Annotated in this window: 43 protein-coding genes and 1 pseudogene; 20 read left to right on the forward strand and 24 right to left on the reverse strand. The window is 74.4% G+C overall.

The window, feature by feature from the left end:
- Positions 1-474 (forward strand): oligopeptide/dipeptide ABC transporter ATP-binding protein (locus ABZ449_RS32900; protein WP_360353469.1); only part of this gene is annotated, 474 nt, incomplete at its 5' end.
- Positions 475-529: 55 nt separating this feature from the next.
- Here ABZ449_RS32900 and ABZ449_RS32905 read toward each other — a convergent pair.
- The 5 genes from ABZ449_RS32905 to ABZ449_RS32925 form a co-directional block, all read right to left on the reverse strand.
- Positions 530-2,242, reverse strand: a complete 1,713-nt coding sequence (locus tag ABZ449_RS32905) for an ABC transporter family substrate-binding protein (RefSeq protein WP_360353471.1) — start codon at positions 2,240-2,242, stop codon at positions 530-532.
- Positions 2,243-2,392: 150 nt separating this feature from the next.
- Positions 2,393-4,828 (reverse strand): peptidoglycan binding domain-containing protein, encoded by a 2,436-nt coding sequence (locus tag ABZ449_RS32910; RefSeq protein ID WP_360353473.1) that lies wholly within the window; start codon positions 4,826-4,828, stop codon positions 2,393-2,395.
- Positions 4,829-5,072: 244 nt separating this feature from the next.
- Entirely contained in the window at positions 5,073-5,531 is a 459-nt protein-coding gene (locus ABZ449_RS32915; protein ID WP_360353474.1) for a DUF6113 family protein, read from the reverse strand.
- Positions 5,528-6,436, reverse strand: a complete 909-nt coding sequence (gene mshB / locus ABZ449_RS32920) for an N-acetyl-1-D-myo-inositol-2-amino-2-deoxy-alpha-D-glucopyranoside deacetylase (RefSeq protein ID WP_360353476.1) — start codon at positions 6,434-6,436, stop codon at positions 5,528-5,530. The genes ABZ449_RS32915 and mshB overlap by 4 nt, the downstream gene beginning before the upstream one ends.
- Before the next feature lie 31 nt (positions 6,437-6,467).
- Positions 6,468-6,662: a DUF2304 family protein gene (locus ABZ449_RS32925; RefSeq protein WP_049658010.1), complete on the reverse strand. Its 195-nt coding sequence runs from the start codon at positions 6,660-6,662 to the stop codon at positions 6,468-6,470.
- Between the two features lie 312 nt (positions 6,663-6,974).
- On the opposite strand from ABZ449_RS32925, the gene ABZ449_RS32930 reads away from it, so the two are divergent.
- From ABZ449_RS32930 to ABZ449_RS32950, 5 genes are all read left to right on the forward strand, one after another.
- Entirely contained in the window at positions 6,975-9,128 is a 2,154-nt protein-coding gene (locus ABZ449_RS32930; RefSeq protein ID WP_360353477.1) for a prolyl oligopeptidase family serine peptidase, read from the forward strand.
- A gap of 195 nt (positions 9,129-9,323) precedes the next feature.
- Positions 9,324-10,310, forward strand: coding sequence for an ABC transporter ATP-binding protein (locus tag ABZ449_RS32935; protein ID WP_360353479.1), 987 nt, complete (start codon positions 9,324-9,326; stop codon positions 10,308-10,310).
- Positions 10,307-11,029, forward strand: a complete 723-nt coding sequence (locus ABZ449_RS32940; RefSeq protein ID WP_360353481.1) for an ABC transporter permease — start codon at positions 10,307-10,309, stop codon at positions 11,027-11,029. Before ABZ449_RS32935 ends, ABZ449_RS32940 begins: the two co-directional genes overlap by 4 nt.
- 8 nt (positions 11,030-11,037) lie before the next feature.
- Complete coding sequence (locus ABZ449_RS32945; protein ID WP_360353483.1) at positions 11,038-12,288, forward strand: histidine kinase; 1,251 nt, start codon at positions 11,038-11,040, stop codon at positions 12,286-12,288.
- A 70-nt stretch (positions 12,289-12,358) separates the two neighbouring features.
- Complete coding sequence (locus tag ABZ449_RS32950; RefSeq protein WP_360353484.1) at positions 12,359-12,493, forward strand: hypothetical protein; 135 nt, start codon at positions 12,359-12,361, stop codon at positions 12,491-12,493.
- 83 nt (positions 12,494-12,576) lie between these two features.
- On the opposite strand, the gene ABZ449_RS32955 is transcribed toward ABZ449_RS32950, so the two are convergent.
- Both ABZ449_RS32955 and ABZ449_RS32960 read right to left on the reverse strand, forming a co-directional pair.
- Entirely contained in the window at positions 12,577-13,068 is a 492-nt protein-coding gene (locus ABZ449_RS32955) for a GNAT family N-acetyltransferase (RefSeq protein WP_360353486.1), read from the reverse strand.
- The gene (locus tag ABZ449_RS32960) at positions 13,065-14,021 is read right to left on the reverse strand and encodes a MerR family transcriptional regulator (protein ID WP_360353488.1); all 957 of its coding nucleotides are present in this window, start codon (positions 14,019-14,021) and stop codon (positions 13,065-13,067) included. The genes ABZ449_RS32955 and ABZ449_RS32960 overlap by 4 nt, the downstream gene beginning before the upstream one ends.
- Before the next feature lie 60 nt (positions 14,022-14,081).
- On the opposite strand from ABZ449_RS32960, the gene ABZ449_RS32965 reads away from it, so the two are divergent.
- A complete protein-coding gene (locus ABZ449_RS32965; protein WP_360353490.1) occupies positions 14,082-14,711 on the forward strand; it encodes a response regulator transcription factor in 630 nt (209 codons plus the stop codon).
- Positions 14,712-14,741: 30 nt separating this feature from the next.
- Here the strand turns inward: ABZ449_RS32965 and ABZ449_RS32970 are convergent, their stop codons facing one another.
- Positions 14,742-15,614, reverse strand: a complete 873-nt coding sequence (locus ABZ449_RS32970) for a transglutaminase-like domain-containing protein (protein ID WP_360353492.1) — start codon at positions 15,612-15,614, stop codon at positions 14,742-14,744.
- A gap of 105 nt (positions 15,615-15,719) precedes the next feature.
- Positions 15,720-16,601: a GNAT family N-acetyltransferase gene (locus tag ABZ449_RS32975; RefSeq protein WP_360353493.1), complete on the reverse strand. Its 882-nt coding sequence runs from the start codon at positions 16,599-16,601 to the stop codon at positions 15,720-15,722.
- A gap of 291 nt (positions 16,602-16,892) precedes the next feature.
- On the opposite strand from ABZ449_RS32975, the gene fdxA reads away from it, so the two are divergent.
- The gene (gene fdxA, locus ABZ449_RS32980; protein WP_030061559.1) at positions 16,893-17,219 is read left to right on the forward strand and encodes a ferredoxin; all 327 of its coding nucleotides are present in this window, start codon (positions 16,893-16,895) and stop codon (positions 17,217-17,219) included.
- 20 nt (positions 17,220-17,239) lie between these two features.
- Positions 17,240-18,388, forward strand: a complete 1,149-nt coding sequence (gene dapC, locus ABZ449_RS32985) for a succinyldiaminopimelate transaminase (RefSeq protein WP_360353495.1) — start codon at positions 17,240-17,242, stop codon at positions 18,386-18,388.
- 96 nt (positions 18,389-18,484) lie between these two features.
- Here dapC and ABZ449_RS32990 read toward each other — a convergent pair whose 3' ends face one another.
- Together ABZ449_RS32990 and ABZ449_RS32995 are read right to left on the reverse strand one after the other, a co-directional pair.
- Positions 18,485-19,288, reverse strand: coding sequence for a hypothetical protein (locus tag ABZ449_RS32990; protein WP_360353497.1), 804 nt, complete (start codon positions 19,286-19,288; stop codon positions 18,485-18,487).
- A 302-nt stretch (positions 19,289-19,590) separates the two neighbouring features.
- Positions 19,591-20,661: a hypothetical protein gene (locus ABZ449_RS32995; protein ID WP_360353499.1), complete on the reverse strand. Its 1,071-nt coding sequence runs from the start codon at positions 20,659-20,661 to the stop codon at positions 19,591-19,593.
- Between the two features lie 155 nt (positions 20,662-20,816).
- On the opposite strand from ABZ449_RS32995, the gene dapE reads away from it, so the two are divergent.
- Together dapE and ABZ449_RS33005 are read left to right on the forward strand one after the other, a co-directional pair.
- Positions 20,817-21,893: a succinyl-diaminopimelate desuccinylase gene (gene dapE, locus ABZ449_RS33000; RefSeq protein ID WP_360353501.1), complete on the forward strand. Its 1,077-nt coding sequence runs from the start codon at positions 20,817-20,819 to the stop codon at positions 21,891-21,893.
- A 111-nt stretch (positions 21,894-22,004) separates the two neighbouring features.
- Positions 22,005-22,814 (forward strand): TIGR00730 family Rossman fold protein, encoded by an 810-nt coding sequence (locus ABZ449_RS33005; RefSeq protein WP_360353503.1) that lies wholly within the window; start codon positions 22,005-22,007, stop codon positions 22,812-22,814.
- 23 nt (positions 22,815-22,837) lie between these two features.
- Here ABZ449_RS33005 and folP read toward each other — a convergent pair whose 3' ends face one another.
- Complete coding sequence (gene folP / locus ABZ449_RS33010; RefSeq protein WP_360353529.1) at positions 22,838-23,650, reverse strand: dihydropteroate synthase; 813 nt, start codon at positions 23,648-23,650, stop codon at positions 22,838-22,840.
- A gap of 181 nt (positions 23,651-23,831) precedes the next feature.
- On the opposite strand from folP, the gene ABZ449_RS33015 reads away from it, so the two are divergent.
- Positions 23,832-24,275, forward strand: coding sequence for a DivIVA domain-containing protein (locus ABZ449_RS33015; RefSeq protein WP_360353505.1), 444 nt, complete (start codon positions 23,832-23,834; stop codon positions 24,273-24,275).
- The gene (locus ABZ449_RS33020) at positions 24,272-24,865 is read left to right on the forward strand and encodes a DNA-3-methyladenine glycosylase I (RefSeq protein ID WP_360353507.1); all 594 of its coding nucleotides are present in this window, start codon (positions 24,272-24,274) and stop codon (positions 24,863-24,865) included. Before ABZ449_RS33015 ends, ABZ449_RS33020 begins: the two co-directional genes overlap by 4 nt.
- 41 nt (positions 24,866-24,906) lie before the next feature.
- Here the strand turns inward: ABZ449_RS33020 and ABZ449_RS33025 are convergent, their stop codons facing one another.
- The gene (locus tag ABZ449_RS33025) at positions 24,907-25,707 is read right to left on the reverse strand and encodes an enoyl-CoA hydratase-related protein (RefSeq protein WP_360353509.1); all 801 of its coding nucleotides are present in this window, start codon (positions 25,705-25,707) and stop codon (positions 24,907-24,909) included.
- 297 nt (positions 25,708-26,004) lie between these two features.
- On the opposite strand from ABZ449_RS33025, the gene ABZ449_RS33030 reads away from it, so the two are divergent.
- Entirely contained in the window at positions 26,005-26,172 is a 168-nt protein-coding gene (locus ABZ449_RS33030; protein ID WP_014137929.1) for a DUF3117 domain-containing protein, read from the forward strand.
- Positions 26,173-26,295: 123 nt separating this feature from the next.
- Here the strand turns inward: ABZ449_RS33030 and ABZ449_RS33035 are convergent, their stop codons facing one another.
- A complete protein-coding gene (locus ABZ449_RS33035; protein WP_360353531.1) occupies positions 26,296-26,928 on the reverse strand; it encodes an O-methyltransferase in 633 nt (210 codons plus the stop codon).
- 174 nt (positions 26,929-27,102) lie between these two features.
- Here ABZ449_RS33035 and sigE point away from each other — a divergent pair, with 174 nt between their 5' ends.
- The 4 genes from sigE (at position 27,103) to ABZ449_RS33055 (ending at position 30,495) form a co-directional block, all read left to right on the forward strand.
- A complete protein-coding gene (sigE, locus tag ABZ449_RS33040; RefSeq protein WP_360353533.1) occupies positions 27,103-27,948 on the forward strand; it encodes an RNA polymerase sigma factor SigE in 846 nt (281 codons plus the stop codon).
- Positions 27,949-28,070: 122 nt separating this feature from the next.
- Positions 28,071-28,955 carry a zf-HC2 domain-containing protein gene (locus ABZ449_RS33045; RefSeq protein ID WP_360353511.1) on the forward strand — a complete coding sequence of 295 codons (885 nt, stop codon included), beginning with the start codon at positions 28,071-28,073 and terminating at the stop codon, positions 28,953-28,955.
- Positions 28,956-29,103: 148 nt separating this feature from the next.
- Complete coding sequence (locus ABZ449_RS33050; RefSeq protein WP_360353513.1) at positions 29,104-29,538, forward strand: sec-independent translocase; 435 nt, start codon at positions 29,104-29,106, stop codon at positions 29,536-29,538.
- Between the two features lie 288 nt (positions 29,539-29,826).
- Entirely contained in the window at positions 29,827-30,495 is a 669-nt protein-coding gene (locus tag ABZ449_RS33055; protein WP_360353514.1) for a hypothetical protein, read from the forward strand.
- Between the two features lie 75 nt (positions 30,496-30,570).
- Here the strand turns inward: ABZ449_RS33055 and ABZ449_RS33060 are convergent, their stop codons facing one another.
- From ABZ449_RS33060 to ABZ449_RS33075, 4 genes are all read right to left on the reverse strand, one after another.
- The gene (locus tag ABZ449_RS33060) at positions 30,571-31,731 is read right to left on the reverse strand and encodes an Mrp/NBP35 family ATP-binding protein (RefSeq protein ID WP_360353516.1); all 1,161 of its coding nucleotides are present in this window, start codon (positions 31,729-31,731) and stop codon (positions 30,571-30,573) included.
- A 56-nt stretch (positions 31,732-31,787) separates the two neighbouring features.
- Positions 31,788-32,294, reverse strand: coding sequence for a DUF1003 domain-containing protein (locus ABZ449_RS33065; RefSeq protein ID WP_360353535.1), 507 nt, complete (start codon positions 32,292-32,294; stop codon positions 31,788-31,790).
- 118 nt (positions 32,295-32,412) lie between these two features.
- On the reverse strand, positions 32,413-33,711 hold the full coding sequence (locus tag ABZ449_RS33070) for a CBS domain-containing protein (RefSeq protein ID WP_360353518.1): 1,299 nt from the start codon (positions 33,709-33,711) through the stop codon (positions 32,413-32,415).
- 128 nt (positions 33,712-33,839) lie between these two features.
- The gene (locus ABZ449_RS33075; protein ID WP_360353519.1) at positions 33,840-34,379 is read right to left on the reverse strand and encodes a hypothetical protein; all 540 of its coding nucleotides are present in this window, start codon (positions 34,377-34,379) and stop codon (positions 33,840-33,842) included.
- A gap of 241 nt (positions 34,380-34,620) precedes the next feature.
- Between ABZ449_RS33075 and ABZ449_RS33080 the strand changes: the two genes are divergently transcribed.
- Positions 34,621-35,481 (forward strand): DMT family transporter, encoded by an 861-nt coding sequence (locus tag ABZ449_RS33080; protein WP_360353536.1) that lies wholly within the window; start codon positions 34,621-34,623, stop codon positions 35,479-35,481.
- 57 nt (positions 35,482-35,538) lie between these two features.
- Here the strand turns inward: ABZ449_RS33080 and corA are convergent, their stop codons facing one another.
- Entirely contained in the window at positions 35,539-36,660 is a 1,122-nt protein-coding gene (gene corA, locus ABZ449_RS33085) for a magnesium/cobalt transporter CorA (RefSeq protein WP_360353521.1), read from the reverse strand.
- Positions 36,661-37,110: 450 nt separating this feature from the next.
- Here corA and ABZ449_RS33090 point away from each other — a divergent pair, with 450 nt between their 5' ends.
- A complete protein-coding gene (locus tag ABZ449_RS33090; RefSeq protein WP_360353523.1) occupies positions 37,111-37,752 on the forward strand; it encodes a suppressor of fused domain protein in 642 nt (213 codons plus the stop codon).
- A 128-nt stretch (positions 37,753-37,880) separates the two neighbouring features.
- Here the strand turns inward: ABZ449_RS33090 and ABZ449_RS33095 are convergent, their stop codons facing one another.
- The 5 genes and pseudogenes from ABZ449_RS33095 to ABZ449_RS33115 all read right to left on the reverse strand — a co-directional run.
- Complete coding sequence (locus tag ABZ449_RS33095; protein WP_360353525.1) at positions 37,881-38,741, reverse strand: PHP domain-containing protein; 861 nt, start codon at positions 38,739-38,741, stop codon at positions 37,881-37,883.
- A 101-nt stretch (positions 38,742-38,842) separates the two neighbouring features.
- Positions 38,843-39,481 carry a DUF6758 family protein gene (locus ABZ449_RS33100; RefSeq protein ID WP_359903520.1) on the reverse strand — a complete coding sequence of 213 codons (639 nt, stop codon included), beginning with the start codon at positions 39,479-39,481 and terminating at the stop codon, positions 38,843-38,845.
- A 308-nt stretch (positions 39,482-39,789) separates the two neighbouring features.
- A complete protein-coding gene (locus tag ABZ449_RS33105; protein WP_360353538.1) occupies positions 39,790-39,948 on the reverse strand; it encodes a hypothetical protein in 159 nt (52 codons plus the stop codon).
- Between the two features lie 410 nt (positions 39,949-40,358).
- Complete coding sequence (locus ABZ449_RS33110; RefSeq protein WP_360353527.1) at positions 40,359-41,234, reverse strand: alpha/beta fold hydrolase; 876 nt, start codon at positions 41,232-41,234, stop codon at positions 40,359-40,361.
- 314 nt (positions 41,235-41,548) lie between these two features.
- A pseudogene (locus tag ABZ449_RS33115) lies at positions 41,549-42,186 on the reverse strand (ribonuclease E/G); the annotation flags it as partial.

Below are 42,186 nucleotides of genomic sequence, written 5' to 3' on the forward strand. Positions count from 1 at the left end.
ATCATCGCGGACGAGCCCACCACGGCCCTGGACGTGACGGTGCAGGCCCAGGTGATGGACCTGCTGGCCGAGCTCCAGGCCGAGTACAACATGGGGCTGATCCTGATCACCCACGACCTGGGCGTGGTCGCCGACGTCGCGGACAAGATCGCGGTGATGTACGCGGGCCGGGTCGTCGAGACCGCCCCGGTCCGGGAGCTGTACGCCCGGCCCGCGCACCCGTACACCAGGGGGCTGCTGGACTCCATCCCCCGCCTCGACCAGAAGGGCCGGAACCTGCACGCCATCAGGGGCCTGCCGCCGAGCCTGCTGAGCCTTCCGCAGGGCTGCGCCTTCAGCCCCCGCTGCGACCGCGCGCAGGACCGCTGCCGTACCGAACTCCCGCCGCTGACACCGGTGACCAGCGAGTACGGGACGGAGCTGGCGGGCCGCCGCAGCGCCTGCCACTACTGGCGCGAGACGCTGCACGGCTGAGGCCGAGGCTGAGGCTGAGGCTCAGCCCGGGCCCGGCCTCAGCCTCGGCGGGCGGCTACTTCACGAAGCCGACGTTCTCCCAGACGATGTCGGACAGGCCCTGGGCGCCGATGTTGGCGAGGTCGGCGCGGGCCCCGTACAGCTGCGGGCGCTGGTAGAGCGGCAGGACGCCGGCCACCTTCCAGAGCTCGCCGTCGGCCTGGTTGATCGCCTCGGAGGCGGTGGCGGCGTCGGCCGCGGCGGCCGCCCGGTCGAGCGCGGCGTCCACCGCGGGGCTGCCCGCGCCGACGTGGTTGGTGCCGCCGCTCTGGACGAAGTTGGCGCGGTTGCCGCTGGCCGGGAAGGGGGTGCCGATCAGCGAGTAGGCGGCGATGTCGAAGTCGTTGCGGTTGACGTACCTGTCGAAGAACTCGTTGGCGGGGGCGGTCACGGTGGTGACCTTGATGCCGACGTCCTTGAGCATCCTGGTGGTGTTGGCGGCCTCGGCCTGGGCCGGGGTGACGCCGGCCGGGACGACCATCCGCAGGTTCAGCTCGCGGCCGTCCTTCTTCCGTACGTCGCCGTCCAGCTTCCAGCCGGCCGCGTCCAGCTTGCGGGCGGCCTCGGCGGGGTCGTAGCGGGCCAGGCCCAGGGAGTTGTCGCGGTAGCCGTTCTGGTTGGTGACCAGCAGGTGGTTGTTGAGCGGGACGGCCGGCCAGTCCAGGCCGCTGAGGTCGGAGCGGATCACCACGTCCCGGTTGATCGCCTGGAAGACGGCCTGGCGTACGGTCGCGTCGCCGAGCGCGGGGGTGCGGGCGTTCAGGGTGAGCTGGCGGAAGTCGGGCCCGCCGGCCCGGCGCACGGCGGCACCCTTGGTGTTCTTGACGATCTGGTAACCGGCCACGTCCGGGCCGATGTTGACGAGGTCGAGCCCTCCCTTGGCGAAGGCCTCGGGCATCGCGTCGGGCAGCATCGCGTGGAAGACGATCCGGTCCAGCATCGGCTTGTCGCCCCACCAGGAGGGGTCGGCGACGAGCGTGACGGTCTGGGCCGCGCGGTCCAGCTGCTCGACCTTGAACGGGCCGGCGGTGACCGGGAAGCCGTCCAGGTAGGCGGAGTTGAACAGCTCCGGGGTGGAGATCCGGCCGGCGGGCAGCAGCGGCGCGTTGCCCGCACTGTTGAACATCGACTGCCACTCGGAGAACGGGTGGTCGAAGGTCATCACGGCCTGGAAGTCGTCCTTGCCGCGCTCCACCGCGGAGACCAGCTCGAAGCCGGTGCTGCTGGAGGACTTGTAGGCCGGGTCCTTCCCGTTCAGGGCGCGCCAGTTGGCCTCGATGTCGCGCCAGGTGATCGGGGTGCCGTCGGACCAGTGGGCCTTCGGGTTGAGCGTCCAGGTGACCACCTGCCGGCCGTCCCTGATCTCGGCGTGCGCCTCCTGGAGGTAGGCCGGGTTGGGGGTCTGGGTGCCGGCCGCGTCCGAGCGGAAGAAGGTCGGCAGCAGTGGCTTGCTGACCATGACGGTCGAGGACTCGCTGCCGTCGGTGTGGATCGGCGACCACTGGCGGGAGAACTGGGCGATCGCCAGGTTCAGGGTGCCGCCCTGGCGCAGCTGGGCCCGGTCGTGCGGGTTGATGTCCAGCGAGGTGAGCTTGGGCGTGGCGAGGGCGGACGGCGCGGCGTCGGCGCCGTCCTGGCCGGAGGTGCAGGAGCAGAGCGCCAGCGAGAGGGTGAGGGCGGTGAGACCGGCGAGCAGGGCCGTCCCGTGGTGCTGGAGGCGGCGGCGCATCGGCGTGCTCCCGGGGGTGGATGTGGCGGGTGGTGTGGCGTCACATCTTGCTGACCGGGAGGGGTGTTGTCGAGGGGCGGGCCCGGATGCGGGCCCGCCCCTCGTGCGGCGCGGGTTCGGCGGAGGCGAACGCGCCGGACGTCGACGGCGTCAGACCACGAACTTGAAGGTGCGGTCCTTGTCGCCGGTCTTGTCGAACACCGAGGTGATGCCGTCCGCGACGTCCTGCGGGGTGATCACGGCGACCTGGCCGTTCTTCTTGACCTTCACCTTGTCGAACACGGTGCCCAGCTGGGCGGCGAGCGCGTCGACGTCCCACTTGGGCACGATCTTGCCGGAGGCGTCCGGAACCAGGGTGAGCACCTTGGAGGCGGTCTTCGGGCCGAAGTCCCAGGACTTGGCACCGGCCACGACGTGCACCTTGCCGGAGGCCACCTGCTTGCCGAGGGTGTCGGCGGCGCCCTGGAGGGCCTGGGTGGAGATCTTCGGCTGGGCGGCCGTGACGGCCAGGGCGATCGGCTGCTCGGGCTTGCCGTCGGCGCGGTCGCGGTAGGCCTGCGCGATCACGTCCAGGGCGCTCGCCGAGTCCACCGCCTGGCCGGCCCGGCCGGGGACGACGATCGGCTCGCCGTTGTCGCCGAACTTGACGTAGCCCTCCTGGAGGCCCTGGCCGGAGCCGGCCGCGAGGGTGTCGAGGGCGGCCTTGAGCTTGGCCTTGTCGACCTTGACCTCGGGGGCGACGGTCTTGGTGCCGCCCTTGAGCGACTTGAAGACGTCCATCGGGTTGTAGCTGTGCTGGGCCAGGCCGTCCACGGTGGCGGTGGTGTCGAAGCTCAGGCCGGCGACCGCCGGGTCGAGGTCCACGGCCTGGTCGCCGATCTTCAGCTTGAGCGGCTGCTGGCCGGCCTTGCCGACCGACTCGTCCAGCTGGTGGATCGCCTGGTCGCGGCTGCTGCCGCCGATCTCGGCGCCGAGCACCACGGTGCCCTTGGGGACGTCGGACTGGTTGAGCATCAGGCCGGTGCCGTACGCGGCGGCGCCGAGGAACAGCACCGCGCCGATGCCGTAGCCGCCCAGCTTGACCAGCTTCTTGCCGGCCCCGCCGCGCTTGGCCTTGGCGGGGGTGGCGGGCTCGGTCTTGGTCTCGGCGGGGGCCGGGGCCGGAGCGGGGACGGGCTTGGCGGCGGCCTTGCCACCCTTGCCGCCCTTCTCGCCCTTGGAACCCTTGCCGCCCTTGGGGCTCTTGGCGTCCTCGGTGCCTTCGGACCGGACGCCGGGCGTCGGGGCCGGCAGCGGGGTGACGGCGGTGGCCTCCGGGTCGCCGCCGGGCTGCTGGGCGGTGCCGGGCGCGCCCGGGAAGAGGGCGCCGGGGCCCGCCGGAGCGGCGGGGACGTCCTGGCCGTGGCCGGGGGCGGCCGGGCGCTGGGCGGCGAACGGGTCGGTGCCGGTCGGGGCCGAGGCGAACAGACCCGGCTGCGGACGGCCGTCGGCGCCGTGCGGGGCGCCGTTCCGGGGCAGGCCGGGTATCGCGGCGGGCGGCGGGGTGGTGTCGCGGATCGGCGCGAAGCCGTCGACGGAGGTGTCCTCCGGGTTCGGCTCGGCGACCGGTACGGCCTGCGGGTGCGGTGCGGGCGCCGGGTGGCCGTTCGGCTGGAAGCCGTTCTGCGGGCCGGGCTGCTGCGGGCCGCCCGGCCGGTTCCCACGCTGCCGGCCGTTCTGGTGCTGCCCGTTCTGGTGCTGCCCGTTCTGCTGTCCGCCGGTGCGCTGACCGCCGTTGCGCCGGGGCAGGCCCTGCGCGCCGGCGTCGGGCACGGAGGTGCCGAACGGGTCGGTGACCGGCGCGAACGGGTCCGCGGCCTCGTACACGCCGGGCTCGTCCACCGGGGCCTCGGCGGGCAGCGGCGCGGCGGGCGCGGCGGCCGGGTTCGGCTGCTTGCCCTGGGCGGGCACCGGACGGCCGTTCGGGGCGGCGCCGTTGGCGCGGGCGGCCCGGCCCGCGGCCGGGCGGGCACCCTGCGGGCGCGGCTCGGCGGCGGGGCCGGGTGCGGCCGGGGCCTCCGTCGCTCCCACGGCACCGGCCGGCACGGTGGCCGGAACGGGCTCGGCGGTCGCGGCCTTCTTCTGGCGCGGACGGAACCAGGCGCCGGTGGACTCCGACTCCGAGGTCGCCGGCGGGATCGGCGGGATCTGCCACTCCGGCGGCAGGTTCGGCGGGGCGGCCTGGGGGCCGCCGTCGTCCATCACACCGAGGACGGGCGAGGCCGGCGCGGAGCGGTGCCGCGGGGCGCCCGGGTCGGCGGTGGCGGCCGGGGCGTCATCGCCCGGGCCGTCCTCGTTCTTGACGGTGCTGCGGACGACGACCGGCGGGATCGGACGCGAGCCGGGGATGTTGATCCGGACCCGGGTGGTCAGGGTGGTCTCGGTCTTCGGACCGTCGTCCTCGCCGCCCGACGCGGTGCCCGGTCCGGCGTCGGCCCGGTCGCCGCCGGGGCCCGGCGTGCCGTAGGGCGGGGTGCCCGACGGGTAGGCGTCCGGACCCGTGCGCCGCGGCGTCGGGTGGGCGTTGTCAGATTCGCGGCTGCTCAATGCTGCTCTGCTCCGGGTTCGCGGGCGGGCCGTGCGGCGCGACCGCGGTTCGTGGTCGCCGGGCCTTGACTGGGGCGGGCGGCGGTCGGGTACGGCGTTCTGCGGGACCACCATACTGGGAAGAACTGAGCGGCGAACGGCTTCGGACAGATCCTGATACGTCCGGTTCCTCCGGTATGAGAGTAAGGCCGTACGCTCCTGACTGCTCGTCGTACGCGGTACGGTACGCCGTGCACGACCCCGGTCAGCGCGGGGGGCCGGGCACCCCGGGGAACCAGCCGGCGCGGGTGGGCAGGGTGGCGCAGATCACGCCGAGCACCGAGCCCGCGAACAGCCAGGCCAGCGACGTGGCGTTGGACCACAGCACGTTGTCGCCCTCGGGCCGGGGCACGATCAGCAGCAGCATCGCCAGGAACCAGCCGGCCGCGGGCACGCCCGCGCCGAGCCGGGTGCCGGTGACCCGCAGGCCGCCGTAGAAGGTGGCGGCGGTCGCGGCGAGCGCCAGCAGGACTCCGACCGGCGGCCACAGGGCCTGCACGAAGGATCCGCAGATCGACACCGCGGCACCCAGCAGGAAGAACAGGACATAGGCCGCGATCCGGGCGGCGCGCGGGGGCTGGGACTCCGCCAGTCGCTCCTCGCGGGTGCCGAGGACGGCGGCGGCGAGGGTGCGGCGCGGCGGCGGGGCGACGGTCTTGCTCATCGGGTGCCCTCCTCGGCGTGGGCTGCGTCGAGCGGAAGGCCGGCGAACAGGTCGTCCTCCGGCTCGCCCGGCCCGGCCTGGCCGTGCACCAACTGGTAGTACTCGGTGGCGAACAGCGGCTGGGCGAGGTCGTTGGAGAGCGCGAAGAAGGCGCCGTCCACGGTGATCTGGGTGGCGTGGGCGGCCATCGCGGCGGCCTTGCGCCCCGCGTGCGCGGCGCCGTCCAGCACGGTGGTGACCACCTCGTCGTCGACCACGCCGGGGACGTCGGAGGGCTGGGCGACGCCCGGGAAGGACGCCTTGGCGGCGGCCTCGGCGAGCCCGGCCCCGATCACCGAGCGGGGCATCCGGTTCCAGTACACCTTGGCGATCCGCCAGGCCGGGCCCAGCTCCGGCCGGTGCGCCGGGTCGGCGGCCAGCTCGTACGCGCGCGTCGCGACCCGGTGCGCCTGGACGTGGTCCGGGTGCCCGTAGCCGCCGTCCGGGTCGTACGTGACCAGCACCTGCGGGCGCACCTCGCGGATCACCGCGACCAGGTGGCCGGCCGCCTCCTCGACGTCCGCCTGCCAGAAGCAGCCGGGCACGTCGTTCTCGGGCACGCCCATCATCCCGGAGTCGCGGTAGCGCCCCGGGCCGCCGAGGAAGCGGAAGTCGCTCACGCCGAGGGCGCGCATCGCCTCGGTCAGCTCGCCGATCCGGTACGCGCCGAGGGCGTCGTCCCGATCGGCCGTCAGGTGGGCCAGCTCCGGGGGGATCACCTCGCCGCCCTCGCCGAGGGTGCAGGTCACCAGCGTGACCCGGGCGCCCTCGGCGGCGTACCGGGCCATGGTGGCGCCGTTGCCGATCGACTCGTCGTCGGGGTGCGCGTGCACCAGGAGGAGGCGGCGGCCGGTAGTCGCGGTCATGGGAGGAAGCCTAACGACCGCCGGGACGGGGTCAGAGCCTCAGGCCGTTGATCATTCCGGCGAGGTTGCTGGTGACCTGGCTGATCGACGGGGCGATCGAGCTGGAGGCCAGGTAGAAGCCCAGCAGCGCGCAGACGATCGCGTGGGCCAGCTTCAGGCCGGACCGGCGGATCAGGATCACCACGATGACCAGCATCAGCACGGCGGCGGAGATGTTCATGGCCATGTCGGCTCACACCCCTTCTCGGGCACGCCGCCCGGGGGAGGGCGGCGAGGGACGGTGCGGGACTGGGGGCTGCGGGTGGCCGCGGTCCGGGACGGGGCCGGGCGGTCGCCCGCGCGACAAGTCATACCCGATGGGTGAGGGTGTCATTACCCTCGGTGAGTCCTCGCGCGCCGGGGCATCGTGGCATTCGAGGGGCGCGTGGGCCGGTCGGAGGCGGTTTGGACCTCTTTGGGGCGTACTTGGTGACGATGCTCCGAACGAGTGATCAACGGACGCCCGGGGGCGGTGGTCCGGCGTCATAAGGTCTGGGCCATGACCTCCCACACCTCTGCCGACACCTTCCCGCGGCAGTACGCGCGGACCCTGCGCTACACCGTCGGCGCGCCCCGTTCCTTCTCCGTCGCGCCGGACGGCTCGCGGGTCGTCTTCCTCCGCTCGCGATCCGGCCGCGACCGGGCCAACCTGCTCTGGACCCTCGACACCGCCACCGGCGAGGAGCGGATCGCCGCCGACCCGGCCGCGCTGCTCGGTGGCGGCGAGGAGGACCTCTCCCCGGCCGAGAAGGCCCGCCGCGAGCGCAGCCGCGAGGGCTCGGCCGGCATCGTCGGCTACGCCCTCGACGCGGCCGGGAAGCTGGCCGCCTTCGCGCTCTCCGGTCGCCTGTTCACCGCGGACCTGGCCACCGGCACCACCGCCGAACTGCCCGCCGAGGGACCGCTGCTGGACCCGCGCCCGTCCCCGGACGGCGTCCACGTCGCGTACGCCAACACCGCCGGCGAACTGCGGCTGACCCGCACCGACGGCAGCGGCGACCGGGTGCTCGCCGAGCCGGACGGCCCGAACGTCACCTGGGGCCAGGCCGAGTTCATCGCGCAGGAGGAGATGGACCGCGACCGGGGCTTCTGGTGGTCCCCGGACGGTGACCGGCTGCTGGCCGAGCGCGCCGACGACAGCCCGGTGCGCCGCTGGTGGATCGCCGACCCGGCGAACCCGGACCGCGAGCCCGCCGAGGTCGCCTACCCGGCGGCCGGCGGCGCCAACGCCGAGGTCGGGCTCTGGCTGCTCGACCTGCACGGCGGGCGCACCGAGGTGGTCTGGGACCGCGAGGCCTACCCGTACCTGGGCCGGGTGCACTGGTCGAAGGGCGGCGTGCCGCTGCTCCTGGTCCAGAGCCGCGACCAGCGCGGCCAGCGGATCCTCGGACTCGACGCCGCCACCGGCGCCACCGAGGTGCTGCACGAGGAGAAGGACGGCGTCTGGCTGGAGCTGTTCCCGGGCGCACCGGCCTGGACCCCGGACGGCAAGCTGGTCCGGATCTCCGATGAGGGAGGGGTGCGGGCGCTGGTGATCGGCGACCGCGCCGTGACCGGGGCCGACCTGCACGTCCGCTCGGTCGTCGCGGTCACCGAGCGGGAGGTGTTCTTCGGCGCCTCCGGCGGTGCCGAGGAGACCGACCCCGAGCCGGGCTGGATCGGCGTCGGCCGGATCAGCCACGACGGCACCCGACTGAGCTGGGAGTCGGCCAACGGGCGGCCTTTCACCTCCGTCACCAGCGCGGTGCACGGCGGCGGGATCACCGTCCGGGCCACCGCCGAGCCCGACCTGCCCGGCTCCCTGGTCCAGGTCGCCCGGGACCTGCCCGAGGGCCTGGCGGTCGACGACGTCGCCACCGTCGCCTCGTACGCCGAGACCCCGGTCATCACCGCCCGCCCGGTCTTCCGCTTCGCCGGCGAGCGCCGCATCCCGACCGCCGTCTTCCTGCCCACCGGCTACGACCGCGAGCGCGACGGCCTGCTGCCCGTCCTGATGGACCCGTACGGCGGCCCGCACGGCCAGCGCGTCGTCCAGGCGCACAACCCGCACCTCAACTCGCAGTGGTTCGCCGACCAGGGCTTCGCGGTGGTCGTCGCCGACGGGCGCGGCACCCCCGGGCGCGGGCCGGCCTGGGAGAAGTCGATCGCCTTCGACTTCGCCGGGGCCACCCTGGACGACCAGGTGGACGCGGTGCGGGCGCTCGCCGGGGAGTTCCCGCTGGACCTCGACCGGGTCGCCATCCGCGGCTGGTCGTACGGCGGCTACCTCGCCGCGCTCGCCGTGCTGCGCCGCCCGGACGTCTTCCACGCGGCGGTGGCCGGGGCGCCGGTGACCGACTGGGAGCTGTACGACACCCACTACACCGAGCGCTACCTGGGCGACCCGGCCGAGCGGCCCGAGGTGTACGCCGCCAACTCGCTGAGCGGGTACGCGGCCGGCCTGGAGCGCCCGCTGATGATCATCCACGGGCTGGCGGACGACAACGTGGTGGCCGCGCACACCCTGCGGCTGTCCTCGGCGCTGCTCGCCGCCGGTCGCCCGCACACCGTGCTGCCGCTGTCCGGCGTCACCCACATGACCCCGCAGGAGGAGGTCGCGGAGAACCTGCTGCTGCTCCAGGTCGACTTCGTGAAGCGCTCGCTGGGGCTGTGAAGACCCTCTGACCAGCCCTTTCCGGGCCGGTACCCGGTGACGCGGGTACCGGCCCGCGGCATGACATCCGTCATGTCGAAGGCACGACGGCGGACACTGCCGCCGCCCCCCGCCCGCGCGGGACCCTGAGGAGGTGCGAACAGCACCGACCGTGACACCACGAGGGTGACACCATCAGGGGAGAGGAGCCGGGCGATGGTTACCGAGGTGGCCGCCTTCCGCGGCGTGGGCAAGAGCTACGGGCGGGTGCGCGCCGTGGACGGACTGGACCTCGTGCTCAGGCCGGGCGAGACCGTCGCCCTGCTCGGGCCGAACGGCGCCGGGAAGTCCACCAGCCTGGACCTGCTGCTCGGCCTGCGCGAGCCCGACCGGGGCAGCGTGACCCTGTTCGGCGGCGCCCCGCGGGCGGCGATCGAGGCCGGCCGGGTCGGCGCGATGCTGCAGAGCGGCGGGCTGATGAGCGACGTCAAGGTGCGCGAGCTGGTGCGGCTGGCCTGTGACGTGCATCCGCGCGGTCGGTCGGTCACGGGGGTGCTGACCGACGCGGGGATCACCGAGCTGGCGGAGCGGCGGGTCGACAAGCTGTCCGGCGGCCAGGAGCAGCGGGTCCGCTTCGCCCTGGCCATCGCCGGCGACAACGACCTGATCGTGCTGGACGAGCCCACCACCGGCATGGACGTCGGCGTGCGGCAGTCGTTCTGGGCGAGCATGCGCGCCCAGGCCGACGCCGGGCGCACGGTGCTGTTCGCCACCCACTACCTGGAGGAGGCCGACTCGATCGCCGACCGCGTGCTGGTGCTGCACCGCGGCCGGCTGATCGCCGACGGCACCTCGGCGGAGATCAAGGCGCGGGCCGGCGCCCGCCGGATCGCCTTCGAACTCCACGACGCGGACGGCGGGTTCGAGGAGTCCGTGCTGCGCACCCTGCCGGGTGTGTCGTCGCTGGACGTCACCGCGAGGGTCCCGGGGACGCGGACGGTGCGGATCCGGACCGCGGACGCCGACGCCACCGTGGCCGGGATCTACCGGGCGGGCCTCTACCCGCGCGGGCTGGAGGTCACCGGCGTGGGCCTGGAGCAGGCCTTCCTGACCATCACCGGCGAGCTGGACCGCGAGGACGGCGGCGGGACCGGCACCGACAGCGCCGACGTCGCGGGCGCGGAGAAGGAGAGCGTGCGATGACCACCCTGATCAGGCTGGAGATCCTGCGGACCCTCCGCAACCGGCGCTACCTGCTCTTCACCATCGCCTACCCGGCGCTGATGTACTTCTTCTTCATCAACGCCTACGGCTCCACCAGCCTCGCCGGAGGCCTGCCGGTGAAGACCTACTTCATGGTCTCGATGGCCACCTTCGGCGCGGTCGGCGCGGTGCTGACCGGCAGCGCGCAGCGGATCTCGCTGGAGCGCAAGAGCGGCTGGGTGCGCCAGCTGCGGCTGACCGCGCTGCCCGGCCGGGCGTACACCGTCGGCAAGATCGCGGCGACCGCCGTCACGACGCTCCCGGCGATCCTGGTGGTCTTCGCGGTCGGCGCGAGCCAGGGCGTCTCGCTGAGCGGGCCGCAGTGGCTCGGGCTGGCGGCCGCGCTCTGGCTGGGCAGCTTCGTCTTCGCCGCGCTCGGCGTGGCGCTCGGGTACGCGGCGGCGCCGGACGCGGTGCAGCCGATCGTGATGATCACCTACATGGCGATGGCCCTGCTCGGCGGCACCTGGTTCCCGGTGAGCGGCTCGCTGGAGAGGTTCGCCCGCTTCAACCCGGTGTACCTGTACAACGAGCTGGCCACCTTCACCCAGCCCGGGCACTCCCTGGACACCGTCGCGGTCGCCGGGCTGGCCGCCTTCCTCGTGGTGTTCACCGCCGCCGCGGCGGCCCTGTACCGCCGCGACACCCGCCAGGCATGATGATCGACATGAGCGACGCGCGCCAGGCCCACCGCACCGACGAACCGCCGGAGGTGGGCGTGGCGCGCGCCTCCTTCATGAACGTGCCCGGATCCCCGGTGGAGAGCAGGCGCCAGCTGCTGGTCAAGGTCGCCTGGATGATGCTGTGGATGCTCTACCTGGCCTACCCGGCGGGCGACCTGCTGAACGGCGGCCACACCACGGCCGGGACGGTGCTCGGCTGGTGCTGCCTGGCGGTCTTCGTGGTCTCCTACGTGCTGCTGGTGATCTTCCGCTCGCAGGCCGGGATGCGGCCGCGGGCCTGCCTGGTGGTCGTCGCGACGATGACCGTGCTCGCGGTCGTCTCGTCCTTCGTCCTCGGCAGCGCCTTCCTGACCATGTTCATCTACGCCTCGGTGTGCGTCGCGGTCGTCACCCCGCTGAAGTACGCGCTGCGGGCGCTGCTCGGCATGGCCGTCCTCACCGCCGCGACCGGCCAGCTGATCCACGCCGGCATCGACGGCATCACCACCTTCGCGCTCAGTGCCTTCCTCTCCGGCGTCGCGATGACCGGTCTGCAGCGGCTGGTCGCCACCATGAAGGAACTGCGCGAGGCCCGGGCCGCGGTCGCCCACCTGGCCGCCTCCGAGGAGCGGCTGCGGCTGGCCCGCGACCTGCACGACCTGCTCGGGCACTCGCTCTCCCTGATCACCCTGAAGAGCGAGCTGGCCGGACGGTTCATGGACGCCGGCAAGGACGAGGCGGCGCGGGCGCAGGTCGCCGACATCGAACAGGTCGCCCGGCAGTCGCTGATCGACGTCCGGGAGGCGGTGACCGGCTTCCGCCGCCCGACCCTGCCGGTCGAACTGGCCGCCGCCCGTACCGCGCTGGCCGCCGCGCAGGTCCGGCTGGAGGCCGCGCCGGAGCTGGTGGACGCCTGGCCGTCGCTGGCCGACGAGGAGACGGGCGCGCTGGCCTGGGCACTGCGCGAGGCCGTCACCAACGTGGTCCGGCACGGCGAGGGCGCCACCGTCTGCACCGTGACGGCGGACGAGAGCTGGGAGGCGAGCGGCGAGCGCTACGCCGTCCTGGAGATCACCGACAACGGGCGCGGCCCGGGCAAGTCCCAGCCGGGCAACGGCCTGGCCGGGCTGGAGGAGCGGCTGGCCCTGGTCGGCGGGCGGCTGGAGACCGGGCCGGGGGAGCGGGGGAGGGGCTTTCGGCTGCGGGCCTCGGTGCCGCTGCGGACGGCGTCCGCCGGCCCTTCGAACTCCCGCTAGAGCGCGGGCGCGTCGAGTCCCGCTGCCTCCACGGGGAACCCGGGCGGCCGCAGTGACCGTCGAACCGGACATGCCCACCGTTCTCATCATCGGATTCGACCCGCACACCGTGCCCGGCGTGGACGGCGACGCCGTGCGGGCCGCCCTCGCCTTCAACACCAGCCCCGCCGACAGCGTCGAGGCCGCCCTGCGCCGGCTGCCGTAGCGGGAAGTCGACCCGGCCGACTTCCCGTGCCGTCGGTCCCGGCCGATGGTGCAGCCGGTCGGCGGACGACGGTCGGTGTGGTGTCAGCGGAGGCCGGCCAGGCCGCGGCGGTAGGCGAGGGCGGGGCGGCCGTCGAGGAGGAACTCGTGGTCGAGCGCGAATCCGTTGCGCAGGAGGACGGCCTGGGAGGCGGGGTTGTCGACGGTGGTGACGGCGGTGAGGGCGGTCAGGCCGTAGGCGGTGGCGGCGAGGCGGCAGGCCTCGGCCACGGCGGCCTTGGCGATGCCCCGGCCGGTGGCGGATTCGGCGATGCGGTAGCCGATCTCGGCGCTGCCGTCGGCGAGGTCGACCAGGTTGACGCGGCCGACCAGCAGGCCGGCCGCGTCGCGGACGAGGTGGAACCGGCAGGTGCCCTCGGCCTGTTCGGCGAGGAGGGCGGCGTGGCGGTCCGCGAACCCGACGAAGTAGGCGTCGCCGCGGTCCGGGATGCTGCGGGCGAAGAAGGCGCGGTTGGTGCGCTCGAAGGCCAGCAGGGCCTCGGCGTGGTCGGGGCGCAGCGGTTCCAGGGTGATCATCGGGCCAGTCTGGCCCGCAGGGCCTCGGTGAACCACTCGAATACGTCCCGCAGGCCCTCCGGGACCGGCCAGCCGTTGATGGTCGCCATCAGCTGCCAGTAGCGCTCGGCGCGCGGGTCGTCGGCGGTCCCGAGCCGGTCGAACAGCCACTGCCGCAGCGCGGCGTCGTCCGGGCGGCCGAAGGCCTCGGCGTAGGCGGCGGTGAGGGTGGCGACGACCGGGTCGGCGTCGGCGGAGGCGGGGGCGACGCCCGCGGACAGCGCGGCCCGGACCTCGGTGGTCACGGTCGCGGTGAGCGCGTGGTGCAGACCGGAGCGGTCGCCGTCGGCGCGCTCGGCGGCCTGCTGTTCGGCCATCGCCCGCACCGCCGCCCGGAAGTCCGGGTCCTGGACGAGTTCGCCCAGTTCGACCCAGGCCTCGACCTGCTCCGCCCGTGGCTCGTCGGGCAGTTCGGGCATGGCCGAGCGCATCATGGCGACGAACTCCGGATTGGCGTCCAGGCCGCCGAAGGCCTCGTCGATGAAGTCGTCGATCAGGCGCCGGCGTTCGGCGTCGGAGAGCTTGGCGAGCTTGTGCATCAGTCTCATCTCCTCGGGTGTGGAACCGCGTTGGGCGACGGCGAGCAGCACCGCCCGGCGCAGCCGGAGCGTGCGGATCTGCAGCTCCAGCGCCTCGGCGTGCGCGGCGGCGACCTCCCGCAGCGGGGCCTCCCGCAGCGGGGCCTCCCGCTCCAGCACCCGGCGGATCGCGGGCAGGTCGAGCCCGAGCTCGCGCAGGGTGCGGACGAGGTCCAGCCGGGCGAGCGCGTGGACGTCGTAGCGCCGGTAGCCGGCGGCGGTGCGGTCGGTGGGCGGCACCAGGCCGGTGTCGGCGTAGAACCGGATGGCCTTGACGGTGAGTCCGGTGCGCCGGGCGAGGTCGCCGATCGAGTAGAGGGTGTCGCTGCCGTCCATGCGGTCCACCTTGGCGTCTCCCCCCGGGGGAGACTCAACCCCGCCCTCTAAGGTCGTGCCATGAACGACACTGACAACGGGGCCTCGATCCGCGTGCTGCTCGCCGAGGACCAGGGGATGGTCCGGGAGGCGCTGGCCGCGCTGCTCGGGCTGGAGGGGGACATCGACGTCGTCGCGCAGGTCGGCCGCGGGGACGAGGTGGTGGCGGCGGTGCTCGCGCACGACGTGCAGGTCGCCGTGCTGGACATCGAGATGCCGGGGATGACGGGCATCGAGGCGGCCGCCGAGCTGCGCGGCCGGGCACCCGGGACGAAGGTGGTGATCGCGACCACCTTCGGCCGGCCCGGCTACCTGCGCCGGGCGATGGAGTCGGGCGCGGACGCCTTCCTGGTGAAGGACGCGCCGGCCGCCGAGCTGGCGGAGGCGATCCGCCGGGTGCTGCGCGGCGAGCGGGTGATCGACCCGGCGCTGGCCGCCGCCGCCCTGGCCGAGGGCGCCAACCCGCTGACCCCGCGCGAGCGGGACGTGCTGGGCGCGGCCGCCGACGGCGCGGTGAACGCGGACATCGCCCGGCGGCTGCACCTGTCCGAGGGGACGGTGCGCAACTACCTGTCGATGGCGATCCAGAAGACCGAGGCCCGCAACCGCACCGAGGCGGTCCGGATCGCCCGCGAGAAGGGCTGGTTGTAGGGCCCGGCCGACACCCCCGGGCGCGGCGGGTCAGTTGAGCCGGTGCCGGGCCGCCCGGGCCTCCTGCCGGACCTTGGCGGCGGTGCCCGGGTCGAAGGTGTCCAGGATCCGCGCGTAGGCGTCCATCTCCGCCGATCCGCCGAGGAAGTCCCCCGTGCGGACGAGGAGTTCGGCCCGCTCCAGACGCAGCTGGGCGGGGTGCCGGGGCAGCAGCAGGGCGAGCTCGGTGGCCCACAGCTGGGTGCGGGCGTGCTCGGGGCGGTCGGCGGCCCAGGCCCGGATGTTGCCGAGCACCCGCAGCACGATGTCCAGCGGCTGGGCCGGGGTGAGCATGGCGGGGGTGAACTCCTGCCCGGCGGCGGCGACGAGCCGTTCGGCGTCCTCCGGGTCGAGCAGCCGTCCGCCGTGGAAGGGGTCGGCCAGGACGTACTCCTCGCCACCCGCCGGGCCGCCCACCGCGACGATGAAGTGGCCGGGCAGCGCGATGCCGTGGACGGTCAGCCCGGCCCGCCGCCCGACGGCCGTCCACACCAGGGAGAGCGTGATCGGCAGTCCGCGCCGCCGCCGTAGCACCTCGGGCAGCAACGAGGACTCCAGGCGCCGGTAGTCCGACTGCCGCCCGTGGAAGCGCTCCCGCCCGCCGAGCACCGCGGCGAGCAGGGCGGCGGTCTCCTCCGGCCCAGTGGGCGCCCGCTCGGCGACGGCCTGCCGGACGGCCGCCGCGTGCCGCTCCAGCGCGGCCTCGCAGGCGGCGAGCAGCGCGTCCACGCCGGGCGGTTCACCGGGGTCGCCGGGGTCGGGCACCATGCCGTGCTCGGCGGCGGCGAGCAGGCACAGCAGCACCGGGTCGGGGTGCTCGGTGCGGGCGGCGGTCCGGAAGCGGTCTCTGCTCTGCTCGGTCACGGTGACGGCGACGGCTTTCGTACGGCGGACGGACAAGGCGGCGGACGAACGGGCGGACGAACGGGCGGGCGGACGGGCGGGCGGGCGGGCGGTACGGCCTGGCGGCTACCCCTGGGGAAGAAGGGCGTAGTGGTAAGTGTGACTGGTCGTGAAGCCGAGTCCGTCGTAGAGGGCGATCGCCCCCGCGTTCTCCGCCTCGACCTGGAGGTACCCGCCGCTCGCCCCCTCCTCGGCCGCGCGCGAGGCGAGCACCGCCATGACCGCCGTCGCCAGCCCGGCCCGCCGCGCGTACGGCTGGACCTCGATCGCGCCGAAGCAGGCCCAGTCGCCCTCGATGACACAGCGTCCGATCGCCAGCGGCGGCTGCCCGGGGGCGCCCGGCACGGTGGCGAACCAGACGGAGGGCCCGCCGTGCAGCACCTGCCGGGCCGCCTCCTCCACCGCCGGGTCGTCGCCCACCCGCCGGTACACCGACAGCCACCCGTCGTCCGCGGTCCGCGCGAGCCGCACCCTCCCCCGGCCTCCGGTCGGGGGGACCCCCGTCGTCCCGGCGCCGGCCCGGGAGAGTCCGGCCAGCGGGGCGGTGCGGACCAGGGTGGGCGCGTACCCGGCCCCGAGCCGGTCGAGCTCGGCGACCAGCGCCGCCGGGGAGCCGGGGGAGATCACCTCGACGTACGCGGGCAGCCCGCGCGCCGCGTACCAGGCCCGGACGGCCGCCAGCGCCTCGGGCAGCGGCAGCCCCGGGTCCCCGAGCGCCTGGACGGAGTTGGCCCGCCGGGTGAACCCGGCCGAGGCGCGCAGCGTCCACTCGCCGAGCGGCTCCTGCTCGGCGGCCGGCCAGCCGCGCCCCGCGATCCGCTGCAGCTCGACCGGTGCGGTGACCGGCAACGGGGCGCGCCGGGCCGGAAACGGCGGCACGACCTTGCCCGCGACCAGCAACTTCTCCGGCAGGAACACCGGAGCGCCGGAGCGCGGGACGACCGTCAATCCATGATCGTCCCACGATGTGAGCACCCCGATCGAATCCCGGAACACCGGCCGCTCGTCCACGAACTCCGCAAGGCGCCGGACCGACACGCGTCGTCCCACGTCAGAGCGGTCTATCCGGACCTCCGGACGGTCGCCGACCGGGTTGACCGTCGCCATCTGGCCACCTCCTGTGCATTTGCGGTCTCCGACCCGCGATACTAGGGGCGGGCATCGACGACGCCGCGCTCACACCGCGCACGGCAGCAGAACAGAACGGGCCACCAGGCCCTTCCGAGGAGGAACGACAGCGTGACCTACGTCATCGCGCAGCCTTGTGTCGACGTGAAGGACAAGGCGTGCATCGAAGAGTGCCCGGTTGACTGCATCTACGAGGGCGAGCGATCGCTCTACATCCACCCGGATGAGTGTGTCGACTGTGGCGCGTGCGAGCCGGTCTGCCCGGTCGAGGCGATCTTCTACGAGGACGACACTCCGGAGGAGTGGAAGGACTACTACAAGGCGAACGTCGAGTTCTTCGACGACCTCGGTTCGCCCGGTGGCGCCTCGAAGCTGGGCCTGATCGAGCGTGACCACCCGTTCATCGCCGCTCTGCCGCCGCAGAACGCCGACCACTGACGATCGGTGGCAGAACAGCTGTGAGCACCAACAGCACGCGCGCGCCGTTCCCGGGCCACCCGGGGGCGGCGCGTCGCGTTTCGGACAAGCTTCCCGTCTTCCCCTGGGACAAGCTGGAGCCGTACAAGGCGACCGCCCTCGCCCACCCGGGCGGACTCTGCGACTTCTCCGTCGGCACCCCGGTGGACCCGGTTCCCGAGGTGATCCAGAAGGCGCTGGCCGCGCACACCGACACGCCCGGCTACCCGACCGTCTGGGGTCCGCTGGAGCTGCGCGAGGCGATCGCCGGCTGGCTCCACCGCCGGCTCGGCGCGCGGATCGGCCCGCAGGCCGTGCTGCCGACCGTCGGCTCCAAGGAGCTGGTGGCCTGGCTGCCGACCCAGCTCGGCCTCGGCCCCGGCGACCAGGTCGCCTACCCGCGCCTGGCCTACCCGACCTACGAGGTCGGCGCCCGGCTGTGCGGCGCCGAGCCGGTCGAGTACGACTCGGTGGACGAGCTGGACGGTTCCCGGGTGCGCCTGCTCTGGGTGAACTCGCCGTCCAACCCGACCGGCCGGGTGCTGGGCGCGGACGAGCTGCGCCGCGCCGTCGAGTGGGCCCGGGAGCACCGGGCCCTGTTGGTCAGCGACGAGTGCTACCTGGAGCTGGGCTGGGAGGCCGACCCGGTCTCCGTCCTGCACCCGGACGTCTGCGGCGACGGCCACGAGGGCCTGCTGGCCGTGCACTCGCTCTCCAAGCGCTCCAACCTGGCCGGCTACCGCGCCTCCTTCGTGGCGGGCGACCCGGTGGTGGTCAAGGAGCTGCTGGAGGTGCGCAAGCACGGCGGCATGATCGTGCCGGCGCCGGTCCAGGCGGCGACGGTCGCCGCGCTCGCGGACGACGCGCACGTGGCCGAGCAGCGCGAGCGGTACGCGGCCCGGCGCTCGGCGCTGCGGGCGGCGCTGGAGGCGTACGGCTTCCGGATCGAGCACTCCGAGGCGAGCCTCTACCTGTGGGCGACCCAGGACCGCCCGTGCTGGGAGACGGTGGCCGAACTGGCCGCGCTGGGCATCCTGGTGGCGCCCGGCGACTTCTACGGGCCGGCCGGCGACCGCTTCGTGCGGGTCGCGTTCACGGCGACCGACGAGCGGGTCGCCGCGGCCGTGGAGCGGCTGGGCGCGGCGCGCTGACCGCACCCGGAGGACCGTACGGCGAAGGGGGCCGGTGTCACGGACACCGGCCCCCTTCGGGATCCTCCGTCGCGGGATCCTCCGCGCGGACGGTGGTTACAGCGGCAGGCCGTTGAGGCCGCCGCCGTTGAGAGCGCCCAGCACGCCGCCGAGCGGGCCGAGCGCGCCGGTCAGGCCGGACAGCGGGCTGTTCGCGCCGAGGTCGGCACCGCCGAGGCGGTTGGCCGACCCGTGCTCGGCCAGGCCGAGCACGTCCGTGGCGGGCAGGTCGGCCGGCAGGGCGCGCTCGACCGAGCCGAGCGGCAGCGCACGCTGCACCGCGCCCACGGGCAGCGCGTCGGCGACGGCGGTGCCGCCGGGGACGGCGCCGGTGAGCGTCTCGGCGCCCGGCACGGCCTGGGTGACCGAGCCGGTCCGGGTGAGTCCGTCGAGCGCGCCGGTGCCGGCGGTGGCGCTGCGGGTCTCCGCGCTCTTGCCGGTGACGGCCTCGCCGAGCTTGCCGGCGAGGGCCGAGGCGACCTTCGGGGTGACCGAGGAGAGCCGGCCGGCCGTCGCCGCGGTCTCGTCGACCGGGGCGGTCAGCGAGCCCGCCTTCTCGTTCGCCTCGGGCAGCTGCTGGGCGACGATGTTGCCGGCGGCGTCGGCGGAGGCCGGTACGCCCGCGGCGACGGTGGCCGCACCGGTGGTGCCGGCGGCTTGGCCGAGCTGGTGGGTGGTGTGCTGGAGCGTGGAACCGGTGTCGGTGTTGGTCAGCTGGCCCAGCGGTGCCGCGAGGTCGCTCTTGGGCAGGAGGGCGTCCCCGCCCAGGGCGGACGCGGAGCCGGCGGCGAGCAGCGGGGTCGCTCCTGCGGCCACGACGAGCGCGGCCTGGGCGATCCGGCGCGTGAGGGGGTGAGACATGGGGCTCCTCGAAGGGGTCTGGGTCCGTCCCGTCCGCCCAGGGACCGGGCGTGGCCGACCGGGCGGACGACGTTGTTACCGCTTGAGAAGCCAGAAGGTTTCGGCCGGTGCAAGGAAACTTCCTGACCGACCATCGGATCGTACGACCACAGCAGGGCGCCCGCCGGGACCGGTGGGACGCCGTCGAACCGGCCCCGGCCAAGGGGAGTGACGGTTCTCCAGTACGGGCCGCCGGAACGGGGGATCGGTCCACCGGGGTTGACCCGAATCACCCGTCCGGCGGCAACCCGAACGCCTGTGCGTCAGCCCTTGTCGGCCGGGGCCAGGGTGACCTGGACGAGCTTGGTCGAGGTGCCCGAGGTCTGGGTCTGCCAGCCGTCCTCGGACTTGGACTTGCGCCAGATCTTCCCGTCGTAGGCGACCGTCGCGATGCCCAGCTGCTGGGCCTGGGCGACCGCCCAGTGGGCGACCTCCCAGCCGCTCGCCCGCTCGGCGCTCACCCCGCCGTCCGCCCCCGGGTCCGAGGAGGAGGTCAGCGCGGCGGTGGCCGGGTCCGGGGTCAGCGAGACCGCGTTCTCGGCGCCCTTGATGGTCGAGGTGTAGCCGGTCGCCGGGGCCACCGTGCGGCCGAACTCCCGGCGCACCCGGTCGGACAGCACCTGGGCCCGGTCCCCGGCCGCGGCCGGGGCGGCGGTCGCGCCCGGGGTCGCACCGGGGGAGGCGGAGGCGGAGTCCGCGGGGTCCGGCTTGGCGTAGTCGTGCACCACGCAGGAGAAGGAGGCGGGCTCCCGGCCGGCCAGCGCCGAGGTCAGCAGCGTCGCCTTGGTCTCGTGCTTGGCGTAGGCCTGCGGGTAGCCGCTCTTCTGCACCGTCTGCGCGGCGTCGGTCAGCGGCATCCGGGTGTAGCCGGGGACCTTGACCAGGCCGTCCAGGAACTTGTTGGTCGCGTACACCGGGTCCGAGATCTGCGCCGGGGTGCCCCAGCCCATCGACGGCCGCTGCTGGAAGAGGCCGATCGAATCCCGGTCGCCGCCCGCCAGGTTGCGCAGCTTGGACTCCTGCATGGCGGTCGCCAGCGAGATCGTGGTGGCCCGGTCCGGCAGCCCGCGCGAGCGCGCCACCGCGGCGATCGTCGCGGCGTTCGCGGCCTGCGGCAGCTCCAGCGTGCCGTTGCCGGCCGCGGTCTTCACCGAGCACTCCTCGGAGACGCCCGGCTTGAAGCCGAACCACCAGATCCCGACCACGGCCAGACCGGCGACCAGGGCCAGCCCGAGCAGCCCGACGATCACCATCAGCAGGGCGCGCAGCGGCCCGCGGCGGCGAGTGGGCTCCTCCTCGTCGCCCAGCTCCTCGCTGCTCCTTCTCCTGGCCACCGTCGCCCCTCTCGCGCCTGCTCCTTGATCCGACACCGTACCCACTCGGACGGATGTGCGGCGCCCCCCGGTTGCCGAACCGAGCCCGATCCGTGTCCCGGGCGGCCGCCGGGCGGACCGGGCCGCGGACCGGGCCGCGGACTAGGCTGGCGCCCATGAGCAGCCCGAACCCGACGCCCCTGGACCTCACTCTCGACGGCGGCACGCTGACCGCCCGCCTCGTCGACTTCCCCTCGGTGAGCGGCGACGAGCAGGCGCTCGCCGACGCCGTGGAGGCCGCGCTGCGCGGCTACCCGCACCTCACCGTGGACCGCCACGGCAACAACGTGGTCGCCCGGACGAACCTGGGCCGGGCCGAGCGCGTCGTCCTGGCCGGCCACCTGGACACCGTGCCGATCGCCGACAACCTCCCCTCGTACGTCGAGGGCGACCTGCTCTACGGCTGCGGCACCTCGGACATGAAGTCCGGCGTGGCCGTCCAGCTGCGCCTGGCCGCCACGCTCACCGAGCCCAACCGCGACCTCACCTTCGTCTTCTACGACTGCGAGGAGGTGGAGGCCCACCGCAACGGCCTGGGCCACCTCGCCAAGGACCACCCGCAGTGGCTGGCCGGAGACTTCGCGGTGCTGATGGAGCCCAGCGGCGGCATCGTCGAGGGCGGCTGCCAGGGCACCCTGCGGGCGCAGGTGCGGCTCACCGGCGTGCGCGCCCACGCGGCCCGCAGCTGGCTCGGCGACAACGCCATCCACCACGCCGCCGAGGTGCTCACCCGGCTCGCGGACTACCGGCCCCGCCGGGTGGAGATCGACGGCCTGGAGTACCGCGAGGGCCTGAACGCCGTCCGGATCGACGGCGGCGTGGCCGGCAACGTGATCCCGGACGAGTGCGTCGTCACGGTCAACTTCCGCTACGCGCCGGACCGCAGCGAGGCCGACGCGGAGAAGCACGTGCGCGAGGTCTTCGACGGCTTCGAGCTGACCGTCACCGACTTCGCCGCGGGCGCCCTGCCCGGCCTCTCCCAGCCGGCCGCCCAGGCCTTCCTGGCGGCCACCGGCGGCCAGGCCCGGGCCAAGTTCGGCTGGACCGACGTCGCCCGGTTCAGCGCCCTCGGCGTCCCGGCCGTCAACTACGGCCCCGGCGACCCGAACCTGGCGCACAAGCGCGAGGAGCACTGCTCGCTGAGCGTCATCGCCGCGGTCGAGGAGCGGCTGCGCGCCTGGCTGACCAGCTGAGCCGCGCGCGGCGCCGGTCGTACGGGCCGCGGTCGAACGCCATCTTCCGGATGCTCAACCGACCTTCCCCCGTTGCCTGAAAACGGGGGAAGGCGGGCGTAGGGTTTCGTCATGACAGGCACAGGAGACGAGAAGCGCTACGGTCACGGCCCCGAGCAGGTCGGGGTGCCGCGGAAGAAGAAGGCCTGGCCCGAGAAGCAGAAGGGCCCGGTGCTGGTGCGCCGGGACCAGGTCGGCACGAGCACCACGGACCAGCGCCTGCTGGACACCACCGGCCCCACCGACTGGCTGCACACCGACCCGTGGCGGGTGCTGCGGATCACCTCCGAGTTCGTCGAGGGCTTCGGCGCGCTCGCCGAACTCCCGCCCGCGATCAGCGTCTTCGGCTCCGCCCGGACCCCGGTCGACTCGCCCGAGTACCAGGCGGGCGTGGCCATCGGCCGGGCCCTCGCCGAGGCCGGCTACGCGGTGATCACCGGCGGCGGCCCGGGCGCGATGGAGGCCGCCAACCGCGGCGCCTCCGAGGCCGGCGGCCTCAGCGTCGGGCTCGGCATCGAGCTGCCCTTCGAGCAGGGCCTCAACGAGTTCGTCGACCTCGGACTGAACTTCCGCTACTTCTTCGTCCGCAAGACGATGTTCGTGAAGTACGCGCAGGGCTTCGTGGTCCTCCCCGGCGGCCTCGGCACGCTGGACGAGCTGTTCGAGGCGCTCACCCTGGTGCAGACGAAGAAGGTCACCCGCTTCCCGGTGATCCTCTACGGCAGCGCCTACTGGGGCGGCCTCTACGAGTGGCTCAAGAACACCCTGGTCGAGCAGGGCAAGGCGGCCCCGCACGACCTGGAGCTGTTCCACATCACCGACGAGATCGACGAGGTCATGAAGATCCTCGCCGACGCCCGCCGGCCCGCCGGCGAGATCTAGGCCCCACGCCGTTCGGTCGGGCCCTAGGCCAGCCCCCGGCGGGCGACCGCCGGGGCGCGGGTGCCCCGGATCGAGGCGACCATGTCCAGCACCTGGCGGGTCTCCTCGACCTGGTGCACCCGGTAGACCCGGGCACCCAGCCAGGCCGAGACCGCGGTGGTGGCCAGGGTGCCGAGCAGCCGCTCGTTCACCGGCTTGTCCAGGGTCTCGCCGACGAAGTCCTTGTTGGAGAGCGAGACCAGCACCGGGAAGCCGGTCGCGGTCATCTCCGGCAGCCGCCGGGTGGCCTCCAGCGAGTGCCGGGTGTTCTTGCCGAAGTCGTGCCCCGGGTCGATGATCACCGCGTCCCGCCGCACGCCCAGCTCCACCGCGCGCTCGGCCAGTCCCACGGTCACCCGCAGGATGTCCGCCATCACGTCCTCGTAGCCGATCCGGTGCGGCCGGGTGCGCGGCTCGGCGCCGCCGGCGTGGGTGCAGACCAGCCCCGCGTCGTACCGGGCGGCCACCTCGGCGAGCTTCGGGTCCACCCCGCCCCAGGCGTCGTTCAGCAGGTCCGCGCCCACCTCGCAGACCGCCTCGCCGACCTCGTGCCGCCAGGTGTCCACGCTGATCACCGCCTCGGGGTGGCGCTTGCGCAGCTCGGCCACGAAGGGCACGGTGCGCCGCAGCTCCTCCTCGACCGTGACCTCGTCGCCCGGCCCGGCCTTCACCCCGCCGATGTCCAGGATCGCCGCGCCCTCGGCCATCGCCCGGTCGGCGGCGGCGAAGGCGGCCTCGTCCGCGAAGGTCGCGCCCTTGTCGAAGAACGAGTCCGGCGTCCGGTTGACGATCGCCATGATCACCAGCTCGTCGTCACCGAATTCCCGCGGTCCCAGGCGCAGTGCCACCGATGTCTCCTCCACAGCTCCTGCGGGTGCGATGATGGCCCCCGGCCTCACTAGGGGACCATGCTGTCATGATCAGTGTGGTTACCTGCCACCACATAGCGGACCGGCCGGGAGTTCGGGAGGACAGCTCGTGTTCTGGGTGATCGTGGTCGCCATGGCCGTGGTGGTCGGTGGTGCCGCCCTGGTGGCGCTCGGCGGGGGCGGATCGATGCCGGAGGCGGTCCCGGACCGCATCTCCGCGCGACTGCCGCAGGACCGCCCGCTGGGCAAGGCGGACGTGGACGAGCTGCGCCTGCCGATGGCGCTGCGCGGCTACCGGATGGACGAGGTGGACGACGTCCTGGACCGCCTCGGCGCCGAACTCGCCTACCGCGACGCGCGGATCGCCGAGCTGGAGGCCGCCGCCCACCTGCGCGGCGCGGCCGAGGCGACCACCGCCCCCGACCCGGCGGCCGAACCGCTGCCCGGCCTGGAGCAGTTCGCCCAGGTGGTCGAGCCGGCCGCGGTGCTCGCCGAGCAGCCGGCAACCGGGGAGCGGGCTCCCGAGGACGCGAAGCCGGGGACGGACGCGTGACGGAGCCGGTCCAGGGCGCGGTGCTCGGCGCGGACGGGCTGCGCCGCTGCGGCTGGGGCGACTCCACCGACGACTACCGGGTCTACCACGACACCGAGTGGGGCCGCCCGGTGCACGGCGACGACGCGCTGTTCGAGCGGGTCTGTCTGGAGGCCTTCCAGTCCGGCCTGTCCTGGCTGACCATCCTGCGCCGCCGCGAGGGCTTCCGGGCCGCGTTCGCGGGCTTCGAGATCGCCGAGGTCGCCGAGTTCGGCGAGGCGGACAAGGAGCGGCTGCTCGCCGACGCCGGCATCATCCGCAACCGGGCCAAGATCGAGGCGGCGATCGCCAACGCGCGGGTCGCCCGCGATCTGGAGGGCGGCCTGGACGCGCTGATCTGGCGGTTCGCCGGCGCCCCGGACCGGCCGGCCCCCCGCACGTTGAGCGAGGTGCCGGCCGTCACGCCGGAGTCGACGGCGCTGGCGAAGGAGCTGAAGAAGGCGGGCTTCCGCTTCGTCGGCCCGACCACCGCCTACGCCCTGATGCAGGCCTGCGGGCTGGTCGACGACCACCTGGCGGACTGCCACGTCCGCACCGGCGGCAAGGGCTGACCACCGGTCCGGACCGAGGGTCCGGACCGGACCCGACCGCCTCAGCGGCCCAGGTACTCGGGCTTCTCCTTGGAGATGAAGGCGCGCACCGCGATCCGGTGGTCCTCGCTCTCGCCCGCCAGCGTCTGCAACTCGTCCTCCTTGTCGAGGAGTTCGTCCAGCGAGTGGGAGGCGCCGTACGCCAGCGACTCCTTGATGGCGCCGTAGGCGACGGTCGGTCCCTCGGCCAGCTCGCGGGCGAAGACCCGGGCGGCGGCGGCGAGTTCCTCGGCCGGCACCACCTTGGTGGCCAGGCCCAGCTCCACGGCCTCGGCGGCCTTGACCGTCCGGGGGAGCATCAGCAGTTCGGTGGCCTTGGCGTGCCCGACCAGCCGGGGCAGCGTCCAGGAGGCGCCCGAGTCGGCGGTCAGCCCGATCCCGGCGAAGGCGGTGTTGAAGCCGGCCCGCTCGGACAGGAAGCGGAAGTCGCAGGCGAAGGCGAGCGAGGCGCCGGCGCCGGCCGCCACCCCGCCGACCGCGGCGACGGTCGGCTTGCGCATCCCGGCCAGCGCCCGCACCAGCGGGTTGTAGTGCTCGGCGACGGTCCGCAGCGCGCCCTCGCCGGTCTCCTCCGCCCGCTTCAGCATGGCCAGGTGCTCGTTCAGGTCCTGCCCGACGCAGAAGGCCCGCTCGCCCGCCCCGGTCAGCAGGACGGCCCGCACCGCCGGGTCCGCGGCCGCGGCGGTCACGGCGTCGCGCAGCGCGATCTTGGTGGCGACGTCGAGCGCGTTCATCGCCTCCGGGCGGTTGATGGTGATGACGGCCAGGCCGCCGTCCAGCTCGTACAGCACGGAATCGGACATGGGTGAGGGCTCCCGGGGTCGTGGCGGTGTCAGTCGTGTGTGTCAGGATGCCGGAGCACGCGGGGGCCTGGGGAGTGTGACGTATCGCACCTTCCGGTGGTGTCCGTGCCGCCGCCACGCCGGGGCTTATGACGCGGTTTGCGGCGGTTGGGGGCGGTCCGGCCGTGGTTGCACCGAGAGTGATGTTGGTCATCAGCCCGTGGCATGCGGGATAATGGCTTCCGATCAATGCGTTCGATACCGGCGGTGGACGGACTGCCGGTGCGTAGCTGAGCGGTTGCAGGAAGGGGAACGAGCATGGCGGCCATGAAGCCGCGGACGGGTGACGGCCCGCTCGAAGTCACCAAAGAGGGGCGGGGCATCATCATGCGCGTTCCGCTCGAAGGCGGCGGACGCCTTGTGGTGGAGCTCACGCCTGACGAGGCCGACGCCCTCGGCGAGGCCCTGAAGAAGGCCTGCGGCTGACCGCAGCAGGTGCTCGCCATCTCCTGGAGATGTGCTGCCGGGCCCGGGTACGACGTCATGTCGGCCCGGGTCCGCACGTTTTCCGGGCCCGGTGGCCGGGCCCGGCCCGACGGGGCGCCGGGCTCAGCGCTTGACGGCGCAGAGCAGCCCGTCCGACACCGGCAGCAGCGCCGGCAGCAGGGCCTCGCTCTCCCGCACGTCCCGGACCAGGTCCCGCACGGCGCCGGTCTGCGGGTCCTGGAGGTCCGGCTCGGCCAGCCTGCCCTCCTGGAAGACCCCCTCGAAGCAGACCATCCCGCCCGGCCGCAGCAGCCGCAGCGCCTCCCGCAGGTACTCGCAGGACTCGACCGGATCGCCGTCGCAGAACACCAGGTCGTACTGGCCGTCGGCGAGCCGGGGCAGCACCTCCAGCGCCCGGCCCGGTATGAACCGGGAGCGGTTGGCCGCGAACCCGGCCGCCTGGTACGCCTCGCGGGCCAGCTGCTGGCGCACCGGCTCCGAGTCGACCGTGGTGAGCACGCCGTCCGGCCGCATCCCGCGCAGCAGGTAGACCCCGGACACCCCGGTGCCGGTGCCGATCTCGGCCACCGCCTTGGCGTCCAGCGCGGCCGCCAGCAGCCGCAGGCAGGCCCCGCCGCTCGGCCCGATCGCCCGTATCCCGGTCCGCGCGGACTGTGCCCGGGCGTAGGTCAGCACCGCGTCCTCGCCCACGTAGGTGTCGGCGAGGGCCGCACGTGCGGGCCCGAACTCGCTGATGGCTGCCTCTTTCGGAGCCCCGGGCGGCGGCCCGGTGCCGAGGGATGTCGATATTTCCTGGCACAGATTACTGGCCGACCGGGAACCGCGTACGGCGGCGGGCCGTTGTCAGGACGGACTGGGTGCGGAATACCTCCCGGGCACTTTTATCCGGGCTTGACGGGTGAGGTGGATATGGTGGTGGCCCTGCTGGGCAGAAGAGCCGACCGAGGAGGTGTGGCCGAGGGCGACGTCCCCGTGCGGCGGCACTCCCGCGGCACCGCGTCGGCCCGTACGCCGAAGCCCGTGATGAACCAGCCTGCGCACTCCGACCTGGACCAGCCCGTGGCCGCGACGCCGGCCGCCGGTGCCACCGAGGCCCCCGCCCTCGCGACCTTCACCGAGGGTCCCGACGCGCAGACCTGGACTCCGCCCACCTGGGAGGAGATCGTCGAGGCGCACAGCGCCCGCGTCTACCGGCTCGCCTACCGTCTGACGGGCAACCAGCACGACGCCGAGGACCTCACTCAGGAGGTCTTCGTCCGGGTGTTCCGTTCGCTGTCGACCTACACCCCCGGCACGTTCGAGGGCTGGCTGCACCGGATCACCACCAACCTCTTCCTGGACATGGTCCGCCGCCGCCAGCGCATCCGCTTCGACGCGCTCGGCGAGGACGCGGCCGAGCGGCTCGCCTCCCGCGAGCCCAGCCCGGCCCAGCACTTCAGCGACACCCACTTCGACGCCGACGTGCAGCACGCCCTGGACACCCTCGCGCCGGAGTTCCGCGCCGCCGTGGTGCTCTGCGACATCGAGGGCCTGTCCTACGAGGAGATCGCCGCCACGCTGGGCGTCAAGCTCGGCACCGTCCGCAGCCGCATCCACCGCGGCCGCTCCCACCTGCGCGCCGCGCTCAAGCACCGTGCCCCCGGCTCGGCCCCCGGCCGTGAGCGCCGCGGCGGCTCGGAGGAGCCGGTGGCGGTCGGCGTCGGCGCGGTCGAGGCCGCGGTCGCGCCCGGTGGGCGCGGACGGAGGCGATCGTGAGCGGAACCGGCCGGTCCGGCTCGGACCGTTCGGATGCGTCCGACCGGTCCCCGAGCCGACGGGGCTGGGCCCTGCCGGGCCGTCGCGGAGGCGACGAACCCGGTGAGCCCGTGCTGCCCGCGGTGGCACTGCCCGTGGACACGGCGCTGCACGCGCTCCCCGTCCGCCCCGCGGCACCCGCCGCCGAGGAGCACCACCTCGGCGAGCGCCTCTCCGCCTTCCTGGACGGCGAACTCGGCCACGACGCGCGCGACCGCGTCCAGGCCCACCTGGCGACCTGCCCGCAGTGCCTCGCCGAGGCCGACGAGGCCCGCGCCGTCAAGCACATGCTGACCGGCGCCGGCACGCCCGGCCCCTCCTCCTCGCTGATGGCCCGCCTGATGGCGGTCGGCAACCTGCCCGAGGACGCCCCGGCGGACGGCGACTGGCCGACCGGGCGCGGGCGCCGCGATGACGACGACGACCTGCCCGGCGGCGGGGTCGCGGCCACCGGCACGCTCGGCGGCAGCCGACTCGACGGCGGCTCCTTCGGCCGCGGCGCCGGGGCCTCCTTCGGTGCGGGCGCGCTCGGTGCCGGCTCCCCGCTGCCCGGGGTGGACCCGCGCGCGTTCGGGCGCGGCGCGGTGCTGCGGCCGCTGATGGGCCGGCGCTCCGCCCGGCCCGAGCCCGCCGCCGCCCCGGCCCGTACGCAGCCCTCCGCGGGCATCCTGCGCCCCGCCGCGCGGGGACGCCGGCTGGTGTTCGCCGCCGCGGGCGCCTTCTCCGTCGCCGCCGTGACGCTCGGCGGCGTCGGCGGGCTCAGCACCCAGGGCGAGGAGCGCCACGGGACCACCGTCAGCCCGCCCGGCGCCGGCACCGGCCGGGGCGGCGGACTCGTCCCGATGCACGCGCAGGTCCCGGTGGACTTCCCGGGCCGCCCGGTCGCCGCGACCCGCGACGCGACCCCGCAGGGCTCCCCGGAGCGCTACCCGGGGGGCGCCGCCGCACTGCGCCAGCAGACCCGCTAGCGACGCCCTCGACGGACACCGGTGTCACGGTCCGGACGGCCTCGGCCACCGGCAGGTCTTTACCACGGCTTCATCCCAGCGTGGACCAGGGACTCGCCGGTGGCCATTACCCTGTAGGAACCGTCGTCCGACGAGCTAGGGAGCAAAGGTGTTCAGCGACGTGAGTGGGCTGGAAGTCCTGACCCTGGTCGTGATGGCGATCATCATCTTCGGTCCGGACAAGCTGCCGAAGCTGATCCAGGACACCATGGGCTTCATCCGGAAGATCCGTTCCTTCGCCGACACCGCGAAGGAGGACATCCGCAGCGAGCTGGGCCCCGAGTTCCAGGACTTCGAGTTCGAGGACCTGAACCCCAAGAACTTCGTCCGCAAGCAGCTCATGGGCGGCCAGGAGGACCCGCTGGGCCTCAAGGAGATGAAGGACACGCTGGACATCCGCTCCGTCCTGGACGACAAGCCCGCGGCGCCGGTCAACGGCCGCAGCGGCAGCGTCAGCTTCGAGAAGTCCGCGCCGGCCCCCGCCTCCACCGGCGCCCCGCTGGCGCCCGGCGAGCGCCCCCCGTTCGACCCCGACGCCACCTGACCGCACCGCGTACGCCCGCCGTTCGGCACCGCGCACGCCCCCTGATGACGCCGCGTACGCCCGCCGTCGCGCACCGCGTTCGGCACCTCCGGCTCCGCGCCACCGCCCCGCCCGGCCACCGGCTGAGCGGGGCGGCGGCGTGTGCGCCGCTATTGTGCTGATTGTTCCCGTGAGCCGTCCGTCACAACGCGCCCCGTCGCGGACCCGGAACGGCCCCGGAGAGCGCCGCGGTACGCCACCATGGGAGCGCGCCACGGCAGGCAAACGTGTGTTTGAGGAGGCCCGGGGATGGACGCGACGAGTCAGGCGGGAGGGGCGACGGTCACGGCCGGCGGCCCGGTGGTCGGCGGACAGGCCGGCCCGGCGGACCCGCTGGTGCCCTACCTGTCCGCCGACTTCCCCTGGTACGGGCTGGACGAGGGCTGGACCGGACGTCGCTTCCTGGTGCAGGCCGGTGCCGGCCCCCGCACCGCGGGCAGCATCGACTACGGCTCGCTCGGCCACGGGGACGAGCCGGCCAAGCAGTACGAGCCGCGTGACGTGCGGAAGTTCGCCGTCGTGGTCACCGTGGCCCGCCGGGACAGCCGCCGCAGCGCCGACAACACCGGCACCCTGGAGGCGACCTCCGCCTCCTCCGCCGCCTGGCTGGCCGGCTCCGGCCTGCTCGCCGCGACCTGGCCCGGGCAGCTGGACCGGGCGCTGCGCCGGGACTGGCTGGACCAGCAGAGCAGCCTCGCCTGGGACCTCGCCGACGATCTGGCGGGCCAGGGCTGGTCCACGCTCAGCCTGCCGGTCAACGGCCTGCCGCAGCCCTTCCGCTACCGCGAGTCCGAGTACGGCTGGGTGCTGGCCGGCGAGGCCCCCGGCGTCCTGCTCGGCGCCTACGGCCGCGGCGTCAGCGCGTACGGCATCGGCTTCTCCACCGTCCCGGACCTGACCGGCTACACCCGGCCGTAGGGCCCGCGGCGGCACCGCGACGGTGCGACGAAGGGCCGGGTGGTCCGGCCACCCGGCCCTTCGTCCGTCACGGCGTCAGAACTTGTTCCTGGGCGTCAGACCCAGCGACATGCCGGACAGTCCGCGCTGGCGGCCGCCGAGCTTGCCGGCCACGGCGCGCAGGGCGGCGCCGGCCGGGGAGTCGGGAGCGGCGAGCACGACCGGGCGGCCGTCGTCGCCGCCCTCGCGCAGCCGCACGTCGATCGGGATCGAGCCGAGCACCGGGACGGTCGCGCCGACGGTGCGGGTGAGCGCGTCCGCGACGGTCTGGCCGCCGCCGGTGCCGAAGACGTCGATCATCTCGTCGCAGTGCGGGCACGGCATGCCGGACATGTTCTCGATCACGCCGACGATCTTCTGGTGGGTCTGCACCGCGATGGTGCCGGCCCGCTCGGCCACCTCGGCGGCGGCCATCTGCGGGGTGGTGACGATCAGGATCTCCGCGTTGGGGACCAGCTGGGCCACCGAGATCGCGATGTCGCCGGTGCCGGGCGGCAGGTCCAGCAGCAGCACGTCCAGGTCGCCCCAGTACACGTCGGCGAGGAACTGCTGGAGCGCGCGGTGCAGCATCGGGCCGCGCCAGACCACCGGGGCGTTGCCCGGGGTGAACATGCCGATCGAGATGACCTTCACGCCGTTCGCCTGCGGCGGCATGATCATGTCCTGGACCTGGGTCGGCCGGCCCTCGACGCCCAGCATGCGCGGCACGCTGTGGCCGTAGATGTCGGCGTCCACCACGGCGACCTTCAGGCCGTCGGCGGCCATCGCGGCCGCCAGGTTGACGGTCACCGAGGACTTGCCGACGCCGCCCTTGCCGGAGGCGACGGCGTAGACGCGGGTCAGCGTGCCCGGCTTGGCGAACGGGATCTCCCGCTCGGGGGCGCCGCCGCGCAGCAGCTGGGACAGCTCCTTGCGCTGCTCGTCGCTCATCACGTCGAGCTCGACCTCGACGCCGGTCACGCCGGGGACCTTCCCGACCGCCTCGCGCACCCGGGTGACGATGGTGTCGCGCATCGGACAGCCGGAGACCGTCAGGTAGACCGCGACGCGCACCGCGCCGCCCTCGGCGATCTCGACCGATTTCACCATGCCGATCTCGGTGATCGGGCGGTTGATCTCCGGGTCGTTGACGGTCGCCAGCGCCTGGCGTACGGACTCCTCCGTGACGCCGGCCGCGACCTCTGTCTCGTTGGCCATGCCTCGATGGTACGGCGCGGACGGATCCCCTTGACCCGCCGGTAACGTGCCGCGGGTCACAGCGACCCGGTGGCCTCCCGGCGCTCGTCGATCTCCTTGAGCAGGGACTGGAGTTCGGACCGGACGAAGTCGCGGGTGGCGACCTCGCCGAGCCCGTGCCGCAGGGCGGCGACCTCGCGGGTCAGGTACTCGGTGTCGGCGATGTTGCGGTCGCTGCGGGAGCGGTCCTGCTCCATGTTGACCCGGTCCCGGTTGTCCTGGCGGTTCTGCGCCAGCAGGATCAGCGGGGCCGCGTACGAGGCCTGCAGGGACAGCGCCAGGGTCAGGAAGATGAACGGGTACTCGTCGAAGCGGGCGCTCGCCGGCAGCAGGGTGTTCCACGCTATCCAGACGACGACCACCACCGTCATCCAGACGATGAACCGCCCGGTGCCGAGGAAGCGGGCGATCCGTTCGGACAGGACGCCGAAGGCCTCCGGGTCGTAGGAGGGCAGCGAGAGCAGGCCGGGCCGCGCGGTGCGCGGCTGGTCGAGCCGGGCGCGGCCGGTGCCGGTGATCGGCACGCTGTCCGAGCGCCGGTCCCGGCCGCCCTCGCGGGTGCGCAGCTCGCGCAGCTGACGCAGCTGGCGCAGTTCGCCCTGGAGGCGCCGGCGCGCGGAGTCGTCCGGCCGTCCGCCGCGGTCACCGTCCACCGGTCACCCCTTCGTTCTCGTCGTCGTGGTCCTCGTCGTGGGCGTGCAGCGCGGCGTCGCGCCAGTCGTCCGGCAGCAGGTGGTCGAGCACGTCGTCGACGGTCACCGCGCCGAGCAGGTGGTCAGCCTCGTCGACGACCGGTGCGGCGACCAGGTTGTAGGTCGCCAGGTAGCTGGTGATCAGCGACAGCGGGGTGTCCGGCGGCAGCGGGTCCAGGTCGTCGTCCACCAGCGAGCCGACCAGGACGTACGGCGGTTCGCGCAGCAGCCGCTGGAAGTGCACGGTGCCCAGGTAGCGGCCGGTCGGGGTCTCGTTCGGCGGGCGGCAGACGAAGACCTGCGCGGCCAGCGCGGGCTTGTGGTCGCTGACCCGCACCCTGGCCAGCGCCTCGGCGACCGTCGCGTCCGGCTCCAGCACGATCGGCTCGGTGGTCATCAGGCCGCCGGCGGTGTCCTCCTCGTACGTCAGCAGGCGGCGCACCGGCGCGGCCTCGTCCGGCTCCATCAGCTGGAGCAGCCGCTCGGCCTCGTCGCCGGGCAGCTCGGAGAGCAGGTCGGCGGCGTCGTCCGGGTCCATCGCCTCCAGGACGTCCGCGGCGCGCTCCTCCTGGAGCTTGCCGATGATCTCGACCTGGTCGTCCTCGGGCAGCTCCTCCAGGACGTCGGCCAGCCGCTCGTCGTCGAGGGCGGCGGCGACCTCGGCCCGGCGCTTGGCGGACAGGTGGTGCAGCACGCTGGCGAGGTCGGCGGGGCGCAGCTGCTCGAAGGTGGCGAGCAGGTTGGCCGCGCCCTGGTCCTGCTCGGGCAGCGAGAAGCCGGTGACGTCCTGCCAGTCCAGGGTGAGCCGTTCGCCCTTGCCCTTGCGCAGCCGGCCGGCCCGGCCGACCTGGACGAAGACCTTGCTGATCTCCCACTCGCGCAGCCGGGTCTGCACCATGCCGACGTCCAGCACGGTGACCTCCTCACCGGTCTTGGACCAGGTGACGGTGCGGTCCAGCAGTTCGGCGAGCACCAGGGTCTCGGAGGGGCGCTGCTCGAAGCGGCGCAGGTTGATCACGCCGGTGGTGAGCACCTGGCCGGACTCCAGGCTGGTCACCCGGGTCATCGGCAGGAAGATCCGGCGCCGGCCGACCACCTCCACCACCAGGCCCAGCACGCGCGGCGGGCGGCCGCCGAGCCGCAGCGACACGACCACGTCCCGGACCCGCCCGACCTGGTCGCCGTTCGGGTCGAAGACCGCGATGGCGGACAGATGGGAGATGAAGACCCGGGTGCCTGGCCCTGCCATGGACTCCCTCGACTCGCTCGACGCCGTACCGGGTGCGCCGGGGGCGCACCCGCGGCCAAGGCTACCCGCGTGTTCCGGGCCCGGCCGGGAGGCACGGTAGTCGCCGGACGAGTCCTGGGCGTGAACCTTTAACGGCGCTTGAACAGCAGTTTGGGCAGGCCGGCCGGGATCGGGCGGCGGGTGGTGGCCGGGGTGGGGACGGGTTCGGCGGCGTGCGAGCCGTCCGGCATCGCCCCGGGGCGCTCGGTGAGCGGGCCGGTCGGCTCCAGCCGCAGCACCCGGCACTCGCGGGCCCAGCGGTCGGTGATGGCGTCGGTGTCGGGCGCGTTCAGCCGCTTCCCCTTGAGCTCCTCGACGGCGCCCAGCCAGGCCTCGCTGCGCGGGGCCGGCTCGACCACCCGCGCGGTCCAGCCGGTCAGCCGGCCGCCCTTGTCCTTGCTGCGGACGGTGACCACGGCCCCGGCGCCGGGCTCCAGGCCGTGCAGCGGCTGCTCGCCGCCCCCGCCGACCACCACGACCGCGCCGTCGTGCCAGGCGTGCCACAGCGGCCGGGCCTGCTCCTGCCCGTCCGCGCGCACCCAGAGCAGGCCGGACTTCTTCGCGGCCTCCTCCAGCAGGGCCTGGTCGAGGAAGTCGTCGGCGGTCGCGGCGGCGGGCGTACGGTCCATGGCGGACAGCGTACGGCTTGCGGCGTCCAGCGGGTGTCTCAGTCCCCGGGCGACAGTTCCATTGTGCCGCCACGGGCCTTACCGTATGACCGCCCCGCCCCCGCGAACCGAACCAGCAAGGAGCGCCGTGTCCGCCGCCCGGCCCGCGACCGCCCCCGCCACGTCCCCCGCCGCCACGTCCCCGGCCGCCACGTCCCCGGCCGCCGCTCCCACGAGTGCCGGCCACCGTCCGGCGCACCCGCTGCCCACCCTCGACCTGCTGCTGCTCGCCGTCTCCATCGGCGGCATCTCGCTGTCCGGCCCGCTGATCAGCGCCACCGCCGCGCCCGCACTGGCGATCGCCTTCTGGCGCAACGTCATGTCGGTCGGCGTCCTCGGCCCCTACGCGCTGCTGCGCCACCGCGCCGAGCTGCGCGGGATCGGCCGGCGGGCGCTGCTGCTCGCGGTGGCCGCCGGGGCGCTGCTCGCCGTGCACTTCGCGCTGTGGATGCCCAGCCTGCGGATGACCTCGGTGGCCTCGGCCACCGCCCTGGTCACCACCACCCCGCTGTGGACCATCCTGCTGATGCGGCTGATGGGCGTCCGGGCGCCGAGGCTGGTCTGGCTCGGCACGGCCGTCGCCTTCGCCGGCGTGCTGGTGCTGACCGGCGTCGACCTCTCGCTCTCCCCGCGCGCGCTGCTCGGCGACGCACTCGCGCTCGGCGCCGGCCTGGCCGGGGCCGGGTACATGCTGCTGGGCGCCGAGGTCCGCAAGACCGTCAGCACCACCGCGTACACCCTGGTCTGCTACGCCACCACGGCGGCGGTGCTGCTGGGGATCTGCCTGGTCGCCGGGACGCCGCTGGTCGGCTGGCCGGCCGGAGTGTGGTGGCAGATCGTGCTGCTGATGGTCGTCGCCCAGCTGCTCGGCCACTCGCTGAGCAACCGGGTGGTGCGCAACCTCGGGCCGTCGATCACCTCCACCGCGATCCTGCTGGAGACCCCGGGCGCGGCGCTGATCGCCGCCGTCTGGCTGGGCCAGTGGCCCCCGGCGGCCGCCTACCCGGCGGTGGTGCTGATCCTGCTCGGCCTGGTCCTGGTCGCCCGCGGCGGGCGGCGCTGAACGGCGGCGTCGAAGGGCGGTGCTGAACGGCGGCGCGGACGGAGCCGGCCGCCGCGGTCAGAGCCAGCCGTTGCGGCGGAAGCCCCGGTACATCCCGACGCAGATCAGCACGATCGCGCTCAGCACCATCGGATAGCCGTACTCGTGGTGCAGCTCGGGCATGTACTCGAAGTTCATGCCGTACACGCCGGTGATCATGGTGGGCACCGCGAAGATCGCCGCCCAGGCGGTGATCTTGCGCATGTCCTCGTTCTGCGCCACCGAGACCTGCGCCAGGTTCGCCTGCAGCAGCGAGTTCAGCAGCTCGTCGAAGCCGTGCACCTGCTCGGCGACCCGGGCCAGGTGGTCGGCGACGTCCCGGAAGTACTTCTGGATGTCCGGGTCGACCAGCCGCTGGAGCGGCTCGGACAGCTGCTGCATCGGACGCAGCAGCGGCACCACGGCGCGCTTGAACTCCAGCACCTCGCGCTTGAGTTGGTAGACCCGGCCGACGTCGGCGCTGCGCCCGCCCTTGGCCGAGAAGACGCCGTACTCGATCTCGTCCACGTCGTTCTGGAGCCGCTCGGCGACCAGCAGGTAGTTGTCCACCACGTGGTCGGCGATCGAGTGCAGCACCGCCGCCGGGCCCTTGGCGAGCAGCCCGGCCTCGTCCGCGTCGGCCTCCAGTCGGTGGCGCAGCTCCTGCAGCGAGCCGTGGCCGCCGTGCCGGACGGTGATCACGAAGTCCCGGCCGGCGAAGACCATCAGCTCACCCGTCTCCACCACCTCGCTGGTGGGCGTCAGCTGGTCGTGCTCCACGTAGCGGATGGTCTTGAAGACGGCGAACAGCACGTCGTCGTAGCGCTCGACCTTGGGCCGCTGGTGCGCGTGCACCGCGTCCTCCACCGCGAGCGGGTGCAGGCCGAAGCGCTGGGCGATCCCCTCGAACTCGGCCTCGGTCGGCTCGTGCAGCCCGATCCAGCTGAACGAGCCTTCGCCCTCGGGGAGTTGGTGGGCGGCCTTGACCTGCCGGGCGGCCTCGCGCGGGCTGCACGTCTCGCCCCTGCGCTTGCCGTGCTGGTAGACCGCGCAGTCCACGACCGCCGAACCGGCGTCCTCGGGCAGGACGGCGAAGACCCCGGACGCACCGCGGCGGCGGTTGGTGCGGACGGCGGCGCGCAGGGTGTTGATCATCGACATGGCAGGCTCCCAGAGGCAGGAACCGTCGCGCGGCGGCGCGGAAGCGAGAACGTTCGGCCGCGGTACGACGGCGGAGAACACCGGTGAAACGGGGATGAAAGTGCTCTCCCGGCCGGTCCGTCCGCCGTGGGGCCCGTGCCCGGGGCTACCGCGGCTGATTCAGCCGATTGGGCCTGCGGGGCGCGGGGTACGGGGAAGTCGGGGCCGGGCAGAGCTGCCGGTACTGCATGGTCGGCCGGTATCCACCGCAACCACCTCCTTCGCGCCGCCGCCCCGGGACGAAACGATCCCGGTGGCCAGTCGCTCACCCTAACATCTGACCGGGCGTCGAAGCCGGGGGGTTCCCAGAGGTTTCCGAAGCCTTTACGGGATCCTGGTGCGGCCCGCCGCGACCGCCTCCGCACCCGCCCGCACGCGGCCCGCCGACCCCCGGGGGTTACGCTCACCGGCATGGCGCACGACTTCCCGCCCTTCGGCGACCCCCACGGCGGCACTTCCCCGGAGCTCTCCCGGGAGGCGGTGCTGGCGGCCGTCGAGGCCCGGCTGATCTCCACCTTCGGCGAACCGGGCGGCCGCGCCGCGGTCACCTTCCTCGGCGCCGACCGGATCGAGGTGCTGCGCTTCGGCCCCGACGCCGAGGGCCTCGTGCGGTACGCCACCCTCGGCATGTCCGCCGCGCCGATGGCCGACCCGACCTCGCCGGTCGCCGACCAGGTGCGCGGCCCGCGCGCCGAACTGGTGCTGACCGTCCGGGGCGGGCGCGACAGCGTGCTGCGCACCCTGGCCACCCTCGCCGCCACCCCGCAGGTCGAGGGCCTGGTGGTGGCCCCGGGCGGCTCGCTGGACCTCGGCTCCCCGCTCTGGGACGGTGCGCCCTTCACCTCGGTGCTCGCGGCCGAACCGGGCGGCCTGGTCGAGGACCTGGAGCTCGCCGATCCGGCCGATCCGGTCCGCTTCCTGCCGCTGCTGCCGATGACGCCCAACGAGGCGGGCTGGAAGCGGGTGCACGGCGCGGCCGCGCTCCAGGAGCGCTGGCTCGACCAGGGCGCCGACCTGCGCGACCCGGGCCGGCGCGGCGTCCGGCTGGACTGACCGACCGGCCGGCTGACGCGGGATCAGGCAGGGCGTGAGCCCCGGCCCGTGAGCCCGCCGCGCGCTCCGGTGCGCCGGAGCACGGACCAAGGGACCCGTGATCCCCCGGTCCGGGGCGGTGGCTCGGCTCAGCGCCCGATCGGCTTCGCCCCGGTGGCCTGCGCCAGCAGCGCCTCGTACACCTCCGGGTCGGTGGTGTGCTCGCCGAGCCGGACGGTCTTGCGGGTGCCGTGGTAGTCGCTGGAGCCGGTGACCAGCAGGCCGAGCTCACCGGCCAGGCCGCGCAGCCGCACCCTGGTCTCCTCGTCGTGGTCGGTGTGGTCGACCTCCAGCGCGGCCAGCCCGGCCGCCGCGAGGTCGGCGATCACCTGGTCGGAGACCGTCCGGCCGCGCTTGACCGCGCCCGGGTGGGCGAACACCGGCACGCCGCCGGCCGCCCGGACCAGCCGCACCGCCGCGACCGGATCGGTCTCGTGCTTGCGGACGTCCGCCCGCCCGCCGTTGGCCAGCCAGTCGGCGGTGAAGGCGTCCGAGACGGTGGCCACCACGCCCGCCTCGACCAGCGCGCTGGCGATGTGCGGCCGCCCGACCGATCCGGCCCCGGCGATCCGCTGCACCTGCTCCCAGGTGATGTCCGCGCCGAGCTCCCGGCAGCGCTCCACGATCGCCCGCCCGCGCCGGAACCGGTCGGTGCGCACCAGGTCCCGCTCGCGCGCGAACTCCGGCTCCCGCGCGTCGAACAGGTACGCCAGCAGGTGCATGCTGATGCCGTCCACGGCGCAGGAGAGCTCGGCGCCCGGGACGACGGTCAGCCGGCTGCCCGCGGGCAGCGCGGCCACCGCCTCGGCGGCCTCGGCGTGGCCGGACACGGTGTCGTGGTCGGTCAGCGCCACCACGTCGAGGTCCGCGGCGACGGCCGCCGCGACCAGCTCGGCCGGGCTGTCGGTGCCGTCGGAGGCGTTGCTGTGGGCGTGCAGGTCGATGCGCACGGATCGGACTCCCGGGGGCTCGTGGATGCCGCCCAGGATAGGCCAGCCGCCGGGGCCCGTCCGGTGGATCCTCGCCGGGCCCGCGACGCCGACGAGATCCGCTAACCGAGCAGCCGGGGGGAGAGCGCCCCGCAGGGCAGCAGGTCCAGTTCGGCGCCCGCCTCGCGCAGGTCGGTCAGCACCAGCTCGTCGTACATGACCAGCGCGGACTGCTCGGGCCACGCGACCGCCCAGAGCCAGAGCCCGCGGGCCTCGCCGGCGAACACCGCGCGGTCGGCCGGGGCGTCCGGGACGTGGAACATCGGGGTGGGCCGCCCGGCGGCCATCAGCTTGGCGTCGGCGGGCTTGTAGAGGCCGACGGAGTCGCCCGGGTCGGGCCCGGGCAGGCCCGCGTAGCGGGCACCGAGGCCGACGCCCAGCTCCTCGGCGATCAGCACCAGCTCGCCGAAGCCGCCGAGCGGGGCCGGACCGGAGCAGGCGACGGCGGTGGCCCGGGCGCCGGAGACGTCGTCGCCGACGTGGGCGATGCCGGTGTAGAGCCAGCCGACCGGGAGCGGCCAGGGCAGCCAGACCGGGACCTGGGAGCGGGCGACGGCGACGCCGAGGGCCTCCACACTCGGCGGCAGTACGGGCTGCATCGGGTGCACGGCTCCGTGCCGGTCGCACTGCCAGGTGTCTGAGAACAGACCGGGGGCGCGGACCCGACCGGCGCACCTCGGGCAGCTTGGCTCGCCCCTCATAGCCGTCAACGCTCCTCCCTCCGGACCGCCGCGTCAAGGACGATCACCCGTACGGAGGGCTCGGCGGCACCTGTCGGTGGCGGACGCCCGAACCGGCACCGGGTGGGCGCGGCGCGGGCGGTTCCCGTTGGGGGATGTCCCGTCCCGGGCGGCGGCAAACGTCCGGGGCGCCGGGCCCGGACACACTGACGCCCCGTCATCGGCGAATGCGGTGACGGGGCGTCAGTCGGGTATCGGAACGTCCGGATCGGACGCTCCCGGCTCGTCGGCGGCGGGTGAGGGCTCCGGGGCGGAGGCGCCGCGCAGGGTCAGACGGTCGGGCACGGGCGGATGAGCAGGCGCTCGCCGGTGCGGGCGGCGGCGTCGACGACCTCGCGCACGGTGGCGGCGTCGGCGATCAGGCGGTCGGCGGCGGAGCCGTTGGTCTCGTCGAGCCGGACGATCTCGAAGCGCATGGTCTTCGTCATGGGCGTCTCCTTTCCTGGCCCCGCGGGGCGGGGCGGTCGCGGCTGAGTCGGTATCAGCCCTTTCGGGGTCCTGCGGATCCGGCGGTGAGGCCGGGCCGGGCGGGTCGTAGTCGCGGGTGCGGCGGTCTGCTGCGGCAAGGGCCCCCCTTGCTTGCCTGGTGCGTCCAGTGCCTCGTGAACCACGGTGAGGTGGCGGTGCTACCGGGCCGTTGCCCGTCCGTGAAGTCCAGGTTTCGGGTGATCGGCGCCGAGCGGAAGGCCGGCGATGATTCCCGGACAGAATCAAAGATTACCGTAACTAACGAATTTTGTCCTGTGTTGAAGCCGATCGAAGTCGAAGAAGTGGTACAGACCACCTTTGGCGGATCGGGGGAACCGGACCGGGCCGGCGGGCGTCGGTGCCGGTCGCGTCAGCCCCAGAACGCGGTCAGCGCCTCGGCCGTGGCGGCCGGCCGCTCGGCGTTGGGGGAGTGGCCGGCGTCCGCCACCACCACCCGGCGGGCACCCAGCCGCTCGGCCATCGCGGTCTGCTCCGGTACCGGCCAGGCGTAGTCCCGCACCCCGGACAGCACCAGCAGCGGCAGCCCGGCGGTGGCGGCGGCCAGCTCCGCCACCCGGTCCGGCGCGGCCACCAGGTGGCCGCCGGTGACGGACAGCGACCGCGGCACGTTGGCCAGCCAGCGCCGGTGCAGGAACTCCGCGACGGCGGGCTCCAGGCTCGGCCGCGGCTGCCCGCTCTGCGCCTCCAGCTGCCGCATGACCTGCCAGATCTGCTCCAGGTCCATGCCCTGCAGGGCGTCCAGCAGCAGCTTGGTGCGGGCCGCCTCGGCCGGGTCGATCGCGCCCGGACCGGTGGACATCAGGGTCAGCGACCGCCAGGGCAGCGGGCCCTCGGCGGCCGCGGCGAGCACCGCCTCGCGCACCACCTGGCCGCCGAAGGAGTGCCCCAGCAGGTGCAGGGGCGTGCCGTCGGCGGCCAGCGCCGCGGTCAGCGCCCGTACGTCGGCGCCGAGCGCCCCGACGCCGTACGCCGCCGGGTCGTCCGGGCCGCCGGTCTCGTACTGCCCGCGCTGGTCCACGGCCGTCACCCGGTACCCGGCGGCCGCCAGCGGCTCCAGCAGCGCGATGAAGTCCTCCTTGCTGCCGGTGAACCCCGGTACCAGCAGCGCCGAGCCGCGCACCGGCCCGGCCGGCTCCGCCCGCAGCGCCGCGAACTCCCCGCGCCCGGTCACCACCCGCACGGCCCGCGCGCACCCGGGCAGCGTCAGAAACGGCGGCGTGCTCATCGGCAGTTCTCCCTGCTGTCCTACCGGCGGCCCGCCGGGCCGCCGGTGACTCCTCGACGCCCCGAGCCTAGGGCGTGTCCGACGACTGCCGCCGGGTGGGCGACGCGCCCCGCCCCGGCGGCCGGGAGGTGTCCCCGCCGCCGCCTCGCGACGCGGGCATCCCGATGCCGCGCCCCGATCCGACGCGAACCGTCGGGCACGCCCCGGGGTCCGTCCGGTCGATCCGGCCGGGCGAGGCCGAGGGGGCGGGGAACGCCGAGGGGGCGGACCCGGCCGGGTGGCCTGGCCCGCCCCCTCGGGGGAGACGCGGGGTCTCAGCTCTCCGGGGTGGCCTCCACCGGCGCGGCGACCTTGCGGGCGCGGGTGCGCTTGCGCGGGGCCGGGACCTCGCCGGCCTCGCCGGCCTCGCCGGCCTCGCCGGCCTCGCCGGCCGGGGCCTGCGGGGCGGTCTCGGCGACGGCCTTCGGCTTGCGGGCCCGGGTGGCCTTCTTGACCGGGGCCGGGGCCTCGGTGGCGGCGGCCTCGACGGCCGGAGCCGCCTCGACGGCCTCCGCCTTCGGCTTGCGGGCGCGGGTGGCCTTCTTCGCCGGGGCCGGAGCCTCGGCGGCGGCCTCGACGACCGCGACGGCCTCGGCGGCGGCCTCGGTGGTCTCGGCCTTCGGCTTGCGGGTCCGGGTGCGGGTGGCCTTCTTCGCCGGAGCCGGGGCCTCGGTGGCCGCCTCAGCGGCAACCTCGACGACCGGGGCGGCCTCGGCGGCGGCCTCGGTGGCCGCTTCGGTGGTCTCGGCCTTCGGCTTGCGGGTCCGGGTGCGGGTGGCCTTCTTCGCCGGGGCCGGAGCCTCGGCGACCGCCTCGACGGCGGCCTCGACGACCGCGACGGCCTCGGCCGCGACGGCCTCGGCGACCGGAGTCGCCTCGACCGCCGCCACGGCCTCGGCCGCGGCGGCACCGC

This window comes from Kitasatospora sp. NPDC005856 (assembly GCF_040629945.1).
Classification (GTDB): Bacteria; Actinomycetota; Actinomycetes; order Streptomycetales; family Streptomycetaceae; genus Kitasatospora.

What these genes read in the sequence shown, in the direction of transcription:
- ABZ449_RS33075 (WP_360353519.1), bottom strand. Translation starts at nt 34,379, where the DNA reads ATGGACCGTACGCCCGCCGCCGCGACCGCCGACGACTTCCTCGACCAG.
- ABZ449_RS32990 (WP_360353497.1), bottom strand. Translation starts at nt 19,288, where the DNA reads ATGTCTCACCCCCTCACGCGCCGGATCGCCCAGGCCGCGCTCGTCGTG.
- ABZ449_RS32960 (WP_360353488.1), bottom strand. Translation starts at nt 14,021, where the DNA reads ATGGACGGCAGCGACACCCTCTACTCGATCGGCGACCTCGCCCGGCGC.
- mshB (WP_360353476.1), bottom strand. Translation starts at nt 6,436, where the DNA reads ATGACCGCGACTACCGGCCGCCGCCTCCTCCTGGTGCACGCGCACCCC.
- sigE (WP_360353533.1), top strand. Translation starts at nt 27,103, where the DNA reads ATGGTGGTGGCCCTGCTGGGCAGAAGAGCCGACCGAGGAGGTGTGGCC.
- ABZ449_RS33055 (WP_360353514.1), top strand. Translation starts at nt 29,827, where the DNA reads ATGGACGCGACGAGTCAGGCGGGAGGGGCGACGGTCACGGCCGGCGGC.
- ABZ449_RS32915 (WP_360353474.1), bottom strand. Translation starts at nt 5,531, where the DNA reads ATGAGCAAGACCGTCGCCCCGCCGCCGCGCCGCACCCTCGCCGCCGCC.
- ABZ449_RS33030 (WP_014137929.1), top strand. Translation starts at nt 26,005, where the DNA reads ATGGCGGCCATGAAGCCGCGGACGGGTGACGGCCCGCTCGAAGTCACC.
- ABZ449_RS33090 (WP_360353523.1), top strand. Translation starts at nt 37,111, where the DNA reads ATGGCGCACGACTTCCCGCCCTTCGGCGACCCCCACGGCGGCACTTCC.
- ABZ449_RS32935 (WP_360353479.1), top strand. Translation starts at nt 9,324, where the DNA reads ATGGTTACCGAGGTGGCCGCCTTCCGCGGCGTGGGCAAGAGCTACGGG.
- ABZ449_RS32930 (WP_360353477.1), top strand. Translation starts at nt 6,975, where the DNA reads ATGACCTCCCACACCTCTGCCGACACCTTCCCGCGGCAGTACGCGCGG.
- ABZ449_RS33100 (WP_359903520.1), bottom strand. Translation starts at nt 39,481, where the DNA reads ATGAGGGGCGAGCCAAGCTGCCCGAGGTGCGCCGGTCGGGTCCGCGCC.
- ABZ449_RS32945 (WP_360353483.1), top strand. Translation starts at nt 11,038, where the DNA reads ATGAGCGACGCGCGCCAGGCCCACCGCACCGACGAACCGCCGGAGGTG.
- folP (WP_360353529.1), bottom strand. Translation starts at nt 23,650, where the DNA reads ATGGCGATCGTCAACCGGACGCCGGACTCGTTCTTCGACAAGGGCGCG.
- ABZ449_RS33070 (WP_360353518.1), bottom strand. Translation starts at nt 33,711, where the DNA reads ATGGCAGGGCCAGGCACCCGGGTCTTCATCTCCCATCTGTCCGCCATC.
- ABZ449_RS32955 (WP_360353486.1), bottom strand. Translation starts at nt 13,068, where the DNA reads ATGATCACCCTGGAACCGCTGCGCCCCGACCACGCCGAGGCCCTGCTG.
- ABZ449_RS32950 (WP_360353484.1), top strand. Translation starts at nt 12,359, where the DNA reads ATGCCCACCGTTCTCATCATCGGATTCGACCCGCACACCGTGCCCGGC.
- ABZ449_RS32965 (WP_360353490.1), top strand. Translation starts at nt 14,082, where the DNA reads ATGAACGACACTGACAACGGGGCCTCGATCCGCGTGCTGCTCGCCGAG.
- ABZ449_RS33110 (WP_360353527.1), bottom strand. Translation starts at nt 41,234, where the DNA reads ATGAGCACGCCGCCGTTTCTGACGCTGCCCGGGTGCGCGCGGGCCGTG.
- ABZ449_RS33005 (WP_360353503.1), top strand. Translation starts at nt 22,005, where the DNA reads ATGACAGGCACAGGAGACGAGAAGCGCTACGGTCACGGCCCCGAGCAG.
- dapE (WP_360353501.1), top strand. Translation starts at nt 20,817, where the DNA reads ATGAGCAGCCCGAACCCGACGCCCCTGGACCTCACTCTCGACGGCGGC.
- ABZ449_RS33060 (WP_360353516.1), bottom strand. Translation starts at nt 31,731, where the DNA reads ATGGCCAACGAGACAGAGGTCGCGGCCGGCGTCACGGAGGAGTCCGTA.
- ABZ449_RS33025 (WP_360353509.1), bottom strand. Translation starts at nt 25,707, where the DNA reads ATGTCCGATTCCGTGCTGTACGAGCTGGACGGCGGCCTGGCCGTCATC.
- ABZ449_RS32905 (WP_360353471.1), bottom strand. Translation starts at nt 2,242, where the DNA reads ATGCGCCGCCGCCTCCAGCACCACGGGACGGCCCTGCTCGCCGGTCTC.
- ABZ449_RS33105 (WP_360353538.1), bottom strand. Translation starts at nt 39,948, where the DNA reads ATGACGAAGACCATGCGCTTCGAGATCGTCCGGCTCGACGAGACCAAC.
- ABZ449_RS32925 (WP_049658010.1), bottom strand. Translation starts at nt 6,662, where the DNA reads ATGGCCATGAACATCTCCGCCGCCGTGCTGATGCTGGTCATCGTGGTG.
- corA (WP_360353521.1), bottom strand. Translation starts at nt 36,660, where the DNA reads ATGTCGATGATCAACACCCTGCGCGCCGCCGTCCGCACCAACCGCCGC.
- ABZ449_RS32940 (WP_360353481.1), top strand. Translation starts at nt 10,307, where the DNA reads ATGACCACCCTGATCAGGCTGGAGATCCTGCGGACCCTCCGCAACCGG.